The sequence below is a fragment of the Sinobaca sp. H24 genome (assembly GCF_023845525.1).
On the sequence record NZ_JALBWT010000008.1, the window covers coordinates 115344 to 171974 of the forward strand.

Here is a 56631-nt window from a genome sequence, read left to right on the forward strand (position 1 = left end):
CGTTTTTGGCGGACTGACCACGATTCCGGCCTTCGCAGGACCAACTTTATGGGCTTATGTAGTGGGGCTCATCATATCCTTTGTGTCGGCATTGATTCTTACGCTGATACTCGGCTTTAAAGACCCGAAAAATACAGAAGAATAATCGAAAAAAGGGAGAGATTATGATGGAACAGAAAATACTAGGGAGTTTAGCATACGCAGCAATGGGAGATGCCATGGGGGCAGTGACAGAGAACCTGTCGTTTCATCAAATCAGGGAAATGTTCAACGGAGGAGTCAGAGACTTCCAAAAGCCGGGCGAAACGGCGTTTGCATTAGGAAACGAAGCGGGACAGGTAACCGATGACTTTTCCCAAATTTATCTTATTATAAAAGAAGTGTTAGGGACGAACGACCAGCAGATCACCACGGAAGCTGTGAAAGAAGCGATGATCAAGTGGTCTAATATGCCGATCTATTTTAACCGATTTGCAGGCCCAACGACGAGAAGTGCTATTGCCATGTATAAAGGCGAAAGTAAGAAAATGCAGCCGCTGGCAGGGCGGTAACGGTCGATTATGCGTCCAAAGCGACAAACGGGGCAGCCATGAAAATATCGCCGGCCGGATTGTTCAACCCCGGAAACAAAGATAAGGCCCTTAAGGATGCGATAACATTACAAGAGTCACTCATGATAATCATTTGGCCATATCAGGCGCCGGTGCAGTGGCGGCTGCGGTGAGTGAATCCTTAAAAGACGGAGTCACGTTTGAAGACATCATTGATGCCGGGATGTACGGAGCGATGGAAGGAGAGCGGCTGGGGCAGGAGATCAGCAGAACAGTGGCAGGCGCAAGCGTGGTCGAAAGAATGAAGCTGGCGTTTGATATCGTAGACCGGCCGGGCTCGAAAGAGGATAACCTGTTAAAGCTGTATCAGACGGTGGGCAGCGGGCTGCATGTATCCGAAGCGGTCCCATGTGCGTTTGGTATTATTAAAGCGAATGAAGGCAATGCTTTTCAAGCGTTGTAGACGCCGTAAATATTGGGTATGACACGGATACTATTGCGACGATTGTTGGAGCGGTAGTAGGGCCGTTAGTGAGAAAAACTCCCAATTTTATGATATGATTAATTTTATAGAGAAGGCGAATGACTTTAAGATAGTCGATATGGCAGGTGCTGTAGCTTCTCGAATAAATTAAGACTGGAAGCGGATATAATGGTTTACTCTACTGAAACGCAGGAGCCCCTGTACAAGAAAGTGTACAATGAATTACTTCATAAAATCGTGAATAAAGAATATGAAGTAGGGGACATTCTGCCTTCTGAGCCGGAATTACAAAAAAACTATGGCGTAAGCAGAATTACGATTCGACGTGCCATGGAGATGCTGCAGACGAACGGGTATGTCAAAAAACACTCCGGCATCGGCACCATCGTAGTGAATACCAAACATAGTTTACAGCTGAAGAAGATATCAAGTTTCAGTGAAGACAACCTTAACGGGAATCCTTTTCCGAACTGGTATTGTTTCGAGATAGTAGATGCTCCTTTTCAGTGTTGACCAAGCTGTATTTGAAAGAAAACGTCAAAGTATACAAAATCGAGCGTCTGCGTATTATTAACGGGGAAAAGGTCGGGTTCACCGCTCATTTATCCCGGTCCATTTGCTCGATATGGAGGAAAAGGATATTTCAGATCCCCAGGCCTCCCTTTATAAATTATTTGATCAAAACAATATTCACTTAACGACAGCGAATGAAACGATTGAAGCCATGGGAGCCACTTCCTTTCTGCAGAAGCAGCTGGAGGTGGATCCATACTCGTCCTTGTTGTATATTGAACGCTGTTCGTTTGATAACGGACAGGGTGTGGAGTTCGCGGAAATTTATTATCGAGCCGATCGGTATAAATATCATATTCAGTTGGAGAGCTGACAGAATCCTTTTCTACAATAGCTTTCTAAAAAGAGACATTTCATTAGTTCTTTGAACTAGTGGAATGTCTTTGTTTGTTTTATTATAGATAAACTTTTTAAGAAAGATCATATTTATTTTGATTTTTAATATATAACTAAAATTATCTGAAAGTGTTCTCATTGTTGATTGTCAGCGAAACTTATTCTTGGTAAGCTATAACCAATAAATGTAAAAAGGGGGTAGTTCTATGAGGTATAAAGAGAAGAAAAAATGGTATCAGCGGATTCCGGGGTATCGTTCTGGTACGAAGTGGAAGATGATTACTGCTTCTGTTATTTATTTTTTCATTATAATGGCTATAGTAAATCCGTCTGATCCTTCCACAGAAGTAGCCGGTGAAAATACCGCAGAAGAGATGACGGAATTAGAGGCAGAAGAAGCAACAGCCGCCGAGGAAGAAGAACAAGAAACGGATGATCAAGCGAGCAGCGAGGAGGAAGAACGTAAGGCAGAAGAAGCCGAGCAGGAAGCTAAAGAAGAGGAAGAACGCCAGGCAGAAGAAGAAGCCGAGCAGGAAGCCAGAGAAGAGGAAGAACGCCAGGCAGAAGAAGAGGCCGAGCGGGAAGCCAAAGAAGAGGAAGAACGCCAGGCTGAGGAAGAGGCCGAGCAGGAAACTAAAGAAGAGGAAGAACGCCAGGCAGAAGAAGAGGCCGAGCGGGAAGCCAAAGAAGAGGAAGAACGCCAGGCTGAGGAAGAGGCCGAGCAGGAAACTAAAGAAGAGGAAGAACGCCAGGCTGAGGAAGAAGCTGAGCAGGAAGCCGAAAAGAGGAAGAATCCAGCGGCTCTGTTTCTCAGGAGCAGGCGGTGAGCAGTGCGCAAAGCTATTTGGATTACACAGCCTTCTCTAAGTCAGGATTAATTGAGCAGCTCGAGTATGAGGATTTCAGTACAGAAGACGCGACATATGCTGTAGAAAACATCAGCGTCGATTGGAAGAAACAGGCGGTTAAAAGCGCTGAAGATTATCTTGATTATTCGGCATTTTCGAAGTCAGGATTGATCGAACAGTTGGAATACGAAGGCTTCACCTCATCAGAGGCCTCACATGGCGTTGAAAACATCAGCGTTGATTGGCGGGAGCAGGCGGTCAAAAGTGCCGAGGATTATATGGACTACAGCTCTTTTTCCAGACAGGGGTTAATTGATCAATTAACTTATGAAGGATTCAGCACAGAGCATGCAACCTATGCTGCTGATCAGGTTGGTTTGTAATAGACGAATTTAGTAGAAAGCAGCCAAAAGCTGCTTTCTTTATTTTCAAAATATAATAAAAAGGAATATGAAGGATTACTTCATGTTAGTATTTACAATAGAAGTAATACAGAACCAATATCTATAATAATAGATGTAAGAAGCTGTTTTGTTAGTAGATATTATCTTGGAGGTTTACGAATGAATAATAACGACATTGTCATTAGAATACGGTACGCTTTGGATATAAGAGATCAGGACGTGATGGAAATATTCAAGCTTGGCGGGGTAGATCTCTCTAAGGAAGAAGTACGGAAGGTTCTCACGAAGCTAGAAGAAAGCGATGAAGAAGATGATGATGAAATCTATGAAGACGACCATCATCTTAAATGCACGAACAGCATGCTGGAGTCCTTTTTAAATGGGCTGATCACGTTCAACGTGGGCCGCAGACCACAAAAGACGGCGAACCGATGAAGCCGGACCGGTCGATCAAGAACTATTCCAGTGTGAATAACGTCATGCTGAAAAAAGTAAAAATCGCCCTGCAGTTAACGAGCGATGACATTGTGGATATTCTGGACAATGCCAATGTTACGATCACCAAGGGGGAGTAAGCGGCCTGCTGCGGAAGGAAGGCCATAAGAACTATCGGCAGTTTGGCGATCAGTATGCAAGAAACTTCCTGAAAGGATTAGCGATTAAATACAGAGGATAACAAAAGCGCGCACTCCATTACGATTGGAGATGACGCTTTTTTTGCCTCTCATATCGTTAAAGCAGAATTGTAATTTTTTGTTTATCATTCATATAACCGGGCATAATATAAGCAACTGGAGGTGATTAAAATGAATCAGGCTTTCAAACCGGATGGCTACAATTCATTATCCCCCTATTTAATAGTAGACGATGCTCAAAAGCTGATGGATCTTTTAAAAGAAGTGTTTGGTGCAAAGGAGCTGCGCGGCGCTACGATAACGAAGACGGAACGATCATGCATGCCGAGATTCAGATTGATGACTCGGTGATGATGATCGCAGATGCTTCCGAGCAGTATCCGGCTGTAAGCCATTTGCTGCATGTGTATGTACCGGACGTAGATGAGGTATTTGATAGGGCCGTTCAGTCAGGGTGTACGTCAATGGAAAAGCCTGCTCAAAGAGGAGACCTGGACAAAAGAGGCACATTCAAAGACTTTGGAGGTAATATATGGAGTGTTGCCACCCAGCAGTAAGAAAATCGGTAAGCCCTTTAAAAGGTCAGTGGCCTTCTATAGGGCTTTTTTAAGTTGTTACTGAAATCAATAATAAATAAAAAGATATCGACAAGTCTAAGATGCCCAACTGTTAATCAAAAATTATTCCGATGTTAATAACACGATGTTGAAAGGAGAAAATTGTCCCGTAGTTCATGAGAAATGATATTGTAGCTATTTTAGATAATGCCACTACTAGTTTGAGATCAATAGATGAAAATTTTCTGTGAGGGTGAGTAATCAAATACAAATGAAAATAATAAACGACAGACAGTACAAAATTGTTTTATTTTTGGAATACTCGATTGTTCATCTCTAAAATAGCAAAAGACTATTTAAAGGAAAAATTTCACTTGATAAATATAGATCCATTATTATTATTTATTGTTGTAGCAGGTAACAATATACTTTTTCCTATAGAACTATTTCATTAAGGTATCGAATTCGGTGGTCACTTCTGTATTTTTGAATAACCCACTGAGCATTAGTATGTGTTAAGATATATCACATTACTAAAGAAAGGAAGTGTATAGGATGGATAAAGTAAATAATGTCAAAATATTCGCTGAGCTTTATGATTTAGTATTGTTTTACAAAGAGAACCGTGATCTTCCTACTGATGAGAATTTCAATTTCTTTGAAGAAGTAGAGAAGTATTGTGAGAAACTTAATCTTGACTATGAAACATTCACAAAAGAATTTCATTTAACTAAAGGACTATAAGTATAAAATGTAATGAAAGTTAGAGAAGAAATACCTAGAGGATTACTACGCCATTCTTTATTGAATGCCTATTATTTGATAGATGCTTGTAGATACGCATAGAGAAACCAGTAAGAAGTCTTCCTTCCGGGATGCTTCTTACTGGTTTTTTTATAGTGAAAATATAATCGTAAAGCATTATCATGTGTGTCTTCTCTAAAGAAATATATGTGATAATGCTTTTTAAATGTGTTTCTAATAGCGTAGGAATGATGTTTTTTACTTTGGCTAATTAGACAGTAGAAATCAAAAATCTTATTTTTCAGACATGAAAAGAGATACAACTCTATTTTATATGAATATTTTTGTTAGATTATTTCTCATGCACTTATCATTTTTCATTGCGATCTTATGTGGTTTACTGACTGTCTTTTTTTTGAAACACTTATGTACCAATGTATTCAAGGTCCCTTTTTATTGTAAAAGCTAATTTTAATTTTATTTTACAGAAATCAGTTTAGCTAAATAGATAAAAATAATATGTTTAATTTAGCGAAAACGACAAAGAAAAACAAAATAATTAGTTGTAATTTGAAAATATTAAATAGTTACAATATTTCAAGGAGGAATTAAGAATGAATAAGAAGCATTGGTACATAGGAAGTAGTTTTTCGGTAATGATGTTACTTGCAGCCTGTGGAGGCGGCAGCGGAGACAGCTCAGCGGACGCAGACAATAGTGGGAGCTCCGACTTTGAAGAAATGACTATTACATTCAGCCATAACCAGCCGGAAGACAGTCCAGAGCACACTGGAGCAGTAGCTTTTAAAGAAGCAGTAGAAGAAAATACGGATGGCCAAGTTACTGTAGACCTTTACCCTGCCTCGCAAATGGGAAGTCTGCGTGAGCAGTAGAAGGAACGCAAATTGGCGAAATTGATATTACGATGCAGCCGTCAGCTGTAGTGTCCCCTTTTGTGATGATGTTAAAGTGGTAGATCTTCCTTACCTCTGGCCGGAAAATAGTGAAGAGAAATATGAAGTACTTGATAGTGAAGTTGGGGACGAGCTATTAACCAGTTTGGAAGAAGGCGGATTTAAAGGGATGGGCTACTGGCCTGGTGGATTTAAGCTGTTTACGACGAGCGGCACAGAAATTCACGAGCCTAGTGACTTCAGCGGTATTACGATGAGAACGATGGATCACCTGCTTTGTTAGAGCAATATAGCTCATGGGGTGGTAATGCAGAACCAGTCCCTTATGCAGAAGTTTATAACGTTTCTTACAACAAGGCGTAGTAGATGGACAGGAAACCCACTTCAAACTATTTATTTGAATGATTATCACAAGGTTCAGGACTATATTATTGAAGGAGATCATGGCACTATGACCTACCTCCTAATGGCAAATCAAGGCTGGTATGAAGGTCTCGATGAAAATACAAAGAAGTATTGGTAGATGCAGAGGAAGCAGGAGTAGAAGCAGCTCGTGAAGATTAGCTGCTAAAGAAGGCGAATACAGAGAAGAGCTGCAAACACAGAAGGTGTAGAGTACTATGAACTAACTGAAGAAGAAAGAGAAGTTTTCCGGGAAGAGTCTCAGCCAATTCATGATGAAATTTACAGTGAAGATGATCAGCAGGAATTGCTGCAAAAACTTTACGACAAGATTGAAGAAGTCTCTGGCGAATAATCAGCGGGACAAGGGATAGTCCTATTTGATGGACTATCCCTTTTCTTTTTTGAGAAAGGATGTGTTTTTATGAAGATTATTAATAAGGTGGAAGAAATTTTGATTGGCAGTCTTTTGTTTGCAGCAACTGCCATTTTATTTATGAATGTCGTACTTCGGTATGGATTTCAGGCTAATACAGATTGGGCAGCTGAATTTATTAGGTATGCAATGATTTGGATCACATTTATAGGAATGGGTTTATGTTTTCAACGAGGTATGCATGTTGGTATTGATGTTTTCATGCAGCTATTACCTAAAAAAATAACTGTTTTTGTTCAATTAATAATTAATATTTGTATTGTTCTTTTTCTTGTTTTTTTCGGGTGGTTCGGAGTTAAGTTGGTTCAATTTTCTATAATGACAAATCAGATCACTCCTTCTTTAGAAATTAGTATTTATTGGATTTATTTAATTATACCTATTGGATGTCTTCTTTCGTTATTACACGTAGGGATTTTAACATATCAACTTCTTACAAAAAAAAGAGCTCCCTTTAAATAATGTACAGGAATAAGGAGGCAGTAACATGACTACATTACTCATCATTCTAGTTATCGTTCTATTGTTTTTGGGGACCCCAATCTTTATTGCGTTAGGATTATCGGCTTTTTTAAGTGTGCTGCTTGTCAGTGATATTGAACCAATGATTTTAGTTCAGCGCATGTTTGCCGGTCTTGATCAGTTTGCACTGATGGCTCTTCCCTTTTTTATACTTGCCGCTAATATAATGGAAAGCGGTGGACTTTCTAATCGTATATTACGGTGGGCTCGTGCATTAGTTGGTCATATGGCAGGTGGGGTTGCCATGACTACCCAGGTATCAAGCATGTTTTTTGGAGCCTTATCAGGTTCCAGCCCTGCAACAGTAATTGCTATTGGAAAAATGATGTATCCCGAGCTGCTTCGTCAAAAATATGATAAGGCATTTATTTCTGGATTATTTGCCTCTGCGGGCTCTGTTTCATTAATTATTCCTCCAAGTATTACTTTAATTGTGCTGGGATCTGTAATCACACAAGTGTCTGTTGGAGATCTCTTTATTGCTGGTATTGGAGCCGGATTAATATATGGTTTAGCTGCAGTTATATATATTTATTTCACGCTAAGAAACATAATATGCCGCGGGATAAACGTGCTTCTTTGAAGGAAGTAACAACTGCTACTATCAAAGCTTTTTGGGCGCTTATGATTCCCGTCATTATTTTAGGTGGAATCTATGCGGGAATTTTTTACACCCACAGAAGCAGCTGGCATATCAGCAGTCTACGCATTGCTTGTCAGTGCCTTTATTTACCGGGAGATGACCTGGAAAAAATTATATCGTGTATTTGTTGATTCGGCTATTACGTCTGCCCAGGTTCTTATTCTAGTTGGATCCGCTCAAATTTTGGGATGGCTTTTAACCCGTGGTGGCATTCCTCAGCAGGTGGCTTCATTAATATCTGATAATATTACGTCTGTTATATTATTTCTGCTTATATTAAATGTTTCTTTATTAATTATGGGAATGTTTATGGAAGGCGTGGCTGCAATCATTATTTTAGCTCCGCTTGTTTTTCCAGCGGCTATTCAACTGGGAATTGACCCTGTTCACCTTGGTATTATTTTCATTTCCAACCTTGCTATTGGAATGTATACGCCCCGTTTGGAATAAATATATTTGTTACGCAGTCGATAACAAAGCTGAATATGATTGAGATGCTGCCGGGTTTAAAGCAATTTTTCTTTGTGCAGACAGCAGCTTTGCTCGTAATAACGTATATTCCGCAAACATCACTCTTTTTACTAAACCTGCTTAACTAGGAGAGAACATTATGGCAATCACATTAAAGGAAGCAATGAAGATAGGAGGATTGCGCGAATGTCGGATCATTGCAGGTTACCAGGGTATTGAGAAGAAATTGAATTACGTCACTAATCATGGAAGTACCTGACATTGTGAATTGGTTAAAAGGAAATGAACTTCTTCTGACAAGTTTGTATCCAATAAAAGACGATGAAGAAGCACAGAAAAATTTAATTCGAGAACTGCACACGAACGGGAAACGAGTGCCTTGGCAATTAAACCAAACCGATTCGTGGAACATATTCCTTACAGTATTTTGGAAGCAGCAGAAAAATACGGTTTTCCTATAATTGAGATTCCAGAACGTATATCCTATCTCGATATTCTTTCTCCTGTAATGAATAGTATTTTGACCGTAAGGTTGTGCTGCAGGAAGATATTGAAGAAGCCTATCGTCTGCTGAATGAAGTATCGATTAATAAATCAGGTATAAACCATTTAATTCGCACACTAACTCATTTAACAAAGCATCATATTGAAGTCGAAAATCTTGTATCGTTTATTGATGTTTCTATGTCTCCTAGTGTATTTGAGCCTCTTCACCCTCACCAAATTGAAGAACTTGAGCTTGTACAACGACCGATCCGTCTACAGCGGTTAAACGAGGAAAACAGGGAAATTAGCTGTATTACTTCTCCGATTATGGTTGATGGAAAGGTGTATGGAATTATTTCCAGCTGGGACGAAGAGAATGATCATATTGAAGCTGATCTTGCTATCTTAGAGAGAGCTTCCTCCTCTCTTGCCATTGAGTACATGAGAAAAAAGGTGAAATATGAGATCGAAATAAAATATAAAAGTGATTTTTTCCGATCATTGTTGAAAGAAATAACTTAAATATAAATGAACTGCAGGAGAGCGCAGAAATTTATGATATATACCCTGAACGACACTATGTTTGTTGCGTCGTATATACAAAAAAAGAACTGTCGTTAACAGATGAGTTAACAAAAATAGAATTAATTATTCGTGATACCGAGCCGCAGGTCGTTGTTGGTATCATGAATCAAATGCTTTATATACTGTTTCCAACCTTTGACAAGGAGGAAGCAGCCGTACTGCAGTCTATAAAAAGAGTCGTGAAAAAAATGCAGTCCTCTTTAAAAATAGCACCAGCTGCAGGTATAGGTCGAAAAGCAGAAGCAAGTATAAAAGGTATTCAAGAAAGCTTTCGTCAGGCGGAGCTTGCCCTTTCTATTACACGTTCCTTTGCTTCAGAAGAAGATATGATTATTCACTATGATGAATTAGGTATATTTCGATTGTTTTTGCATATGGACAATAAAGAAGAATTGGTGAAATTTCAACAGGAAACAGTAGGAATTCTCGTTGAGTACGATAAGAATCACAATTTAGAATTAATGCGGACGGTGGAAGCATACTTTCATCATAATGAATCTCTTTCTATTACTTCTGATAATCTTTATATTCATGTGAATACTTTGAAATACAGGATTCAGAAAGTGAAAGCGCTGACTGGTTTGAGTCTTCAAAATTCAGAAGAGAAAATGATGATTCATCTTGGCATGAAAATTCATTACTTTATAACAAATACTTATCCATCTCTCTAAAAATAAAGAAATTAATTCGTCTATTTCGATATCGTATCGGGATCGACCTGAATTATAAAATGAAGAGAGAATGGAGATGAAATAACAGATGAGAGAAAAACGTGTGCAATCATGGCTGGAACAGATAAATGCTATTGGGAATTCGGAAAATGGGATAAATCGGCTTGCCTATACACCAGAAGAAAGTGAAGCAATTGAATTATTCTCAGTCTTTTGCGAAAAAGAGGGAATGAGCGTTTACGAAGATGCCACCGGAAATATTATTGCCCGGAGACAAGGGAACGCTGATCTTCCCTCGGTGGCTGTAGGTTCTCATCTCGACACTGTTTATTCGGGCGGCTGTTTTGATGGAGCGCTTGGTGTGATTGCAGGGTTGGAAGTAGTAAGTCGTCTTAACGAAAAAAACATTCAAACGACCCATCCTATTGATATTATTGTTTTTCGTTCCGAAGAATCTTCAAGATTTGGAGTATCTACGATCGGCAGCAAATGGATAGCGGGGGAAGGATCATCTTCGATAGCCTATTTAGAAGATAAAGATGGTATTAGATTTGATCAAGCGGTAGAAAAAGCAGGTTTTACTTTTTCTGACTTTTCCGATGCAGAGAAAGGAGAAGGAGCGTTCAAAGCGTTTTTGGAAATGCACATTGAACAAGGACCTGCACTCGAAAATGCTAATCAGTCCATTGGTATCGTAACAGGTATTGCAGCTCCTTTAAGAGTTAAAGTGACTGTTACCGGACAGGCTTCTCACTCCGGCACTACTTCGATGGATGCACGAAAAGATGCTCTAACAGGTGCTTCTGAGCTCATATTGGCTCTTGAAAAGGCCGCTCAGAAAGAGAAGGATAAAAATACAGTGGCAACAGTGGGATGCATAAAACATACCCTGGAGCTATAAATGTAGTGCCGGGAGAATGCATCATGGATATCGATATTCGAAGCACCGATGTTACCTCACGAAAACAAGTACTACGTGCTATTCAACAAAAAGGAAAAGAAATAGAGAGCTCCCGCAGGCTCCATGTTCAATTTGACTATTTATCAGAAGAAGAACCAGTTCCTTTAAGTAAAGATATACAGTCCGAACTAGAGGCCGCCTGCCAAAGACTTGAAATTTCTCCTTTAAGCCTTGTAAGCGGCGCTGGTCATGATGTCATGAATATGGCAAAAAAATGGCCTTCCGGGCTGCTATTTGTCCCTTCTGTAAATGGTTTAAGTCATCACCCTGATGAATTCACAAAAGGAACAGACATTATGAAAGGTATTGATGTACTCGAACAAACGATAGTGTGTCTAGCTGGAAAAGTGGAGGGGGGAGTACACGATGAAACAGTATTTTCTTAATGTTCTGTCTAATGTGCAGGTAAGTTCTCGATATTGGCATATGCGTCTGGATACTACACCTATAGAGGAAACAATTGAGCCGGGTCAATTTTTTCATGTGCGCTGTGCAGAAACCTATACACCTTTTTTAAGGCGTCCTTTTAGTATTTATATGATTAATAACCAGAACAATATTATCGAATTTCTATATTTGGTAAAAGGTGAAGGCACGGCAGAACTCACAAAAAAAGTAAGCGGCGATCAAGTTGATGTATTCGGCCCTGTCGGTAACGGCTTTACTATTCCGGCCGAATCGAAAGAGATTTTACTTATAGCACGGGGCGTTGGAATCGCTACTTTGGCGGCTCTTGCTCAAGAAGCCTATGTAAAAGGAATAAATTGTACCGCCATTTTAAGCGCACGCTCGAAAGATGATTTACTGGCAGCAGATATGCTGAAAGAATTTGGAACAAATGTGTATCCGGTAACGGAAGAAGACCAAACAAGCGATATCGAGTCGGTTGAAGAAATGATGCATTATATGATGGGAAAAAAGAATTTTAACGCCATCTATACGTGTGGATCGAAGCGGTTATCCCGATTAAGCCAGCGGTTCGCTGCGTATTATGATCTATCGGGTGAGATTGCACTCGAAGAACATATGGGCTGTGCTATGGGAGCCTGCTTTGCCTGTGTGTGTGACATTAAAGAAAAAGATGGAAGTCAAAAATCAGTCCGCGTTTGTTTGGAAGGGCCTGTGTTTCCAATTGAAAAGGTGGTGCTTTAATGATTGCAAAACGCAGCAAAAGTGTTCAAATAGGCTCTCTTACACTGGCTAATCCAGTGATGCCCGCTTCGGGAGCTTTTGGACCGGAAATGCATGAAGTGATGGACTTTAATGAACTTGGAGCACTTGTACCTAAAAGCATTACAAAGGATCCTCGTCCGGGAAACAAAACACCTAGAGTTTGTGAAACATCAGGTGGGATGATCAATTCGATTGGTATCCAATCCAAAGGATTGCCTTATTATATAGAACACGTTCTTCCTGAATACGGGACGTACCGTGCACCCCTTATTTCAAGTATTTCGGCAGATTCTATTGAGGAGTTTTGTGAGATGTCGGAAATACTTGGCAGTCACAAAGATGTGGATGCTATCGAGCTGAATATTTCCTGTCCTAATTTAAAGGGAGACGGATTGGCTTTTGGAATGGACGCTGATGTGACATACGATTTAATGAAGAGAGTGCGTAAAGTAACAGATGTGCCATTGATCGCAAAATTAACGCCGAATGTCACCAGTATTCAGGATATTGCAATAGCTGCAGAAAAGGGGGGAGCAGATGCTTTAACCGTTGCTAATACGCTTCTTGCCATGTCCATTGATATAAACACGTAAACCTCGAATTGGTAATGTAATGGGAGGTCTTTCCGGCCCGGCGGTAAAGCCTATTATTGTAAGAATGATTTATCAAACAGCCCAGGTTACCAGCATTCCTATTATTGGATGCGGTGGAATTATGAATGGTAAAGACGCTCTGGAAATGATCATTGCTGGAGCTTCCGCTGTTCAAATTGGTACAGGAAGCTTTATTCAGCCAACTATGATGATCGATGTACTTTCCGACATTAATGATTATATGGAAAGGCATGATATTGAAAACATAAACGATTTAGTTGGAAGCATCCAATTGTAACAAAGGAGAGAAAAATGATGGTTAAATGCGATCTTTGTATAAAGAATGGAACGATTGTTACAGGTTCAGACACTTTTCAATCGAGTATTTATGTAAAAGATGAAAAAATTCTAGCGATTACTGCAGCAGAAGATGAGACATACGAAGCTGAAGAAACAATTGATGCTAAAGGATTACATGTTCTGCCTGGTTTAATAGATACGCATGTTCATTCAAGAGATCCCGGCCCTACTCATAAGGAAGATTTTTATCATTCTACACGGGCAGCCGCAGCTGGAGGAATAACGACTTTGTTTGAAATGCCTAATACAACCCCGCCTGTGGATAATGAGACTCATTTCGCTTTGCAGAAAGACAATCTTTCTTCTAAGGCGGCTGTTGATTTTGGATTATGGGGAATATGTCTGGGCCACTTGAATAATGAAAAACTACCGGCTCTTCATAAGCAAGGGGTTATTGGATTTAAATTTTTCTGGGGTTACGCGGTACATGAAGAAACTTTTCAGCTCATGTATAACTACAAGCCTGGAATGGAAAAGGTTATTCCGCCTTTTCACGATGGAGAAGTATACGAAATGATGGAACATGTTGCGAAAACCGGACAAATTTTCGCCGTTCATGCTGAGAATAACGATTTAATTCAAACGTTAACCGATCGAGTAGAAAAACGCGGCGGCCGCAGCTATGAGGACTTATTGGAAGGGCGCCCCTCGCTTACCGAATTTTTAACAGTGCAGACAGGGATAGCTATGGCAAGAGCTACAGGCGTTCGTTTTCATGTGCTGCATGTCAGCAGCGGAGATTCCGTGGAGATTATAAGGCAGGCACAGCGTGAAGGACTGCCTGTAACTGTTGAAACTTGCCCGCATTACCTCTTTTTATCTGCCGAACAGTATGATGAGATTGGTTCAACGATGAAAGTGTATCCCCCTGTGAAATATAAAAAGGATCAGGAAGCCATTTGGGAAGGAATTCTGGATGGAACCATTTCATCTGTCTGCTCTGATCATGCCCCACATACTTCTTCAGAAAAAGATGGAGAACTTTGGTCGATACCGGCAGGCATGTGCGGTGTGGAAACACTAGCTCCCTTAATGTTAAACGCGGTGAGCGAAAAGCGGATCACCTTAAATCGTTTTGTTCAGCTGCTTTCTGAGGAACCGGCTCGTATGTACGGCATTGCTCCGCAAAAAGGAACGATTCATCCCGGCTCAGACGCAGATTTTACATTTGTAGATATGGAAATGGAAGACAAAATTGATATTAATAAACTGCATAGTAAAAGCAAAGTTTCTGCTTATCACAATTTCCCTGTGAAAGGATGGCCGGTTCGAACCATTGTAAGGGGGAAAACGGTGATGGATAAAGGATCTGTAACAGCAGAATCTGCCGGATGTCTTGTTACTCCTGCTGCTAAAGGCGACATGTTGTATGAATAAACCTCCCATAACCGAGCTGATCCAGAGTCATCGCTCTACAAGAACATTCAAGAATATAGAAATACCCAGAGATATTGTTAAGGAAATCATCGTCTCCGCCCAATGGGCACCGACTTCTCATAATGTTCAGGCTTACAGTATTATCTCAATCACTAATCAAGAGCTTCGTGGAGATTTAGCGAATTTGTGCGGCAATCAGAAATATGTAAAAGAAGCTCCGATTTTTTTCGTTTTCGTCGCTGATTTTTACCCTCATTCTCTTGTATCTCAGTGGGAGGAAACTCCTTTTGAGATGGAGGAAACAGAAAATCTTATCGTAGGAGCAGTGGATACTGCACTAGCTGCTCAAAACGCTTTATTGACAGCACGTGCTTACGAACTTGGCGGTGTCATGATTGGCGGTATTCGAAATCGTGCGCAGGAGGTTGCTGCATTATTAAACCTTCCAAAATGGACTTTCCCGGTGATGGGGCTTTGCCTGGGTTATCCTCAGGACGTGACAGAGCAAAAGCCGCGTTTTCCATTCTATGGCGTTCATCATGAAGATTGTTATAACCGGGAGAACATCATTTCAGCGCTAAATGAGTATGATAAAGATATGCTCCATTATTACAGTACACGGCAAGTGAATCCTAAATATACGGGATGGATAACGCAAATGACAAATTATCTTTCCTCTCCCCGTCGACAGGAACTTACTATGTTTCTAAAAAATCAAGGATTTCAAATGAAATAAGGAGGTGTTTTTATGTCTGATGCTATAACATTTTCTGCCGTCGGGGATTGTTTCCTTACAAGACGTCTGCCCAAAGGAGACAAAGAGGCAGAAAAAGTAAAAGAAATTGTTAAAAAAGGAGATGCTCGTTTTGCCAACCTGGAAGTCACCGTACACCGTGGAGAAGGAACACCTTCTGCATTTAGTGGTGGTACGTGGGCGATGGCAGAGCCAGAAGTGTTACATGACTTATCTTCTTACTCCTTCAATTTGCTGAACGGCGCTACTAATCACGCTCTCGATTATTTATATACTGGCCTTAGTGCCACAGAAAAATATGTTAAAGAACATGAATTTGTTTATGCCGGGTTCGGAAAGAATCTAGCTGATGCTGCAGAGCCTCGTTATCTGGAAACAACAAAAGGACGAGTTGCTTTAATTGCCTGTACTTCTACCTTTCATGAATCTTGGGCTGCCGGAGACCAAGGTCCTGATATGAAAGGACGGCCTGGTATTAATCCTCTCCGCTATAAGACAACGTATTCTGTTTCTAATGAAAAATTATCTCAGCTTCGGAATATAGCTGAAGCTACATATATTAACGCAGATGAAAATCTCGCTATAAAAGAAGGGTTTCAAGCACCATCTTCCGAAAATAATTTATATTTCGGAGGTCATTTTTTCAAGGCTGGAAATGCGGAAGGAATGAAAAGAAGCATTATTAAAAAAGACTTGATACGCTTGAGAAAAACGGTGGAGCAGGCTAAGCGCCAGGCAGATTATGTGATAGTCAGTATTCATTCACATGAAATGGATAAAGAAGATAAAAATACACCGGCCGATTTTCAGAAAGAATTTGCCAGAGATATGATAGATACAGGTGCTGATGCTATTATCGGTCATGGACCTCATGTATTACGAGGAATTGAAATATATAAAGATAAACCAATTTTCCATAGTCTTGGAAATTTTATTTTTCAAAATGATACGGTGGATCATCTTCCAAGAGATTTCTATGAAAAGTATGATCTTTCTTATGATGCAAATGTGGCAGACGCATTTGACGTACGAAGCGAAAATGGAAAAAAAGGACTTGGCGTTAACCCGAACGTATGGCGTTCTGTTATTCCTGTTTGGAAAATGGATCATGGAGTATTAAAAGAAATTATTCTTCATCCTATCGATTTGGGGTATGGAAAACCTCGTTATACAAGAGGGTGGCCGCAAGTGACGAATGATAATTCTATTATTGAGCACCTACAGACGCTGTCTCATTCTTTTGGTACAAAAATAGAAATTCAAGATGATGGCACTGGAATTGTAAAATTGTAAGAGGATCACAATAAATGGCCCAAGCAAGACACTACTAAATCATCTCACTTAGTAGTGTCTTTTTTATGCCGTAAGAGTAAGGTCATACAAAAACATCTTTCAGTTTGGTATAGTAATTCTAACGAGAGAACATACATTCTTTACATAGATAACTTTTATCTTAATCATCAGAAAAGAGGAGTGGCAGGGATGAAATTTTTCCATACGGCAGACTGGCATTTAGGCAAGCTGGTTCAGGGCGTTTATATGACCGAAGACCAGGAATACATTTTGGAACAGTTTATCGAAGCGGTGAAAGCAGAAAAGCCGGATGCAGTTATTATTGCAGGAGATCTTTACGATCGGGCGGTGCCGCCAACCGAGGCCGTCCAGCTGTTAAACCGGGTGCTCGAAATCATTGCGATCGAGCTGAACATACCGCTGCTTGCGATCGCAGGCAACCACGACAGCCCGAGCCGCCTGCATTTTGGCCGGGAAGTGATGAAACAGTCCGGCTTTCATATTACCGGGGAGCTGAGCGAGCCTTTTCAGCCGGTCGTGCTGCACGATGATGCCGGTGAGGTGCACTTTCACTTAGTGCCCTACACCGATCCGAGCCAGGTGCGGCTTGCGCTTGAGGACGAAACGGTAAAAACGCATGATGACGCCCTGCGTGCGATTACGGCAAAAATAGAAGCCTCCAAAGATCCAAATGCCCGCCACGTATTTGTAGGGCACGCGTTTCTGACGTCGCACGGGGAAGAAAAGGAAAACACGAGCACGTCCGAACGCCAGCTTTCCATCGGGGGTGCGGATCAGGCAAGTGCCGGGTATTTGGACGGGTTTGACTACGTAGCGCTCGGCCACCTGCATCAGGGGCATTTCGTCGGCCGGCAGACGGTACAGTATTCGGGCTCGCCGCTGAAATATTCTCTTTCCGAACAGACGCACAAGAAAGGCTATCTGGTGGTGGACATTGCTGCCGACGGCACGGTGGAAGTAGAGAAGCGGCTGCTGGAGCCAAAGCGTGACATGTATGCTGTGGAAGGCTATATCGCTGATATTCTGGAGCATGAGATATGTGAAGACTACGTATTTGTGAAACTGCTCGACGAAACCGTGGTACTGTCTGCCATGGAGAAGATCCGCTCGGTCTATCCAAACGCCATGCACGTAGAACGGGAGTTTCCTACGTTGTCTGTAACAGATTCGGAAAGTACGCTGAAAGACCGCACGAAGATGAGTGACTTCGCGCTGTTTCAATCGTTTTACGAAGAAGTGAGAGGTTCGGAAGCAACGGAAGCGACCGAGCAGTTATTCCAGGATGCGCTGCAGGCGCTGAATGTGAAAGAGGGGGAGCGGAAATGAAGCCATTAAAAATAAAAATGACCGCTTTCGGTCCGTATAAAAACCAGGAAGTGATTGATTTTGACGATCTGCAGGATCACAAGCTGTTCGTAATTTCCGGAAAAACTGGCGCGGGTAAGACGTCGATTTTCGACGCGATCTGCTTTGCCCTTTACGGGGACGCCAGCGGGGAAGACCGCAGCGACATCCGCTCGATGCGCAGCCACTTTGCCGAGGATGACCTGCATACTTCCGTTACGTTTGAATTTGAACTCAAAGGCCGCGCGTACCGGGTGTTCCGTCAGCTAGGTCATGTGAAGCAGGGAAATAAAAGCGGCACCGGGGACAAATATGAGCTTTATGAAATTACGAACGGTCAGGAAACCCCGTTAACCGACCGCTTTATCGCCACCCAGGTGAATGAAAAAATCCAGTCGATTATCGGCTTAACAAAAGACCAGTTCAGCCAGATTGTGATGCTGCCGCAGGGAGAGTTCCGGAAACTGCTCACTTCAGAAACGGAAAACAAGGAAGAAATTCTCCGAAAAATTTTCAAAACGAGCTTTTATAAACGGGTCGTCGATCACCTGGACGGCAAGCGCAAAGACATCCAAAAGCAGTTCGATAACCAGAAGCATACGAGAGAGATACATATTGAAAATGCAAAGGCCTCTCTGCCGCAGCGAGAGGAGTCGGCGTTTTTTAACGTTCTCGCGCAGGAGCACTACAATACGAATCAGGTGCTGGACGGGCTGGAGCAGGAAATCTCGTTTTACGAACAGCAGCAGTCGGATACCTACCAAACGTTCCAGACCAAAGCAGAAAGCGTCAAAAAAGTCGAAGCCCAGTTTCACCAGGCGCAGGATCTGAACAAGCGCATCGATACTTTGGTAGAAAAGCAGCAGGAACAACAGCAGCTCGAAGACAAGCAGGAGCAGTTTGCCGCAAAGGAACAGCAGCTGCAACTTGCCGAGAAAGCCGCGCAGCTGGAAGTATATGAAAAGCAGGCAGTGGAGATACGGGAAGAAGCAGCACGTAAACAAAACCAGCAGGAGCAGGCAAGAGCCGCTTATAACAGTGCTTCCGAAAAGCAGAAGACCGCCCAGGCGGTGTTTACCGAAGAAGAAAACAAAGCGCAGCTCCGGGAAGATACGAGAAAAGAACGGGACCGCCTTGAGTCGCATCTTCCCACCGTACAGGAGCTGGAGAGTAAAAAGCAGAACATCCGGCAGTTAAAAACCGAAGAAGAAAAGCTTTCCCAACAGGCAAAATCGAGCGAACAGGAGGTTCAGCAGGCAAGAGCGGAACTGACCAAAAAGCGGGAAGAACTGCAGCCGCTTGAAGAAAACGTCCGCTCCCTACAGGAGAAAACAGAACAATTAAATGACCTCCGTGCAGCGGCTACTATTATGAAAGAATACTTAAAAAAACAGGCGGCGAAGAACGAGGCAGTAAATGAAGTATCAGGATTAAAAGCCATTTATGAAAAAGAAGAACAATCGTTTGAACAGCTGGAGGAGCGCTGGCTTAACGGACAGGCCAGTATTTTGGCAGCGGATCATCTGCATGATGGGAAGCCCTGCCCGGTCTGCGGCAGCGAAGAACATCCGAAATCTGCAGTTCTGACAGACGATATTCCTAGTAAAGATGAGCTGGAAGCTAAGCGCCGCGAGAAAAAGCAGAAGGAAGCCGATTTCACGAACGCCCAGGCGAAAGTACATGCAATACAGGAGCAGGAGAACGAAAAAAAGCAGGAACTGATCGATAACGGCTATAGCCCGGAAAGCGCGGAACAAGATTTTCAAACCATTTCCAGGCAGGGTATTGAGCTGAACCAGAGTATTCAGCAGCTGAAGAAAGATCAGGAAACGATAGATGCATTAAAGGAAACGATTAGAAAAAACGATAAAACGCTTGAAACAAAGGTAGAAGAACAGACAAAAATGACGGAGCGCCTCTCCAATCTGCGTGCCGATTATAAGACGGAAACATCGCTGTATGAGCAGAGCATTGCTTCGATTCCGGAAGAGCTGCGCTCCCTGACACACCTGAAACAAAAAATCGAGGAAACAACCGCGAAGTACGAGAAGCTCGAAGGCGAGTGGAAGCGGGCTCAGGAGGCTAGAGATAAGGCAAAGGAAGCGTTGCTTACCGCAGAAGCAAACGTCAAGCATGCCGAAGAACAGCTTCAGGAGGCACAAAACAAACAGGAAAAAATACAGAACACCTATGAAGAAGCGCTGGAGAAGGCCGGATTTTCTACGGAAGCCATCTATCAGGAAGCAAAGCTTCCGGTGGAAATGCGGGAAGCACTGCAGCAGGAAGTAAAGGACTATCACACCGCCGTGCAGACCATTGCGGTTCAGGTGAAAGATCTGCAGGAGGCATTACAAGACCAGGAACGAATCGATGTAGATGAACTACAGGAAAAACTGCATGCACTCCAGCAGGAGATGGAAGAGGCGAGAACGGCGCATCAGCAGGCAAAAAGCTATCTGAACAACGCTGAACTAGGCAGGGAGAGAATCGCCGCTGCCGAAAAGGAACTGGCGGACGTAGAGCAGGAGTTTCAGCTGATTAAAGACTTGTATGACGTGGTGCGCGGGGAGAATACGAAAAAGATCAGCTTTGAGCGCTACCTGCAGATTGAATTTCTCGAGCAGATTATTCATGCAGCCAATGAACGGCTGAAGCGCCTCGCAAACGGCCAGTACTACCTGATGCGCAGTGACCGTCTGGAGAAGCGTGGCAGGCAGAGTGGGCTTGGTCTCGATGTGCTCGATAACTATACCGGACAGGTGCGGGACGTAAAGACCCTGTCCGGAGGCGAGAAGTTCAATGCCTCCTTGTGCCTTGCGCTCGGCATGGCAGACGTGATCCAGGCGTATGAAGGCGGTATTTCGATTGAAACGATGTTCATTGACGAAGGCTTCGGCTCCCTTGATGAAGAATCCCTGCAGAAGGCCATCGATACGCTCGTCGATCTGCAGCAGTCGGGACGCATGATCGGCGTGATTTCCCACGTGCAGGAAATGAAGCAGGTGATTCCTGCCACACTGGAAGTGAAAAAGACGAAAGAAGGATACAGTGAGACCCGGTTTGTGCTCCATTAACACAAACCTGTCTCTTTGCATGAACGCGTGAGTCGTGTAAAATATATAGGGCTAAGAAAAATAAAAGACCAGTATAAATAGATCTGTTTTTAAATAGAGAATATGTAGATGAAAGGATTGGAATGGGAGTATGAAAGAAAATTTCTGGCGTGACCTGCCGCGGCCGTTTTTTGTATTGGCGCCGATGGAAGACGTGACGAACGTCGTGTTCCGCCATGTGGTGGCGGAAGCGGCACGGCCTGATGTATTTTTTACCGAATTTACCAACACGGAAAGCTACTGCCATCCGGAAGGGATCTTCAGCGTGCGGGGACGCCTGACGTTCACGGAAGACGAGCAGCCGATGGTAGCCCACATATGGGGGAACAAGCCCGAGCATTTCCGGGAGATGAGCATCGGTATGGCAGCGCAGGGCTTCAAGGGAGTCGATATTAATATGGGCTGCCCGGTGCCGAACGTGGCGGCCAAAGGAAAAGGCAGCGGCCTGATCCGCTATCCGGATAATGCAGCTGACGTCATCCAGGCGGCCAAAGCGGGCGGCCTGCCGGTGAGTGTAAAAACAAGACTTGGCTATACGAACGTGGACGAGTGGAGAGGCTGGCTGACGCACGTATTAGAGCAGGACGTCGCCAACCTGTCGATTCATCTGCGTACAAAAAAGGAAATGAGTGCCGTTGAGGCGCACTGGGAGCTGATTCCGGACATCATGGCTCTCCGGGACGAAATAGCACCGGACACTCTGATCACGATCAACGGCGATATTCCGGATCACCAGACCGGGATGGAGCTTGCGACGAAATACGGTGTGGACGGCGTCATGATCGGACGCGGGATCTTCACGAATCCATTTGCGTTTGAAACGGAGCCGAGAGAGCACAGCAGCAAGGAGCTGTTTGATCTGTTGCGCCTGCATCTGGATCTGCATGACAAGTATTCCACTGAAATTGAGCCGATTTCCTTCAAGCCGCTCCGCCGCTTCTTTAAAATCTATATCCGCGGCATCCGTGGGGGCGGAGAGCTTCGCAATCAGTTGATGACTACAGAGACGACGGATGAAGTCCGTGCTCTGCTGAATGAATTCGAAGCCGGCACGTTGAAAAAAGAGAAACAGTTGAATTTGTAAGTAGTATAAGAAAGGCCCATCCGCTGCAGCGGATGGGCCTTTCTTATGTCTCCAGCGCGTTTTTATCAATCACCACATCGCCGTGCTTATCCAATAACGGAGTGAGGGTCACACCCTGCGGCGCCCACGTATGCAGGTAGTGTACTCCTGTCACTTTGTCGATGAGTACCATCACCAGGCCGTAATGATATGTCTGCACGGCGGTTTCTTTAAATCGTTTGTCCTTTGATTCTTGTTTCTTTTTAAACATGGGTTGTTCCTCCTTTGTTAGTCACTGTCCAGCCCGTTTTTCTTGTACATATAAATGAACAATCCCAGCGAAGCGGCGAGCCAGACGATAAGCACGCTCGTGTCCATCAAATTCCACTGATACTCCGCATAGGGGGTGAGGGTGTCGGCCAAATTGGCAAGGACCCCTCCATACGTGAAGTTTAGAATGTTTCCTAAGTCCTCATTGAACATCTTAAGAACAGGAGTGGAGGTTAACAGAATTAAAATAGGCGTACTCACAATAGATGCCTGCGCCTGGTTTTTCGCATAGACGCCGATAATATAGCCGATGATAATACTGATTAAGCTGGCTGCGGTGGTGATAACGAGATACGTCGGAATCGGAATATCACGGAAAGACACGCCGCTTGCCGGTATTAAAAGAATATTGGTCACGACAAGAATAACTAATATCGGAATCATGCTGCCGATAAAATACTCGCCGCCTTTTACAGAAGACGTCATCAGCACCCGGAGCGTATGCTTTTCTTTTTCTTCGGCAATCGGGGAGCTGCTCATGGAAATACCGGCAATCGCAATATTAAAAATCAATCCAAAGCTGAGCAGAAATCCACTTGTGGAAAAAGGCGCGCCGGCTTCCGTTCCGTCGAGTTCCGGCATGAGGTATCCCATAACAATGACGAAAAGGAGGGCGAAGATCGGCGTGAAGAGAATGCTTAAGCCCCCTGCGATCAGCTTCAGCCGCAGCTGCAGCACGGCATTTATTTTTCTAAGTGATAGGTTCAAACCAATTCCCTCCCCGTCGCTTCCAAGAATACTTTTTCTAAATTTGGTTCACAGGAATGAATCGTCACGAGCTGGTCGTTTATGAGCCACTGGTTAATCTGATCGATCGACGCGGTCGTATGAGGAAGCGTCAGCTCCTGTTCATCTTCGAGCAGCACCTGGTAGCGCTTGTCCTGATTGTACTTCAGCGTTAATGCCTTTGGGGAGTCATGCTCCACAATCAGACCGTCATTTAACAGTGCGACGCTGTCACAGAGCTTTGTGGCTTCTTCCATATTGTGCGTGGTTAAAAAGATGGCGGCGCCGTTTTCCTTTAACTCCAGCAGCAGCTCATGAATAGCCTCGGTCGTAACCGGATCAAGTCCGCTCGTCGGCTCATCTAAAAACAGCACCTTCGGCTGATGCAGCATCGCCCTGGACAATATCAGCCGCTGCTTCATGCCTTTGGATAAATCTTTTGCAAGTTTATTCTTATCATCTATCAGGCCGACTCTCGTAAGCAATAGGTCAATCCTCTTTTTGTCCACGTTCAGCAGTTTGGCAAACGCCGTTAAATTATGATATACGCTTAACCGTTCATACAGTCCGCTGTTGTCGGTTACGATGCCTATCTGTTCATAAATGCTTTCATTTATCCGCTCCACGGGATTGCCGAGAACAAATGCCTGGCCGGAAGACTGGGCGAGCTGCCCGGTGAGAATTTTAATGGTGGTGGTTTTCCCGGACCCCGACGGACCGAGAAACCCAAAGATTTCTCCGGCCTGAACCGAGAAGGTAATGTCTTTTAAAGCTGTTTCGTTCTTAAACGTCTTGGATACGTGTTCCACATGAATTAAAGGGTGTTCCATCTGCGCTCTCTCCTCTAGTCAGCATTTAATGGATATCAAACTCCATCTGATGTTAACTGTAAAGAAAAACGCTGGATATGTCGTAAATCCCCGCCGAACAGTAACCATACATGCTGAACGGTACGAAAAAGAGGCTGAAATAACGCTATTTCACCCCCAGCTGTACGCTAAAATTCGATTAATGCCTTCATTTCTTCCAGACGGGACCGGGAAAGCGGCAGCTTGATGTTTGCATTTCCTTTCAAGATTAACATGTAGCTGTTCTTGGAATAGCTCACTAATTCGGACACCCACTGCAGGTTCACAAGGTACGAGCGGTGGCAGCGGAAGAAACCGAAGTTTGTTAGTTTCTCCTCGAGGTCATTCATCGTTAAATCAGTCGGGAAATATTCTTCGCCAATCCGTATCGTGCTCACGCTGTTGATGCTTTCGATAAAATCAATTTCCTCCGGGCTGAAGAAAATCGTTTTGTCTGCCCGCCGGCTCGAGACTTTGTACACTTTATTAGGCTTTATGGTCATTTCCTGTTTATCATCAGGTGCTGATTTTGGTTCAATCGCCAGGTCTGTTTTCTCCAGGCCATCATTGCGGGTGTAGCGATAGATGTCATTACTCAGAAGCAGTAATTCCTCCAGGTAATGGGAGGTGAAGACGACCGCGGTATGCTGGGATTGCAGATGCTCAAGTGCTTTTATATACAGCTCAACGCCTTCGGAGGTGGAGTGGCTCAGCGGGCTTTGAAGAAGCAGCAGCTTCGGGGTAAACAGAGACATGCGAAACAGGCTGATCCGTTTTTTCTGGTCGAGGGAAAGGCGGCTGATTTTTGTGCGCCACACGTCCGACAGCGAAAAGATGCCGATAAATTCCTCCAGCGGCTTTGGGAAATCCGCGATTTTCTTAAAAGTAGTTAAGTAACTCTGTACCGTTAAGCTTTCATATAAAGCGTCCTCCGCGAATTCCGTCAGAATGCCGGTTGTTTCTTTATCAATACGGCCGCTGGTAGGAGAGAGCTCTCCGGAAAGCAGCTTGAAAAAAACGGTGCTCTCCTTGTTCGTCATCTGAATCCCGATCTGGGATGTTTCCTCTATATTCAAATGAATGCCCTTCAGCACGACCTGATTGTCTTCCTGCTTCATGACATCTTCCAGCGTTAGTAACGTCGTCACTCCAAACACTCACTTTCCTGGTGATTTACGTAAGGGATTTATAATAATTATGGGTAGGGTCAATTTAAGTCTCTCATATATTTCTTAAACTTGTGAGACGTTTTTTATATTTCTGACCACTTAGTGGGTTTTTATTATAATTATTTTTAAAAACAAAAACCATACAGATATTGAATATATAGTAAAATATAGAAACACTATAATGAACAATATCCTTACATACAGAAATGAGGCACTTAAGCCATGGAGCACCGTTTAGTCGTCAATTCAGAGTCGGATAATTTATTAAAGGAACTTACCAGTTCACTTCAAACGTGTGATAGCTTCTATTTTGGCGTTGCTTTTGTTAATTTTAGCGGTGTGCAGTTGCTTTTGGATACGTTAAAGGAAGCAGAGAAACGGGGGATTCGAGGGAGAATCATGACCTCTACCTATTTGAATTTCACCGATCCTCAGGCGTTGGAGCGGCTAAAAGAATTTGAGCACATTGACTTAAAAGTGTTTGTCACGGATAAGCAGGTAGGGTTTCACACAAAAGCGTACATTTTCGAATATCCGGATTCATATAAGATTATTATTGGATCTTCGAACGTGACGCAATCTGCTTTAAAAAGTAACGTAGAGTGGAACGTTGAGATTGTTTCGAAGAAACATGCTGCTTTTGTCGAACGAGTGCTGGCAGAATATGAACAGCTGTGGGACCGCAGCATTATCGCGACAGAGACATTTCTGCATGACTACAGGGAAATGTACCGCAACACGGAAAGAGTGGCTTTTACAGCTAATGCTGTTTATGAAAAAGCAAAATATGTGGTTCCAAATTCGATGCAGAGTCGGGCAATTGATAACTTAGATCGACTGCGTGACCTGAAAGAAACAAAAGCACTAGTCATTGCAGCAACGGGAACCGGAAAAACGTATATGTCGGCATTTGATGTAAAGCGTGTTCGGCCTAAACGACTTTTATTTATCGTACATAGAGAAGAAATTCTTCAAAAAGCGAAAGAAACCTTTGAACACTTAATGCCTTCTATTCAGCGCAGCTTCGGGGTTTTAACAGGGACCCAAAAAGACTGGAACGCCGATTATTTATTTGCGAATATCCGAACGCTAGCAAATCATCATACGTCGTTTGAGCCAGAAGCTTTTGATTATATTGTGGTAGATGAAGCTCATCACGCGACAGCCTCTCAGTATGAACACGTGCTTGCTTGGTTTACCCCTCAATTTACATTAGGCATGACGGCTACACCAGAAAGAAGCGACCAGCTGTCTGTGTTTGAACTGTTTGATCGTAATGTCGCTCTAGAAGTTAGGTTGCATGAAGCATTAGCGGATGACATTGTGGCTCCGTTTCATTATTTTGGTATTACCGATCTGTCGGATATTGATTTAACGGACGTTCGGCTAGAAGATACAGCGGAAATTGCGAAAAGGCTGCAGGTCCACAAGCGGGTAGATTTTATTGCAGAACAAATGTCGTTTTATGGTTTTGACGGAGAGCAGCGAAGAGGGCTAGGCTTCTGTGTGAACCGGGAGCACGCCGCCTTTATGGCAGCAGCTTTTAATCAACAAGGCATTACTAGCCAATATTTATCCGGAGAAGACAATGGAGCAGTTAGAGAAGCGGCTATTCGAGATTTAGAAGATGACTCTCATCCTCTGGAGTTTCTATTTACGGTGGATATTTTTAACGAAGGTATTGATATTCCGACTGTGAATCTTGTACTGATGTTAAGGCCGACTCAATCTCCAATTGTATTTATTCAACAGCTAGGACGAGGACTGCGTAAGCACCCTGGAAAACAATTTTTAACCGTTCTAGACTTTATTGGCAATCATACGAAGAGCTTCTTGATTGCGATCGCGTTAAACGGCCAGCGCTACTATGATAAAGAGAGCTTAAAGGTAGCAGTAGCCACTGAGTTTGCTCATGTACCGGGCGCTACTCATATTCAAATGGATAAGATTTCGCAAGAGCGAATTCTAGCCCAGATTGATCAAGAGTCCTTTTACAGCATGGCCTATTTGAAAGAACAGTACATGGAATTTAAGAAAGTTCGTCATGGAAAAATACCATATGAACTGATGGATTATTACACGTATGATGGCGCTCCTGATCCAGTGAAATTTATTCAAAAAGAAGGCAGCTATCTTCATTTTCTTATGAAAATGGAAAAAGAGGATTCTATAATAACGTTGCTTCAAGATGAAGTTTGGGCTAGCGTATACAAAACAATTTCTAAGATGCTACCAATCAAACGGCCGCATGAGTTTAGCTTGTACCTCGCCCTTCTTGAGCAAGACGCTCTATCTATAGAAGAGGCAGCATATGAAATTCGTCATTGGGTAGAGAAAGTAAATAAGGATAGCGTGCAGCACGCGATGCAAAATGTGGTACACGCCTTTTTAGACCAACGTGAAAAAGAACGATCGCCAGCATTGGTGGAATGGCATGAAGAATCCATTATGCGTAGCTCAATTTTAAAAGAGTTACTTCAAAGCGATACGTATAAGCAGTACTTCATCGATTTATTGGAATATGGTCTGCATCGCTACGCTCGAGAATTTGGTAAAAAGACTACGGTACGCCTTTCTTTAAGTTACATGAACAATATCAAATGAGAGACACAGCGGTATTATCGAATGCGACAGTCACTCATTCTTCTTTCCGAGGTTCAGGTCTGCTTCGGAGTGGAAATGATTTATTCTTATTTGTGGATCTTCATAAAGACGCCGGTACGGAAGAACGGTTGATGTACAAAGATGAAATAAAAAGTCCCACTGATTTTCAGTGGGAGAGTCCGAACAATATGACGCAAAACTCTGGACGTGGGACGAGCATTATAGAGCATAAAGAAAAAGGAAACAGGCTTCATTTATTCGTGCGGAAATATAAAACGATAGAAAACAGTGTCGTCGAACCATTTATTTATTTGGGAGAGCTCAACGTAGAGTCTTTTCAAAATGAAAAGCCTGTGATGTTTCAAATGAAGCTGCAGCATCCTATTCCGGCTCAGCTGTATAGAGAGCTTACGGAAAAAGTTTAAGACAGAGAAGCTTTAGCCATTAGCTCTTCTACTGCAGGTACATCAGCTGGCGCCCAGTTCAAAGAAGAGAATAGCTCAGGCGTTAACCAAAGGAGCTTAGCGTGCTCGGTAGCTACTGGTTCTCCGGAAATAAGCTCGGCTTGTAAGCAAATAAGCTCAATGATAAAAGTATCGTATTCGTGAACATGTCGATGAAAAACGTCGCCTGCTTTAATGCTGCAGTGCAGTTCTTCGCTAATCTCACGTTCAATTGCTGTTTGTAGGTCTTCTCCGGCTTCTACTTTACCACCGGGAAATTCCCACAGGTTTGGTAAGGACATATCAGGACTCCTGAGCGCACATAGTAATTCATTTTGATCATTTTCTATAACAGCAGCAACAACGCTGATTTGTTTTTTCGGCATAAGTAGGTCATTCCTTCCAGTGTATGAAGATACAATGAGTATAGCAGTTTGCGGAAATTTCTTCACCACAGATGGTTATTTTCAAATTTATTTGGAAGGGGATAGAACAGCATATAAATAAAGGGGGATTCGATGAAGAGGTTTAAATTAGCTGTTGGGTATATGGCAGTGTTCTTTGTCATAAGCACCGTCATGAGTTACATAATAGAGAATGAATTTAATCAAACTCTAGTGCTTGGACAGGTCATAGGCGGTCTGTTCATTGGTTTGTTTTTAGCGCCTCATTTTAGTGATGCGAATAAAGATAAGCCACAGCGAAAAAAGGCTATGCGTAAAGTTATCACTAATGCAATATATCTTTTTCTCGGGCTTTTCGTCGTTATCTTCAGCATGAACTTTATATTTGATTCCATGAATTGGACAGTAACAGCTATTTCAGGCATTCCTTTGCTTCTTTTTTTGTTGATTAGATTAATGTATCGTAAGAGACAATAAGAGCTGATCGAACAAAATTTTTTATTACGATTCTTTAAACAAAATCGACTTTTTAGGAGGGTGATCTTATATGACAACCTACAAATTTCCTGCCATCTTTGAAACAGATGAGGAAACCCTGACTATTACGATTACGTTTCCCGATCTACCCGGAGCAATCTCCCAAGGAGATGATCTGGAAGATGCGATGTATATGGCCGGCGATGTACTGGTAGGGTTTCTCCTTATAATGATAGAGGATGGGGAAACTATTCCTGAGCCTTCCACTACCGAAACGATTGATCTCTCGGAGAAAGCATACATACAAATGATTGAAGTGGAGCTAACGGAATAAGAGGGATACAGCCATTTCGAATGCAAAAGTACCTTTTTCTTCATATGCTTTTCAAAGAAAGGAAGAAAATTCTATGGGGAAATCAATTCGAGACACAGCTATACAGTAGCTGTCTTTTTTCATAGGGGAATGGGAGTTGGAAGTCATCTACCCGCATCTGGGTACTATTTCCGGGAGGACTGTGTTTGAGTGCATGGAAAAAGAGCAGTACATCTTCCAGCGCATCCGTATTGATCAACCGGATTTCCCGGGCAGTACGATCGTTTATGACTATGATGTGGAGGCTAAGACGTACCTGCAGCATTACTTTGATTCGCGGGGTGTGACGCGTTTCTATCAGATGAGCCTGGAGCATCATACGTGGAAGCTGTGGAGAGAAGCCTCGGATTTTTCGCCGTTGGATTTCTCTCAGCGCTTTACAGGAGAGATCAATGCATCACAGGATGTTATCCAAAGCGCCTGGAAAAAAGCGTATGATGGGATGAACTGGGAGCATGATTTCAGAGTGGTTTATAGTAAAGTCGTTATATAAAAGCAGGGGATGTGTTAACTACACGTCATCTGCTTTTTTGTATTGCTAATTTTTCCATTTATTCTTTTAACTGGTGATGACAAACAAAAAAGAGTGAGGTACTATCATAAGTATACGTTAAAAGGAGGTGAGGAGATTGACTTGGAATCGTCATCGCATTGGGATTATTCTGGGCCCGCTGCTGTTTGCCATGATTTATTTTTTCCCGTCCCTGACCGGTTTAGAGGATGCGCCGCGAGCTGTTCTTGCTGTTACTGTATGGGTAGCGACATGGTGGATTACCGAAGCCATGCCTATTCCTGCGACCTCCTTAATGCCCATATTTTTGTTACCGCTCACAGGAGGGGCAGAAGAGAGTACAGCGACTATGGCCTACGCGGATCCGATTGTTTTTATGTACATGGGTGGTTTTACAATCGCGCTGGCTATTGAAAAATGGGACTTACATAAGCGTATTGCCATGTTTATTCTACTGCTTCTCGGAACCACGAGCAGCAGAATCGTGTTAGGTGTCGGTATTGCTACTGCTTTTCTTTCCATGTGGATCTCCAATGCCGCGACCGCCCTTATGATGCTGCCCATCGCGCTGGCATTGATTACGGAGGCGAAAGACAAAGAATTTTTTAATGAAAAAGACCTGAAGTCCTTTGCAAAGGGACTGCTGTTGACGGTGGCGTATGCGGCCTCCATCGGCGGGCTGGCCACACTTATCGGTTCTGTTCCAAACGCTGTGTTTGTGGGAATTGCCAGCCAGCAGCTCGATCAAACGATTACCTTTTTTGACTGGTTTATCTTCGGGTTTCCTATCACCGTTATTATGATGATTACGTTATATTTTTACATGACCAAGATTAAGTTTTCTGTGCCAAATACGGGAAGTATTTCGGAGAACTTCGCCCAGGATCAGCTCAAGGAACTTGGGCCGATGAGCTACCAGGAAAAAGTAATTCTCATCATTTTCTCCGCTACCGCATTTTTATGGATTTTCGGAGGCTTTATTCCTGGTCTCGACTTGTCTGATACGACGATATCGATGATGGCTGCTGTATCTCTCTTTCTCATTCCAAGCCGCTACAAGGGAAAACGCGGCGGTATTATGGTGTGGGAGGATATGAAACGGCTGCCGTGGGGCCTTCTTCTGTTGTTCGGCGGCGGGCTCTCGCTTGCGGCGGCCTTTGATGAGTCGAACTTAACCGAATGGTTCGGGGATATTCTCGGCGGACTGCAGGTGCTTCCGTATCTGCTGATTATCGTTGTTCTGGCAGCAATGGTGTTGTTTATGACGGAGATTATGTCCAACACCGCGGTGTCGAATATGCTGATCCCTGTAAGCATCGGTCTCGCTCTGGGTATTGGCGTGGAGCCATACGGCATCATGGCCGTTGTAGCTTTGTCTTCATCGTGTGCATTTATGCTGCCTATCTCCACCCCTCCGAACGCTGCCGTATTTAGTTCGGATTTTATTACCATTGACGACATGATTAAAGCCGGTTTCTGGCTGAACATTATTTCGATCATCGTTATTGTTGTCTTCGTTTATTTCTGGCAGCCTGTCGTTTTAAGCTTTTAAGATCCATGCTTACTAGGTATCGCAGTAGGTTAGGGGGTTAGATTCGTTCCATCTTCCTTGGTATATAACGAATAGTAAAATTTTAATTAGTACTCACCGTTAAACGTTCACAAAATGTTCACTTATGAAGGCATACCCAATCCCGCTATACTGACGAAGCAGTTATAGAAAGGGAGTTGGAATGATGTCCGTAAGTATACACAAAGAAGCCAGACTGCCGCAGAATGCGAAGGAAGGTATTCTCTTCTTATTAATTGTTTCATTTCTATCCGTCAATACGATAGCTCCGGTGATTGTCGGGCTGGAGCGGGGATTCTCACTGCAGGTTTATAAAGAAACGCTGGTGATCCTGCCATTTATGTGGCTTATTGTGATGCTGGTCGTCCTGTTTATAGCCAGGCCTATTGTCGGCAAATTAATGCCTGTATTTACCGCCGCAGAGGATGGATTCAATGCCAGGGTGCTGCTGACGATTGTGCTGAACGTGACGATCATTTCTTTGTTAATGACGTGCATCGGCATGTGGGTCGGCACCGGCCGGATCAGCCTCGATCCGCTGCAGCAGTTCATGCACATCTGGCCCCGCAACTTCGGTATCGCCTTCTGGATCGAGATTCTTTTCGCGCAGCCGATCGCACGGTTTGTGATGAAACAGATACATGCGATGCAGGATAGAAAAACGGTTTCTGCTTAAAAAAAGCTTCCTCCGGAAATGATCTGGAGGAAGCTTTTTTGTATGAAATTACCTAAAGGGTGGCAGGTTAAAAGAGATGCCTACAAAATATTTTTTAACTGATTGGCCTGCATTTCCAGTTGATTCGCCGCTTTTTCGATATGTTCAAATTCTTTTACCGCTTCCTGAATGTGCACCTGGTTTTCTTTTGTTCCCTGCTGGGAGCGGACGGTGCCTTCACTGATTTTACTTACTTCTTCGGTAATACCCTTTACGTGCTGGTTCACTTCCTGAATCGAAGACTGCGCCCGGGTGGCAAGCTTGCGTACTTCTTCGGCCACAACGCTGAACCCCAGTCCATGTTCGCCGGCTCTGGCCGCTTCAATGGCGGCATTGAGCGCCAGTAGATTGGTTTGTTCGGCAATTTCACGGATCGTCTGCACGATGCCGCGGATGGACTCCGCCTGGTTTTTCAGTGATTTTAAGATCGTAAGGTTGCTGTTGGCTTCATGCACAATGGCATCGGAGCTTTGCGTAATTTTATCGCTCTTTACCCGTCCCATCTGTGCCCGTTCCAGCAGGTGGTCGGACGTCTGCTTTACTTCGCTTGATAACGAAAGCATGTCATTTTCTCTTGTCGTAATATCGGTAGCGACTTTTACGATGGCCTGAACTTCACGGTTCTCATTAAATACCGGCATGTACGTGGCTTCGAGCGTGATCAGACGGGCATCTCTTGTTAGACGCTGAATTTTATCCTGAAATGAGCGTCCGGACCGCAGTTCTCTCCAAAATGTCTGGTATTCCTGGCTCTGCGCAAATTCAACGGTGCAGAACTGGCGGTGCTGCATCCCGATCATATCAGAGGGGTGGTAGCCCATCGCAAAAGCAAAATTTTCGTTGACCCAGATCACTTCTCCGAGCGGGTTGAACTCCACCATAGCGAGGGAATGTTCCAGCGTACGAAGCACATCCCGGTCTTCTAATACCTGTACTTGAGGGGTGTATTGCATGGTACTTATCTCCTGTCAATTGGTTATTTTTAGTTCTTTATGCTTATTATATACCCCGCTATTTCAAAGTCAAACATAGTTCTTTAGACTTTTTTTCATTTGATAGGGGCACTATATATTAGGAATATTTACCTGTAAAAAACTCCATTCTGGCGTTGGGAAAATATAATGTTGAAAACGGTTTGACAATAATGGAATACTATTCTATATTATTGATAATGATTATCAATTTCAACGTAAGTTTGCATTACATAAAATTAATGGGGGAAGTACATATGAAGATAGGGAAAAATTCAAAAAAAATGTTAAGTCTTACGATTGCATCAGCCGGGATGGCGGCTGTATTAACTGGATGCGGAGGAGGAGAGGAATCCGGTTCCGAAGCGGCAGGTTCTGAAGAGTCCGGTTCTGATGAGTCGATCGTGATTGAGCATGCGTTTGGAGAAACGGTTCTTGAAGAAGCACCGGAGCGGGTAGCGACGATTCAGTGGGGAAACCAGGATACCGTTCTTGCCCTCGATGAAGTTCCGGTCGGTTTTTCTGCAGCTAACTTTGGTCCGGTAAATGAGAACGGCGTGCTGCCGTGGACGCAGGAAAAGATGGATGAACTTGAAGTAGAAGATCCGAACGTATTCCAGGATACAGACGGCCTTGATTTCGAAGCGATCTCCGACAGCAATCCGGACGTTATTTTAGCTGCCTATTCCGGAATCACCCAGGAGGATTACGACCTGTTGAGTGAGATTGCCCCGGTGGTCGCTTATCCGGAAACGCCGTGGACGACATCCTGGCTGACCAGATTACGCTTAATACAAAAGGGATGGAATGGAAGAAGAGGGCGAGCAGCTGATTGCCGACACCGAAGCGCTTATTGAAGAGAAAACAGCCGAGTACGAGGATATCGAAGGCAAAACGGTAGCCTGGGTTAACTTCTCCGCAAATGACCTGTCGGAGATGCATTTCTACACGCCGGCCGATCCGCGCGTTTCCTTTTTAAATGAGCTTGGTCTGGAGAATCCAGAAGGGCTGGACGACGTGATTGAAGACGAGTCGCGTTTTCCATGACGCTGAGCGCAGAGAATGCCGACGTTCTTGATGATGTGGATATCATTATGGGATACGGCGATGAAGCATTGTATGAAGCTGTAAAAGAGGATCCGCAGCTCGGCCAGATCGATGCTATTGAAAATGGAAATGTAGCATTTGTCGATGCGGAGAGCGTTGTAGGTGCTTCCGGCACCCCAACAGCATTGTCTATTTCCTACACAATTGATGATTACTTACAGCTGATTGACGATACGTTAAATGAATCCAATGAATAGCACCTGGAAAAAAGAGAGGCGCTGTCTGTATACATGCCGAAGCACTTAACCACAGTGCTCTTTTTTTTTTTATTCTGTTAATCGCCTGTATTGCCTGTTCGCTTATTTTCGGAGCCAGAACGATCACATGGGATGAATTAATCGCCGGCGTGACTTTTTCAGGTGCGGAATCCTACGGTGCGGGCGTTGTTCAGGAACGTATTCCGCGGACCGTCTTCAGCTTATGCTGCGGCGCGGCCCTTGGCGTATCCGGCGCACTCATGCAGGCCGTCACCCGTAATCCGATTGCGGATCCTAGTATCCTCGGAGTAAATACTGGTGCGGCTTTGTTTGTAGTGATAGGGCTCGCGTTCTGGAATATAAGCACAGCCGGCGAATACATCACAGTCGCGATTATCGGCGCCCTGATCACGGCCGCGTTCGTGTACGGTATTGGTTCCATGGGACCTGCAGGGGCCACGCCGTTAAAGCTGGTGCTGGCAGGAGCCGCGACCAGTGCTGCCCTGTCTTCGCTGATCAGCATGATTATTCTTCCGCGCGGCCATATTATGGATCAATTCCGTTTTTGGCAGGTGGGAAGTGTGGGGTCCGGGAGCTGGGACAGCATTCTGACGTTTCTGCCGATCTTAGTCATTGGGGTTATTCTGGCGATTGGCTCGGCGTCGGCGTTAAATGCGCTGGCGCTGGGAGACGAGGTCGCCACCGGCCAGGGCGTGCGCACGGGTATTCTGCGCATCATCGCCGCTTTTGCCGGCGTGATTTTATGTGGAGCCGCTACGGCTTTAGCGGGACCGATTGGCTTTATCGGGCTGATGTCCACCCATTTTATCCGGCTGCTGCTGGGACCTGATTTACGATTTATTATTCCGCTTTCCGCGATGACAGGAGCGATACTGCTCACGGTCGCAGATATCAGCGGAAGACTTCTCGGAAGCCCGGGGGAACTCGAAGCAGGGGTGGTGACCGCGTTTATCGGTGCGCCGCTGTTGATCTTACTGGCGGTTCGAATGAAGGTGCGGTCGCTATGATAAATACACAAACCATTCATATTATAAAAGCAGAGCGTCGGCAGCGGCAGAGGCGCTGGTTTCTCGTAAATGGGCTGCTGGTGGTGCTCGGACTGGTATTGTGCAGTACGATGCTGCTGCTCGGTAATACGATCTATTCGATCGATGTGGTGATCCGCACGCTTATGGGCGAATCGATTGACGGCGCCTCGTTTGCGATCAACACGATCCGCCTGCCGCGGATGCTGGCCGGACTGCTGGCCGGATTTGCGTTTGGCATCGCGGGTAATGTGTTTCAGACGATGCTGCGCAACCCGCTCGCTAACCCGGAAATTCTGGGCATTACCGCGGGATCCAGTGCGGCAGCGCTGTTCTGTATTCTTGTTCTGCAGACGAGCAACGCCGTCGTGTCGATGTCGTCATTAGTGGCCGGGCTCGTTACCGTGATGCTTATTTACGGCTTTGCGAGAACCGGCACCTTTTCCACAGGTCGTTTAATTCTAATCGGCATTAGTTTTCAGGCGATGCTGGGCGCTTTTATATCATATCTGCAGCTGATCGGCAGGCAGGAGGATTTGTCTGCGGCTCTGCGCTGGCTCAGCGGAAGCCTGAACGGCTCCCAGCTGGATGCGGTGATTCCGCTGCTGATTGGTATTGCCATCTGCGCGCCGATTGTTATAGGGCTTAGCCGCCATTTGAGTATATTGGAACTCGGAGATCAGGCAGCCGTAGCTCTGGGGTTGAATACGAACATTACGAGAATCCTGCTTATTGTAAGCTCTGTCTGTATGATCGCACTGGCTACTTCCGTCACAGGACCGATTGCGTTTGTAGCATTTCTGGCAGGACCGATCGCCAAACGGCTGATCGGCAGCAGCTCGTCAAGCGTGATTCCAGCCGGACTGCTCGGCATGAACCTGGTGCTCGGGGCGGACCTGCTCGGCCAGTTTGCGTTTGGCACGAGATTTCCCGTCGGTATTATTACCGGGGTTCTCGGAGCTCCCTTTTTATTGTTCCTGCTTATCCAAATGAACCGGAGGGGTAATTTATAATGAAATCAGCGCATCAGTTTCAGACCGAACAGATTGTGGCAGGGTATGACCAGAAAATGATATTGGATCACATTGATGTAGAGATCTGCAGCAACCAGATTAATACGATCATTGGGGCAAACGCCTGTGGCAAGTCTACTTTATTAAAAACGATGGCAAGGCTTCTTAAGCCGAAAAAGGGAGACATTACGCTGGATGGCAAAGCGATTCATAAAATACCGTCCAAGCAGCTGGCCCGGATTGTAGGACTCCTCCCGCAGTCTCCGATCGTGCCGGAAGGAATCACCGTAGCCGACCTGGTCGGGCGGGGAAGGTTTCCCCACCAGTCGTTTTTAAAAGGGTGGACGAAAGAGGATTATGAAGCGATCGCCGAAGCGATGGAAACGATGAATATTACCGAGCTTGCCGACCGCAACATCGATGAACTGTCCGGCGGGCAGCGGCAGCGGGTGTGGATTGCGATGGCGTTAACCCAGCAGACGGACATTCTGTTTTTGGATGAGCCGACGACATTTCTGGATATTACCTACCAGGTGGAAATACTCGATCTGCTGACGGACCTGAACCGGAAGTACGGCACCACGATTGTGATGGTGCTGCATGACGTGAACCTGGCGGCACGCTATGCCGATCATATTTTTGCGCTGCGACAGGGACAGCTGATAGCAGAAGGAAGCCCCTCAGAAGTGATTACAGAAGAGCTGATTAAGGATATCTACAATCTGGACTGCCTCGTGATCGAAGACCCGGTGTCACGTTCGCCGCTGGTCGTGCCAAAGGGAAGGTACCATACAGAACAGAAGGAAAAGAACAGGAGATTTTTATAAAAGTAATAGATGAAAAGCCATAGAAAAGGTCTATGGCTTTTTTGTATTTTTGTATAGGAAGAAATGGACAATATGGAAGTCGAGTGTAAAATAGTATCATTCGGCTAGTCGCCGGAGTATTTGTTTTCTGTAATAGAGTAATGGTAGATTTCAATATCATCAGAAATAAAACCGCGGCGCTGGGCTCCCTTAAGCGTTTGATACATATTCTCGCGACCGACGCCGTTGTCGGTATGCATGTAAATTTTATTTGCGTGGTATCCTTTTTCACAGAAGATTTTAACCAGGTCATAGCCGGTTGGAAGAAGCTGGCCCTCCTTGTCCTCACCTAAATCATGGTCCAGCGATAGAATATTGATGGGGTGAGTTTCCAGATAATGAATAGCTTCGTCTGCCGTGCGGGCAACAACAAATCCTTTTGGACAGTCTCTTAAATCATCTACGTACAAGTTTAGGCTTTCGCTCATAGAAAGCACCTCATTTCTTGTTTTACATATAATAGCATATAAGGCCCTGATAGACTAAGAGTGGAACAGAATACGTCAATCAGAAGGGCATCTCTTTACCTAAACGGATAAAGAGATGTCTTTTTTATAAGAAAGAGTTATATGCTTTGTCTTAGTTCAGAAACCGCTCCCGCACAAATTGAATCCACGCCTGTGCGGCCTGTGTCTGGTAGCTTTCTTTGCGCCAGATTAAAGCAAGGCGCCAATAAAGAAGCGGGTCATCAATATTCAGAATGGCGATGTCTTCAGTTTTCGCTTTATGAACGACGGTTTCTGGAAGAAACGCTATTCCCAGTCCTGCCATGGCACATTCGTACAGAAAGTCCCATTGGGTGCTCTCGTGCAGCACGTCTGGTTCATATCCGGATTGAATACAGGCTTCTCTCACGCGGTCATACAGCGAAAAGCCCTGCTGAAACATTAAGAATCTCTCCTGTTTTATATCGTTCATCGTTAGTTTTTCCCGTGATGCCAGCGGATGATGTTTGGACGCTACTGCAAGAATCCGCCGGTTGATAATAGGCACCGCTTCAAACTGTAGCTGGTTTACCGGCAGAATCGCAATCCCGACATCGATCTTTCTTTCCAGCAAGGACTGTTCCATAATTTTAGAACCTTCTTCGATAATATTCATTTCCGCTTCCGGATAGTTCGTATGAAAATCCGCGATAATATTCGGGAAAAAGCTGGAGCCGATGACAGGGGGGAGGCCAAAGGTAAAACTTCCTTTTTTGTGAAGCTTGATATCCTCTACTTCTTCTCTTAAATCCTCGGCCCCGCGCAGGATTTTCTGGGCGTGCCGGCGGATAACCGCTCCTTCTTTCGTTACAAAAAGATGGCGTGTCGAACGATCCAGCAGCTGAAGGCCAATATCTTCTTCGAGCAAATGAATCGCTTTACTAAGAGCAGGCTGGGAGATATGAAGCTTTTTGCTGGCGCGGGAAAAGCTTTTTTCCCGGCATAATTCTTCGAAAAAGCGAAGCTGCTTAATATCCAACGTAACACCGCCTATTTCTTATAGTTATAAATATATAGTATTTATCTATTTTACTTATGAAAGCGCTATTAGTAAAGTGGAGGTAATTAAAGCAGCACAAGATAGGAGATGGGAAAGATGAGTAAAGTACGGACATCATTTTACGACAGCTTGTCACAGGTGAAAGAAGGGGACACGATTATTGTCGGCGGTTTTGGACTGTGCGGGATTCCCGAGAAAGCGATACATGCCCTGGCTGACCAGGGAACAAAGCACCTGACTGTCGTCAGCAATAACTGCGGCGTGAATGATTGGGGACTCGGCCTGCTGCTTCAGAATAAACAAATAGATAAAATGGTTGCCTCCTATGTGGGAGAAAATAAAATTTTCGAAGAGCAGTACTTAAGCGGAGAACTTGATGTGGAACTGGTGCCGCAGGGAACGTTAGCGGAAAGAATCCGGGCCGGCGGAGCAGGGATTCCTGGCTTTTATACAACTACAGGAGTAGGTACAAAAATAGCTGAAGGCAAGGATCATAAATGGATAGGCGGAAAAGAATGCATTTTGGAGGAAGCTATCAAAGGAGATATTTCTCTGGTGAAAGCCTGGAAAGGGGATACCCACGGGAACCTGCTGTATAGAAAGACAGCTAGAAACTTTAACCCGCTTGCTGCCGCAGCCGGAAAAATAACTATTGCGGAAGTGGAAGAAATTGTAGAAGCATCTGAACTGGATCCGGATTTTATCCATACGCCGGGATTGTATATCCAGGAGCTGCTGCATGGAGAAAATTATGTGAAGCGTATTGAACGCAGAACCATTCAACTACAGGGATAACTAAGGGAGGAACTTATAATGAGCAGTGCGAGAGAGAAGATTATTAAAAGAGCCGTGCAGGAAATAGAGGACGGTATGATTGTAAACCTTGGTATTGGGATGCCGACAATGATTGCTAATTATATTCCTAAAGAAAAAGATATCTTTCTTCATTCGGAAAACGGTCTGCTTGGTATCGGCCCCTATCCGGAGGAAAGTGAAGTAGACGCCGACTTAATCAACGCAGGCAAAGAAACGGTAACCGTAAAAGAAGGAGGCTCGTTTTTTGATAACGCAGAGTCTTTTGCCATGATCCGGGGAGGACATGTGGATTTAGCCATACTGGGAGGAATGGAAGTTTCTGAGCAGGGTGACCTGGCGAACTGGATGATTCCCGGAAAAATGGTGAAAGGCATGGGAGGCGCCATGGATATTGTGCAGGGCGCTCAAAAAGTAGTCATTATTATGAGCCATACGAATAAGGATGGAGAGTCCAAAGTCCGTTCAAACTGTGAACTGCCTCTTACAGGAAAAGGAGTGGTCAGCCGGTTGATTACAGACATGGCGGTATTTGATTTTGATAAAGAAAAAGGTATGATCCTGATTGAAATATTAGATGGTGTTGATCTAGAAACTGTCAAACAATATACGGAAGCATCTTTTACCATAGATGACGCACTGCTGAAAGCGGAAGGAGCCGGAAGATGAGCGGGAGCGCAGTCATACACGGGGCGGTAAGAACGCCTATTGGAAGCTTTATGGGAGCACTAAAAGACGTGTCCGCGGTGGATATGGGGGCTCTCGTTATAAAAGAAGCGATTCAGCGTGCCGGTCTGGCAGAAAAAGATATTGATGAAGTGATTATGGGAAATGTACTGCAGGCGGGAGCCGGTCAGAATCCTGCCCGAATAGCCGCGTTGAAAGCAGGTCTTCCGGAAACGGTGCCGGCAACTACTATCAATAAGCTCTGCGGTTCCGGACTGAAAGCCGTGCACATGGCGGTTCAGGCTATTGCAGCAGGAGACGCGGATATTATTGTAGCCGGCGGCATGGAAAATATGAGCCAGGCTCCTTATCTTCAGATGAATGCACGGGGCGGCTTTGCTATGGGCGATCAAAGACTGATGGACAGTATGCTGCATGATGGATTAACCTGCGCCATCGTCGGACATCATATGGGAGTAACGGCAGAAAATATTAACAAAAAGTATCAATTTACCCGGGAGCAGCAGGATCGTTTTGCCTGCAGCAGTCAGGAAAAAGCAGGACAGGCTAACGAACAGGGTATCTTCAAAGAAGAAATAATAAAAGTAGAAGTACCGAAACGCAAAGGCCCTCCTGTTCTAGTAGAAGAAGACGAATACATTCGAAACGGAACTACAATGGAAACTCTGGGCAGACTGAAGCCTGCTTTTGAAAAAGAAGGAAGTGTGACCGCGGGTAATACCTCGGGCATCAATGACGGTGCCGGTGCCGTTGTGGTGATGAGCGAACAAAAGGCAGCAGAACTGGGGCTTACTCCTATGGTACGTGTCGTCAGCAATGCAAGTGCCGCTGTAGATCCCGCTATCATGGGAACGGGACCTATTCCTGCAGTGAAAAAAGCATTGGAAAAAGGGAAGCTTACAATAGAAGATATGGATATTATTGAGGCCAATGAAGCTTTTGCTGCCCAGGCACTGGCCGTGCAGAAAGATTTATCTATAGATGAAAAGAAATTAAATGTCAATGGGGGAGCCATCGCATTGGGACACCCTATTGGAGCAAGCGGTGCAAGAATATTAGTCACTCTTCTTTATCAAATGAAGCGTGACGAGCTTGATAAAGGTCTTGCGGCATTATGCATCGGCGGCGGCCAGGGAGTGGCTACGATAGTAGAGAAATTTTAAAAAACAGTGCTTTCGGTGAACAGGTGAATTTCTTCATCGAAGGCGCTGTCCTTAAATGTAAATAGATGCGGGTTATATACAACTAAAGTATTACTTTGTGTAATAAAAGTATAACTTTTATCTATTTTACTTATGTAAGCGCTTTTAATAAGATAGGATAAATATATAAAAGGAAATGAGGTGGGAAATATTTTAGCAATAGCTGGTTTTTTAATTATCGGAATATTGTTATTTTTAGTGCTGACAAAGAAAGCCTCCATACATTTTTCCCTGGTGGTCGTTCCAATTCTCATCGCTTTATTCGCCGGATTTAGTGTAGCGGAGCTTAGTGGTTTTATGGAAACCGGGTTAAGCAATATCGCGCAGACCGGTATTATGATTACCTTTGCTATTTTATTTTTTGGCATCATGTTTGATGCCGGATTATTTGATCCCATTATAAAAGGGGTTATTAAAATAGCCGGCGGGGATCCGGTGAAAATCACGATGGGAACAGCAGTGATAGCTATGGTAGCCCACTTAGATGGATCCGGATCCAGTACTTTTTTAATCACCGTATCTTCGATGCTGCCAGTTTATAAAGCATTGGGAATGAGCCCGCTGACGCTCGCCGTAACGGCAGCACTAAGTGCCGGAACAATGAACATGGTGCCATGGGGAGGTTCAACGCTTCGAGCAGCTTCCGTTTTAAACGTTAACGTAATGGAATTGTTTGCTCCTATGCTGCCTGTATTGGCCGTGGGGCTTGCCTGGGTTATGTTGTGCAGCTATTGGCTCGGCAGACAGGAAAGAAAGAAAATAGGAGTTATTAAAGACCTGCCTGAAGAATTGAAAAGCAGGGAAGTGGAACAAGGGGAAGAAGATTTAAAAAGACCAAAATTGTTTTTCGTCAATGTCGCATTTACTGTACTGGTTTTAATATGTCTGATTACAGAGTTTTTCCCACTGGCTATCACGTTTATTATCGCGGTGCCGATTGCTCTATTGATAAATTATAGAGATTTAAGCATCCAGCAGAAACTGATAGAAAATCATGCAAAAGGCGCTATTTACACAGCTTCCATTATTTTTTCAGCTGGGATTTTCACAGGTATACTCCAGGAGACAGGAATGATTGAAGCAATGGCGGGCTCCATGGTCGGTTTTGTGCCAAACGCATGGGGCGGATCGCTGCCTGTTATTCTCGCTTTTATTGCCATGCCGCTGAGTCTGCTGTTTGACCCGGATTCGTTTTATTTCGGCGTGCTGCCTGTACTAGCTGGAGTTGCCGAGAACTTCGGTATTGAGCCTATTACTATGGGCAGAGCGGCAATTATCGGACAAATGACTACAGGCTTTCCAATCAGCCCACTAACAGGATCGACCTGGCTTTTAGTGGGATTAGCCGGGGTGCATATAGGAGACCTTCAGAAAAAAGCTATCCCTCTGGCTTTTGGAACAAGCGTAGTGATGGCAATCATGGCCATTATGATAGGCGTAATTTAGACATACAATAAAACGAGGTGGGACTATTGAAGACAATACGAATAGGGTGTGGGGCAGGCTATGCCGGCGATCGGATTGATCCTGCAAAAGAACTGGTGGAAAAAGGAAACCTGGACTATCTTATTTTAGAAGGTTTGGCAGAGCGCACAACAGCCATTGCCCAAATTCAAAAAAGGGAAAACGCAGATAAAGGATATGGCGCTTTTCTGGAAGAAAGAATGGAAGAGCTGCTGCCTATATGCAAAGAAAAAGGAACCAAACTTATTACGAATCTGGGAGCTGCCAATCCGAAAGCTGCGCTGAAACATGTGGAGCGGATAAAGAAAGAATTAAATCTTGATACATTGAAAGTGGCAGCAGTCACCGGGTCTGATGTACTTAAACAAATTCTGCCTACAGATAATACGATTTGGGAAACGGATGAAGCACTGGCAGAGACAGAACTGGAAGTCATTTCAGCCGATGCGTATTTAGGAGTAGAACAGATTCTGCCAGCCCTAAAAGAAGATGCGGATATTATCATCACTGGAAGAGTAGCGGACCCTTCGCTTTTTCTGGCGGCTATGGTACATGAATTTGGATGGGAGCTGGATGATTGGCATAAGCTGGGGAAAGGGACCGTATTTTCCCACCTGCTGGAATGTGCTGCGCAGGTGACAGGAGGTTATTTTGCAGATACGCATTACAAACAGATTGATGAGCTGTGGAATATTGGCCTGCCTATTGCAGAAGTAGATGCAGATGGAGAAGGTTTTATTACAAAAACCCCGGCATCCGGAGGGAATGTGACGATTCAAACTTGTAAAGAACAGCTTCTTTATGAGGTAATGAATCCAGCTGAGTACTTAACCCCTGACGTGACGGCTGATTTTTCAAATGTATATTTTATAGAAGAGGAGCCTGATGTAATACGTGTGAAAAATGGTTCGGGACGAGAAAGAACGAACACGTTGAAAGTAACGCTGGGAGTAGACAAAGGCTACTTTGGAGAAGGCATGATCAGCTATGCCGGCCACCATGCGCTGGAGAGAAGCAGACTTGCTGAAAAAGTTATAAAAGAAAGGTTAAAAAAGCGATCTTTGCATTACACGGATATCAAGTATGAAATACTCGGCCTTAATGCTCTTCACGGTGACACAAGTTCCACTGAAAAAACAGTTCCTTATGAGGTTTTGCTGAGAGTTGCCGGACTGTCAGAGAATAAGTATCAGGCAGAACAGATTGGTAATGAAGTTGAATCCTTATGGCTGAATGGTCCGGGCGGACCCGGTGGAGTGAGGAAGAATACCACCAGAGTCATTTCAGCCTATTCCACATTAATTGCAAGAGACAGCATTACAAGTCATGTGCTTACAAAGGGGAGGGAGTAGGATGGACCGTATTCAATTAAAAGATATCGCCCACGCCCGATCCGGGGATAAAGGTCAAAAAACAAATATCAGCCTGATTTTATATGAAGAAGATCTGTATGAAAAAATAAAAGAAAAAGTTACGGCATATAAAATAAAAAGCCATTTTTCTCATATTACGAAGGGAAGCGTGGAGAGATATGAGCTTCCGCAGCTCGGAGCCTTTAACTTTGTCATTAATCAGACAAGACCACTGGGCGTAGCTGCTTCGCTGGACTTTGATGCACATGGCAAGTCTCTGTCCTGGCATCTGCTGGAGATGGAGATAGAATTAGAAATCTGACAGAAAAAGAGAGTTCGTCTATGTAGACGAGCTCTCTTCTTTTAAATTCTTCCGTTCCAGAAATAGTACAATCGCAATCGTAAGCACGACGCAGATAACAATTTTAATTAAGCTGAAAATCGGTGAGAACACAACGGCTGCGCCAATGGCCAGGGCAATTGCACCATACAGCGGATTCTTGTAGGCAAACTGGCCGAGAACTCCGCCGAATATGGCAGGCAGCACGAAAGCAAATGCGCTTTCTACCGGTGCCGGCAGCATGGTAATGATGTAGGAACCTCCGAGAATGATACTGATAATGACGGCAATGTTGACGAGAGAGGCAATCGCAATCCCAAGAGCGCCGGCAATTTCGGCTTTCTTCGTGCCGGGCTCGGCCCCAATGGCGTTTTGAGCCGCAGCCGAGCAGGGGAGGCACATGTTCGCAATATTACCGGTCAGAAAGGCCATATAGGTTCCGGCAATACCGAGCGTTGGGTAGTAGGTAATCGGCTCGAGCACCCACATAATACCGATGAAGGCGGCGTAGCCGATAACACCGGCTAAAATAACACCCCAACCTGGATGATAGCCTAACCCAAAGGATAAGTAGAGCGGCGGCAGCAGGCAGGCGACGATTAACAGCCAGAGCGTTGTGCGTCCCCAAAAGTGGGCTTTTTCGTGAAAAAGATCCATGCCGGCCGCTTTTACCGGTGCCGGCACTGAGCGGGCATTCACATGTTCCTGGTTCATTCCCATCGATCATATACCCCTTTCGTTTTTAAAGAATACTCGTCATGTAACCACCGGTCATGCCGATAACAAGAGCAATTCCAAGCGCCCATTCTTTCAGCCAGTTTACATCAAGCCGCTGCGAGGCAAACATGAGAAGCATCATCACGGCCGCTGAAATAATTCCACTTACAATGTAGCTTATGCCGCCGGTCATAGCGTCGCTTGCCAGATAACCGAAAGCACCGAGCATCGCGGCGGTGGAGACAAGCCCCATTGCTTTTGCGTTTTTATTCACGACTTTCTTTTGAAAAGAGCCGAGGGATTTGGTGAACAGGGCGGTAAAGATCAACCAGCCGGTTCCGCCGATACACATGGTCCATACGACGGTCGTAAAGGCCTGCTCGTTAAAACCGGCTCCTCCGAGTTCAACGCCAAATACGTCTGCACCGATACCGGCCGCCGCTGATTCTGTGGCAGCTGATCCGATAATCCCGATCCGCATCAGTGTAATCGGAGAGCCAAGAAGGGCCAGAAGCGACACAACAACGATTGCAATACCGAAGGAGGGACCGAGCGAGCTGATGAATCCGGTTTTGATGGAGCTTTTTACTTCGTCCGAGCTCATGCCAATTTCGGGTGCCGTTTTGATCGACAGCCTTAAAAACACGATGCCCTGAAAAATGACGATGCTTACTACAATAAAAGCCATAATCCACAGCGGAGCGCTGTTGGCGAGCGCCATTACATCACTATTCATAGGGTTCTCCTCCTTTATTTGTCAGCAGTGCAAGTATTATTCCGCGCGGGCAGTTTCCGGCTGCGCCGGTTCTTCCACCCCGGACAGGTACTGATAGACCGTACCGATAAACAGCCTGCCAATGTCGACCATCGAGCGCTCATCAATATCAAACCTCGGATGGTGATGAGGATAAACAGGTTCGCCGGCAGGAGCGCCGCCTACCCAGAAGAAGGTGCCGGGACGCTCAAGCAGGTAGTAGGCAAAGTCTTCCATCCCCATCTGTTCCTGAATGTATTCAATCTGTTCCACACCAGGGGTATTCTGCGCGACCTTCTCTACGCGCTTCGTTTCTTCCGGGTGGTTCCATACAGCGGGATAGCCTCTCGTGTACGTGAAGTCCACGTGTGCTCCAAGGCCTTCGCCGGTAGTGGTGACGATAGACTCCATTGATTTCTCAATCGCATCGCGGACGTCATTATCAAAGGTGCGGACCGTGCCCTGAATTCTTGCACTATCGGGGATAACGTTATAGCTGTCGCCTCCGTTAAAAGCGGTAACCGAAACGACCGCCGGCTTAACGGGATCGACCTGCCGGCTGACAATCTGCTGAAGGTTGATCATCATCTGGCTTCCCACCATTAACGGGTCAACGGTTAAGTGGGGGGTTGCCGCATGACCGCCGCGGCCGGAAATTTCGATTTCGAACGTGTCTCCGCAGGCCATGGCATTCTTTTCCTTGAGGCCGAGGGTGCCGAGCTGGTGAAGAGAAGAGACGTGAGCTCCGTAGACCACATCAACCCCATCCAAACAGCCATCATCAATCATCGACTTGGCGCCTCCCGGAATGACTTCTTCTGCGAACTGATGCAAAAATACAACAGTGCCTTCCAGCGTGTCTTTATTTTTGGACAGTACGGCGGCAGTTCCGAGAAGGGCCCCGGTATGAATATCGTGGCCGCAGGCGTGCATCACGCCGTCAATCCGTGATTTGTACGGAACATCGTTTTCCTCCTGAATCGGCAGGGCATCAAAATCAGCCCGAAGCGCTACGGTTTTTCCGGGTTTATCGCCGCGCAGAATGCCGACCACACCGCGGCCGCCGACGCCGGTTTTTACTTCGAGTCCCAGCTCGCTTAAATAGGCCGCTACTTTTTTAGGCGTTTCTGTTTCGTGGTGCGAAAGCTCGGGAAACATGTGCAGATCCCGGCGGAATGCACTCATTTCCGGCAGCAGGTCTTCGAGTTGATCAAATAATGGATCCAGCATCATAACAGCTCCTCTTTTTTATTCATTTGTTACAGCAGGAAAGACCGGACGTTTTTCTCCGTAGGCCGCTGCTTTTTCAAAAGCCTGGCCGATCCGGAGCACCTCGTAATCCGCATGGTGAGGACCTACTATCTGCAGTCCGGTAGGCAGATGATCTGCCGTAAATCCTCCCGGAATCGACAGGGCGGGATTGCCGGCCGCGGAAATGTAATAGCATGACTTCATCCAGTCCAGATAGGAATGCATTGGCAGGCCGTTAATGGAAGACGGATATTCAATATCAGCGGAAAAGGGAACCACCTGGCTGACCGGCAGCAAAAGCGCGTCGTAGGTTTCAAAAAACAGCCGGAGCCTGTGATACAGGTTATGGTGGAGCTGTTCCGCCCGTCCTATATCCGGTCCGCTGAGACGCTGTCCTTTTTGAAAATTAGTCATGAAGCTGTCTTTTAACAGTTCTCCGTGCTTGTTGGCAATGTCTTTATAAGTGAGCTCAAACTCCCAGGCCCTTAGAATCTGAAAGGCTTCTTCTGCCTCCTGAAAAGAAGGGCAGGCTTCTTCCAGTTCGCAGCCCAGGTCTTTTTCAAAAATAGAAAGCTGCTCTTTAAACACTCGCTGAATTTCCGGTTCGATTGGCAGCTGCCCGCCAAAATCCGCCGACCAGGCAATCTTCATGCCGGAGATGTCATTGTGAAGCGGTTTTGTGAACACACTGCCCGGTTCCTCAATCGAAATAGGTGCACGCGGATCAGGGCCTGCCAGCGTGGAGAGCATAAAGAACGCATCTTCTGTGCTGCGTGTAATCGGTCCCTGAACAGCAAGCGGGGAAAAAGGGGCAGCCTTTGGATACATTGGGAGCCGGCCGGGAGAGGGACGAAGCCCGACAACGTTATTGAAAGCAGCCGGGAAGCGGAGCGAGCCTCCCATGTCACTTCCGTCAGCAAACGGAATCAGTCCGGAAGCCACCGCAGCGGCAGCGCCGCCGCTGCTTCCGCCTGCGGTTTTCGTAAGATCATAAGGATTTCGCGTCGTGCTGAATACCTGGTTAAAGGTATGGGAGCCGGCCGCAAACTCAGGCACGTTGGTTTTACCGATCACGATGGCACCGGCCTGTTTTAAACGCTCCGTGATCAGGTCGTCGCTAGTGGAAATATGATCTTTAAAAGCGAGCGACCCGAAAGTAGTCGGAAAACCTTCGGCATGGTGGGTATCTTTTACCGCGATCGGAAGTCCGTGAAAAGGGCCTGTCACAGCGCCAGAAGCGAGCGCTCGGTCGGCTTCATCCGCACCCTTAAGGGCCCGCTCTTCATCGAGTGATACAATCGCATTAATATGAGGATTAATCGAGCGGATGCGTGCAAGCGACGCTTCCATTAACTCCCGGGACGAAAGCTCCTGCTGTTGAATCATGAGGGCCAGCTGTGAAGCAGAACGATAAAGCAGCGTATCCTCCATGCGGTTCCTCCTCCATTTAGTCGGTATGGTATGTAGTAGTTTATGTTAAGGGAAGCAAAATAAGAAAACAACGATCGTTGCAAATTTTCTGACAACAAATCTGACGCATGCGGATGTTTTTAAAAAGGGAGATATAAAAAGATTATCTCAACATTTTTCACAGAATAATAAAAAAATAGTTGCACATTTGTGCCTAGTATTATATGATCTTTGTAAGCGAATACATTACGGATTGTAACTGTTAAATCAGGCAAAACCGACTCCTTTTTATTAAGGGTGGTTTTGTCTTTTTTGTTTATCGGGGGTGGAAGAAGTGAAGATCAGCAAGATACTTAATAATAATGTAGTGGTCTCTGTAAAAGACAAGCAGGAAGTGATTGTCATGGGACGGGGAATTGCTTTTAACAAAAAAGTAAAGGAAGACATTGATGAAGCTAAAGTAGAAAAAATCTTCACTTCGGAAGACAAGGATATTACAAAAAAGTTTAAAGACCTGATTGCTGAACTCCCTTTGGACTACATGGAGCTCTCCGAGGAAATTATTCAGTATGCCAAAGCCGAGCTTGGAAAAAAGCTCAATGAGAGTATCTATATTTCGCTGACGGACCATATTCATTTTGCGATAGAGCGCCATTCGAAAGGACTTTCGATTAATAATGGTCTTCTCTGGGAAACGAAAAACCTCTATAAAGAGGAATTCAAAATAGGGATGGAAGCGTTGAATATGATTTTTGACCGTTTCAACGTGATCCTGCCGGAAGATGAAGCCGGATTTATTGCTCTTCACCTCGTGAACGCGCAGCTGAACGAGGATATGATGAATACGCTTGATATAACGAAGATCATTCAGGACATATTAACTATCGTAAAGTACAGCTTTAAAATGGAATTTGATGAGAGTTCCTTGAATTACCACCGTTTTATTACGCACCTGAAGTTTTTTGCCCATCGGCTGGTCCGGGGGGAACACCACAAAGATAAAGAAAATGATCTTCTTCATCTTATTATTGAGAAATACCCGGAAGCCTATCAATGCTCCTTAAAAGTCAAAAAGTTTATGGAAAAGCAGTATCAGTACGAGTTTACGGAAGAAGAAATTCTTTACTTAACGATTCACATCGAACGAGTCGTGCACAATTGAATAGGTTTACCCTTTAGGGTTGTAACTCATGTTGGAGGCAAAACCTAAACTACGGAAAACACAGGCGTGATATCTCCTGTCTTTCCCGTAGTTTAGGTTTTTTTCTTTGAAAAAATGAATTTCAAATTATCGGGAGGTGCAGGAAATGAGTCATAAAGAATTAGCGGGGAAAATATTGGATCTGGTAGGGGGTAAAAATAACGTAAACAGTGTGTTTCATTGTATTACGAGACTTCGTTTTAAGCTGAAAGATGAATCAAAAGCAAATACGGAGGAATTGAAAAATCTGGACGGCGTAGTAACCGTAATGAAAAGCGGCGGACAGTATCAGGTAGTCATCGGCAATCACGTACCGGACGTCTATAAAGAAGTAACGGCGCTCGGTAATTTTACGGAAAAACAAGACTCTACTAATGAAGAAAAAGAAGACAAAGGAAATTTTTTTTCACGGTTTATTGATTTAATTGCCGGCATATTTACACCGATCCTCGGTGTGCTCGTAGCGGCAGGTATGATTAAAGGATTCACTGCACTATTTGTCGCGCTCGGCTGGCTCAACAATACCGGCGGTACTTACCAGATACTAAACGCGACGGGTGACGCGCTGTTCTACTTCCTGCCTGTGCTGCTCGGCTATACGGCCATGAAGAAGTTCGGCGGAAGCCCACTGCTCGGCGTAGTCATTGGTTCTGCTCTGCTTTATCCGGACCTGACAGCTCTTCAGGCGGGAGATCCGCTGTATACCTTATTTGCAGGAACGTTGTTTGAATCCCCGGTGTTTATTGAATTTTTAGGGATTCCTGTTATTTTAATGACGTATTCTTCCAGCGTTATCCCGATTATTCTGGCATCATTTTTCGCTGCAAAAGTGGAGATTAAATTAAACACAATTATTCCAAGCGTAGTAAAAGCATTTCTCGTTCCAACGTTTACGCTTCTCGCAGCTATTCCGTTAACGTTCATTGTTATTGGACCCGTTGCAACATGGGCTGCTGGTTTGATCGGAGCGGGCAGCGTCTGGGTGTATGGACTGAGTCCTGTACTGGCAGGTATTTTGATCGGTACGTTCTGGCAGGTATTTGTTATTTTCGGCCTTCATTGGGGACTGGTTCCGGTTGCGATTAACAATATAGCAACACTGGGCGCAGATCCGATATTAGTGGCCATGTTTACTGCATCCTTTGCACAGGCAGCAGCTGTACTGGGCATCTGGTTAAGAACAAAAAATCAAAAACTGAAAACTCTTTCCCCTCCGGCCTTTATCTCGGCGATATTTGGAGTAACCGAGCCGGCTATTTACGGAATCACTCTGCCAAAGAAAAAGCCATTTATTTTCAGCTGCATCGCAGCCGGCGTCGGCGGTGGTATTACAGGATTCTTCGGCACACAGGCTTATCTTATCGGCGGCCTTGGGGTGTTCGGCTTCCCAAGCTATATTAATCCGGAAGAAGGCATGAATGCTGCTTTCTGGGCGATCATCGGCGCGGTGATTGTAGCCTTTATTTTAGCTTTTGTTCTCACTTATTTCTTCGGCGGTGTTAACAAAGTGGAAACGCCATTGGAGAAAAACGATAAAGCGGTTAACTCAGTAAATCCAGTTAACAAAGTAGTAACTGTAGACAGCCCTTTAACAGGAAAGGTCGTTTCATTAAGTGAGGTATCCGATAAGGTGTTTGCGTCAGAAGCGATGGGGAAAGGAATTGCTGTGCTGCCGGCAGACGGATATGTGAAGGCGCCTGCGTCCGGTATTGTTACCACCTTGTTTAAAACAAAACACGCTATCGGTGTTACTACGGATGACGGCGTTGATATTTTAATTCATGTAGGCATGGACACGGTGCAGCTGGAAGGGGCAAACTTTACGGCGCACGTCGCCCAGGGAGATAAAGTAAATGCCGGAGATCTGCTGGTGGAATTTGACATCGAGGCAATTGAAAAGGCCGGCTATGACATCATCACTCCTGTGATCGTTACCAATCACAGCAGCTTTGCAGCATTGGAAGTAACCACAGCTGGATCTGTGCAGGCAGGGGAGCTTCTGCTGAATATTCAGGCATCAAATGAAGAATCTGTAGTAACGGACGATCATGCATTAAGAGATGTAAGTGTATAATAAACAAAAAAAATTAAATGTGACTATTACTAGGAGGCAGTATGATGGGTAAACAATTTCCGGATAACTTTTTATGGGGCGGCGCGACCGCTGCCAATCAATTGGAAGGTGCATCGCTCGAAGGAGGTAAAGGCCTGAATCTCGCAGACGTGCTGCCAGGAGGGAAGGCCCGCCTGAAGCTGTTAAACAAGCCGGGATTTGATTTTGAAATGGATACAGAAAAATATACGTATCCGAATCATGAAGCGGTGGACTTTTACCACCGCTATAAAGAAGACATTGCTTTATTTGCTGAAATGGGATTTAAAGTGTTCCGTCTGAGTATTGCGTGGAGCCGGATTTTCCCGAAGGGGGATGAACAGGAACCAAACGAAGAAGGTCTGGCTTTTTATGATCGTGTCTTTGATGAGCTTCATAAGCACGGAATTGAACCACTGGTGACCATTGCCCACTACGAAACGCCGCTGCATTTGATTAAAGAATACGGCGGCTGGAAAAACCGAAAGCTGATCGCTTTCTTTGAGCGATATGTAACTGTTCTGTTTAACCGCTATAAAGATAAAGTGAAATACTGGCTGACGTTTAATGAAATCAATGGCGCCACCCACTTTCCGTTGTTCGGTCTGGGATTCTCAGCAACAAGCGAGGAAACGCGCCTGCAGGAAAGCTTTCAGGGGCTGCATCATCAATTTGTCGCCAGTGCCATCACAGTAAAGCTGGCGCATGAAATTATCCCTGAATCCCAGATCGGCTGCATGCTGATTTATGCACCGACCTATTCCTACGATTCAAATCCTGAAAATGTTATGTATGCGCTGGAAGAGGGCAGACGTTTTAATTTCTTCTGCGGTGATGTGCATGTGCGCGGAGAATATCCGGCTTTTATTAACCGGTATTTCAAAGAAAATGATATTCAGATTGAGATGGAAGAAGGCGATCTGGAAACGATAAAGGAAGGAACCGTCGACTTTATTTCCTTCAGTTACTATATGTCGCGGACAGAGAAAAAAGAAAAATCAGCAGAGGAAATCGGTGAAGGAAACCTGATCGGCGGCGTAAAAAATCCATTCCTGAAAGCAAGTGACTGGGGATGGGAAATTGATCCAATCGGTCTGCGGGTGGCATTGAATGAGCTGTATGACCGTTATCAAATGCCGCTCATGATCGTGGAAAATGGACTGGGCGCCTATGATAAGGTGGAGAAAGACGGAAGCATTAACGATGACTACCGGATTGATTACCTGCGCGGCCACATCCAGGCGATGGCAGAAGCGATTGAAGACGGTGTGGATCTGATCGGCTATACGTCATGGGGATGCATTGATCTGGTTAGTGCATCTTCCGGACAATATTCAAAAAGATATGGTTTTATCTACGTCGACAAGCACGACGACGGCAGCGGAACGATGGAACGAAGCAGAAAGAAATCATTTTTCTGGTACAAAGATGTCATTAACAGCAACGGGAAAAATTTATAAAAACGAAGGGACAAGCCGTGTCAGGCTTGTCCCTTCGTTTTTATACAAATGGCTCTCTAGTTATTTACAGCGTTAGATACAATACAGCCCTTCTGTACATCAATCAGTCCCTGGTCCGTTAGCTTCAGCGCCGGGCTGACCGGCAGGGAGAGAGTGCTGAGAGACATAAAAGGATTGTAGTGGCGGTACCCCAACTGTTTCAATGCGTCACGGACCTTCTGCACCTTTGGGGCAAACGACTGTAATGGTTCTTCGGTCAGGATGCCCCCAACAGGGAGATAGATCATGGCAAGCACTTCGCCATTTTCAACCACACAGATTCCGCCTTGATGAGCAATGACCTCGTTGGCGGCCAGCGCCATATCGGAGGCGCTGTGTCCGGCAACGAGCAGATTATGGTTATCGTGGGAATAAGACGTAGCCACGGCTCCGCGGGCAAGAACATCGCCGCCTATGAGAACGTGGGAATGGTTTCCGTTTCTGCCGTAGCGTTCAAACGTGGAAAGCAGGCCAAAGGAGCTGTTTTCCCACAGCAGCTCCTGCCCGGAGACAGTAATGTCGTGCTGCTCTTCTGTTGTAAATGTAGAGCCGTCCTTTACCATAATGACCCGCTGCAGCGATGAAACATCAGTTGTCGACACAGGAATACGAAAATCATCTCCTGATAAATCGGAAAGGCGGATGCTTTTATAGAAAGAATCAGGAAAAGCTTTACGGTCTGAATCCACTGCCTGATATGGGACTGAAGGCTTTCCATTTTTATAAACACGGTCCACGGTAAAGGTCTCCAGGTCGTTCAGGAGTACAAAGTCAGCCGTGCTTCCTGCCTTAATGGCACCGCGGTCGCTGAATCCCATGCGGCGAGCGGGTGTGAAGGTGCATGCATATACGGCATCCTCCGGGCTCATCCCCATCTGTACCGCTTTGCGGAGAATCATATCCAGATGGCCGGTCCGGTGCAGGTCGTCCGGCATAATATCATCGGTCACAAAGCAGAAGTGCTCGTTAACGTCTTTCTGTATTAAATAGTCCATCACCGGTGCCGACATTGATTTTTCCTGAATCTCTACAAACATACCCGCTTTAATACGCTCTTCCAGCCCTTCCGCTGTCTGGTGGGTATGGTCGGAGTTCACGCCGGCATACAGCATCCGCTGCAGATCCAGATCCATCAGCCGGGGGACGTGCCCTTCGATAATCATCGCAGGGTGATGGCGGCGCAGGTAATCGAGCAGCTCCAGCGTCCGTCCGTTTTTCTGCTGGACGATATCGTTGTAATTCATAATTTCTCCCATGCAGGCCACAGACTCCGACTGAATTAAGGTTTCCACGTCCTCGATCGTGATAGAGCCTCCTGTCGTTTCCCAGTCGGTTGCCGGAACGGAGCTTGGGATGGCATAAAACATATCCACTGCGCAGTCCCGGCTGACGTTGATCATCTGCTGCACCCCTTCCAGGCCGAACACATTGGCCATTTCATGCGGCTCGGGAACAATGGTAGTTATTCCGCGCTCCAATAAAGCTTCGGAAAAAACAGCAGGGGAGACCATTGAGCTTTCAATATGCAGATGAATATCGATCAGGCCTGGGATCATCCATTTGCCTTCTGCATGAACCACTGAGTCTGCCTGGAATTCGGCTGGGCCCCGATCGCCGATGTAGAAAAAACGGCCATCGAGCAGCGCCGCGTTCTTCACCTCAAAGCGCTTGATATAGCTGTTGAAAACGCGGGCCCCGAGAATAAGCGTATCAACCTGCATAAGACGGAACCTCCGATTCTTCCACGAGCACCCATTTATGGGGCGGCATATCCAGTATCACTGAATCTCCGCTCTGAAAGGGAACGGTCATTTCCTGGTTGGCTGTGAAGCTTCCATGCGCGGTTTCTACCTCATACTGATAGCTCCGGCCAAGAAAAATAGCAGTCTTGATCTTCCCGCTCAGCTGATTTTCTATAACATGAGGACCGGCTGGTTTAATGCGGATATCGTCCGGCCGGATGACCCCGGTCATGCTGCCCATGTCTTTTTCATGGGAGACGGCAAAAGTATTGTCCCCTTTGTAAAAAATCGGAGTCTGTCCATTTTCACTGCGCCGGTCAAAGCGGAGAAAATTTTTAAAACCGATAAACGAAGCCACAAAAGAAGTACGTGGGCGGTGATAAATTGCCGCAGGGTGATCAAGCTGTTCAATCACGCCTTTGTTCATAATCGCGACCCGGTCGGAAATGGAAAAGCATTCTTCCTGATCATGGGATACATAAATGGCAGCAATTCCCGATTCCTGCTGGATGCGGCGGATTTCCGAGCGCATACTGACCCGCAGGTTTGCATCGAGGTTGCTGAGCGGTTCGTCAAACAAAAGCAGATCCGGATTGATGACGAGCGCCCGTGCAATCGCTACGCGCTGCTTCTGGCCGCCGGAAAGTTCTTTGGGAAAGCGGTTTTCAAAGTGCTGCAGGCCGACAAGCTCAAGCATTTCCATCACCTTTGTGTGAGTGTCTTTTTTGGACACTTTCCGCTGGCGCAGGCCGAATGCAATATTATCGAAGATAGACATATGGGGAAAGAGGGCATAGTTCTGAAATACAAAGCCAAAGTTGCGCTTGTTTACCGGAACGGTAGTGTAATCTTTCCCGCCAACCTGGATACTTCCCTGATGGGACTGCAGAAATCCAGCTACAAGACGGAGTGTGGTCGTTTTACCGCAGCCGCTCGGG

The 56631-nt window shown here is 45.1% G+C and carries 62 protein-coding genes and 5 pseudogenes (2 of these 67 running past the window's edge); 53 read left to right on the plus strand and 14 right to left on the minus strand.

Going from position 1 to position 56631, the window contains the following annotated elements:
* The 31 genes and pseudogenes from MMY81_RS12895 to MMY81_RS13035 form a co-directional block, all read left to right on the plus strand.
* Nucleotides 1-145: the 3' portion of a PTS transporter subunit EIIC gene (locus tag MMY81_RS12895; RefSeq protein WP_252313220.1), read on the plus strand. The gene continues 1247 nt to the left of window position 1, outside the view; the window shows 145 of its 1392 coding nt (coding positions 1248-1392); its start codon lies beyond the left edge, outside the window; its stop codon occupies nucleotides 143-145.
* A 19-nt stretch (nucleotides 146-164) separates the two neighbouring features.
* On the plus strand, nucleotides 165-551 hold the full coding sequence (locus tag MMY81_RS12900; RefSeq protein WP_252313221.1) for an ADP-ribosylglycohydrolase family protein: 387 nt from the start codon (nucleotides 165-167) through the stop codon (nucleotides 549-551).
* A 157-nt stretch (nucleotides 552-708) separates the two neighbouring features.
* Complete coding sequence (locus MMY81_RS12905; RefSeq protein WP_252313222.1) at nucleotides 709-1014, plus strand: hypothetical protein; 306 nt, start codon at nucleotides 709-711, stop codon at nucleotides 1012-1014.
* Between the two features lie 189 nt (nucleotides 1015-1203).
* Nucleotides 1204-1548: a GntR family transcriptional regulator gene (locus MMY81_RS12910; RefSeq protein ID WP_252313223.1), complete on the plus strand. Its 345-nt coding sequence runs from the start codon at nucleotides 1204-1206 to the stop codon at nucleotides 1546-1548.
* A 91-nt stretch (nucleotides 1549-1639) separates the two neighbouring features.
* Nucleotides 1640-1921: a UTRA domain-containing protein gene (locus MMY81_RS12915; protein WP_374561835.1), complete on the plus strand. Its 282-nt coding sequence runs from the start codon at nucleotides 1640-1642 to the stop codon at nucleotides 1919-1921.
* A 229-nt stretch (nucleotides 1922-2150) separates the two neighbouring features.
* Nucleotides 2151-2771 (plus strand): hypothetical protein, encoded by a 621-nt coding sequence (locus MMY81_RS12920; protein WP_252313225.1) that lies wholly within the window; start codon nucleotides 2151-2153, stop codon nucleotides 2769-2771.
* Nucleotides 2768-3175: an Ltp family lipoprotein gene (locus tag MMY81_RS12925; RefSeq protein ID WP_252313226.1), complete on the plus strand. Its 408-nt coding sequence runs from the start codon at nucleotides 2768-2770 to the stop codon at nucleotides 3173-3175. Before MMY81_RS12920 ends, MMY81_RS12925 begins: the two co-directional genes overlap by 4 nt.
* A 180-nt stretch (nucleotides 3176-3355) precedes the next feature.
* Nucleotides 3356-3872 (plus strand): annotated as a pseudogene (locus MMY81_RS12930) (YehS family protein).
* Between the two features lie 130 nt (nucleotides 3873-4002).
* A complete protein-coding gene (locus tag MMY81_RS12935; RefSeq protein WP_252313227.1) occupies nucleotides 4003-4182 on the plus strand; it encodes a VOC family protein in 180 nt (59 codons plus the stop codon).
* Complete coding sequence (locus MMY81_RS12940) at nucleotides 4149-4388, plus strand: VOC family protein (protein WP_252313228.1); 240 nt, start codon at nucleotides 4149-4151, stop codon at nucleotides 4386-4388. Before MMY81_RS12935 ends, MMY81_RS12940 begins: the two co-directional genes overlap by 34 nt.
* Before the next feature lie 555 nt (nucleotides 4389-4943).
* Nucleotides 4944-5132 (plus strand): hypothetical protein, encoded by a 189-nt coding sequence (locus MMY81_RS12945; RefSeq protein WP_252313229.1) that lies wholly within the window; start codon nucleotides 4944-4946, stop codon nucleotides 5130-5132.
* 614 nt (nucleotides 5133-5746) lie between these two features.
* Nucleotides 5747-6025, plus strand: a complete 279-nt coding sequence (locus tag MMY81_RS12950) for a hypothetical protein (protein WP_252313230.1) — start codon at nucleotides 5747-5749, stop codon at nucleotides 6023-6025.
* Nucleotides 6026-6101: 76 nt separating this feature from the next.
* A pseudogene (dctP, locus tag MMY81_RS12955) lies at nucleotides 6102-6569 on the plus strand (TRAP transporter substrate-binding protein DctP).
* Between the two features lie 303 nt (nucleotides 6570-6872).
* Entirely contained in the window at nucleotides 6873-7346 is a 474-nt protein-coding gene (locus MMY81_RS12960; RefSeq protein WP_252313231.1) for a TRAP transporter small permease, read from the plus strand.
* A gap of 25 nt (nucleotides 7347-7371) precedes the next feature.
* Nucleotides 7372-8180: pseudogene (locus tag MMY81_RS12965) on the plus strand (TRAP transporter large permease).
* Nucleotides 8062-8499, plus strand: a complete 438-nt coding sequence (locus tag MMY81_RS12970; protein ID WP_252313232.1) for a TRAP transporter large permease subunit — start codon at nucleotides 8062-8064, stop codon at nucleotides 8497-8499. The pseudogene MMY81_RS12965 and the gene MMY81_RS12970 overlap by 119 nt, the downstream one beginning before the upstream one ends.
* 266 nt (nucleotides 8500-8765) lie before the next feature.
* Nucleotides 8766-8981 (plus strand): PucR family transcriptional regulator ligand-binding domain-containing protein, encoded by a 216-nt coding sequence (locus MMY81_RS35205; protein WP_374561797.1) that lies wholly within the window; start codon nucleotides 8766-8768, stop codon nucleotides 8979-8981.
* Nucleotides 8885-9094 (plus strand): annotated as a pseudogene (locus MMY81_RS35210) (PucR family transcriptional regulator ligand-binding domain-containing protein); the annotation flags it as partial. The gene MMY81_RS35205 and the pseudogene MMY81_RS35210, both read left to right, overlap by 97 nt.
* Nucleotides 9055-9528, plus strand: a complete 474-nt coding sequence (locus tag MMY81_RS12975) for a GAF domain-containing protein (RefSeq protein ID WP_252313233.1) — start codon at nucleotides 9055-9057, stop codon at nucleotides 9526-9528. The pseudogene MMY81_RS35210 and the gene MMY81_RS12975, both read left to right, overlap by 40 nt.
* 11 nt (nucleotides 9529-9539) lie before the next feature.
* Nucleotides 9540-10262, plus strand: coding sequence for a PucR family transcriptional regulator (locus tag MMY81_RS12980; protein ID WP_253075945.1), 723 nt, complete (start codon nucleotides 9540-9542; stop codon nucleotides 10260-10262).
* A gap of 88 nt (nucleotides 10263-10350) precedes the next feature.
* Nucleotides 10351-11163, plus strand: a complete 813-nt coding sequence (locus MMY81_RS12985) for a hydantoinase/carbamoylase family amidase (protein WP_252313234.1) — start codon at nucleotides 10351-10353, stop codon at nucleotides 11161-11163.
* A gap of 23 nt (nucleotides 11164-11186) precedes the next feature.
* Nucleotides 11187-11609, plus strand: coding sequence for a M20/M25/M40 family metallo-hydrolase (locus MMY81_RS12990; RefSeq protein WP_252313235.1), 423 nt, complete (start codon nucleotides 11187-11189; stop codon nucleotides 11607-11609).
* The gene (locus MMY81_RS12995) at nucleotides 11590-12375 is read left to right on the plus strand and encodes a dihydroorotate dehydrogenase electron transfer subunit (protein ID WP_252313236.1); all 786 of its coding nucleotides are present in this window, start codon (nucleotides 11590-11592) and stop codon (nucleotides 12373-12375) included. The genes MMY81_RS12990 and MMY81_RS12995 overlap by 20 nt, the downstream gene beginning before the upstream one ends.
* Nucleotides 12375-12989: a beta/alpha barrel domain-containing protein gene (locus MMY81_RS13000; RefSeq protein ID WP_252313237.1), complete on the plus strand. Its 615-nt coding sequence runs from the start codon at nucleotides 12375-12377 to the stop codon at nucleotides 12987-12989. The genes MMY81_RS12995 and MMY81_RS13000 overlap by 1 nt, the downstream gene beginning before the upstream one ends.
* Nucleotides 12990-13008: 19 nt before the next feature.
* Nucleotides 13009-13287, plus strand: a complete 279-nt coding sequence (locus tag MMY81_RS13005) for a nitronate monooxygenase (protein ID WP_252313238.1) — start codon at nucleotides 13009-13011, stop codon at nucleotides 13285-13287.
* 14 nt (nucleotides 13288-13301) lie between these two features.
* On the plus strand, nucleotides 13302-14726 hold the full coding sequence (gene allB / locus MMY81_RS13010; RefSeq protein ID WP_252313239.1) for an allantoinase AllB: 1425 nt from the start codon (nucleotides 13302-13304) through the stop codon (nucleotides 14724-14726).
* Nucleotides 14719-15462 carry an oxygen-insensitive NADPH nitroreductase gene (gene nfsA, locus MMY81_RS13015; RefSeq protein ID WP_252313240.1) on the plus strand — a complete coding sequence of 248 codons (744 nt, stop codon included), beginning with the start codon at nucleotides 14719-14721 and terminating at the stop codon, nucleotides 15460-15462. Before allB ends, nfsA begins: the two co-directional genes overlap by 8 nt.
* A 12-nt stretch (nucleotides 15463-15474) precedes the next feature.
* Nucleotides 15475-16773, plus strand: coding sequence for a CapA family protein (locus MMY81_RS13020; RefSeq protein WP_252313241.1), 1299 nt, complete (start codon nucleotides 15475-15477; stop codon nucleotides 16771-16773).
* A gap of 189 nt (nucleotides 16774-16962) precedes the next feature.
* A complete protein-coding gene (locus tag MMY81_RS13025) occupies nucleotides 16963-18120 on the plus strand; it encodes an exonuclease SbcCD subunit D (RefSeq protein ID WP_252313242.1) in 1158 nt (385 codons plus the stop codon).
* Nucleotides 18117-21212 (plus strand): AAA family ATPase, encoded by a 3096-nt coding sequence (locus MMY81_RS13030; RefSeq protein ID WP_252313243.1) that lies wholly within the window; start codon nucleotides 18117-18119, stop codon nucleotides 21210-21212. The genes MMY81_RS13025 and MMY81_RS13030 overlap by 4 nt, the downstream gene beginning before the upstream one ends.
* 130 nt (nucleotides 21213-21342) lie before the next feature.
* Nucleotides 21343-22335: a tRNA dihydrouridine synthase gene (locus MMY81_RS13035; protein ID WP_252313244.1), complete on the plus strand. Its 993-nt coding sequence runs from the start codon at nucleotides 21343-21345 to the stop codon at nucleotides 22333-22335.
* A 43-nt stretch (nucleotides 22336-22378) separates the two neighbouring features.
* Here the strand turns inward: MMY81_RS13035 and MMY81_RS13040 are convergent, their stop codons facing one another.
* From MMY81_RS13040 to MMY81_RS13055, 4 genes are all read right to left on the minus strand, one after another.
* Nucleotides 22379-22585: a DUF6440 family protein gene (locus MMY81_RS13040; protein ID WP_252313245.1), complete on the minus strand. Its 207-nt coding sequence runs from the start codon at nucleotides 22583-22585 to the stop codon at nucleotides 22379-22381.
* A gap of 17 nt (nucleotides 22586-22602) precedes the next feature.
* The gene (locus MMY81_RS13045) at nucleotides 22603-23352 is read right to left on the minus strand and encodes an ABC transporter permease (RefSeq protein ID WP_252313246.1); all 750 of its coding nucleotides are present in this window, start codon (nucleotides 23350-23352) and stop codon (nucleotides 22603-22605) included.
* Entirely contained in the window at nucleotides 23349-24200 is an 852-nt protein-coding gene (locus tag MMY81_RS13050) for an ABC transporter ATP-binding protein (protein WP_252313247.1), read from the minus strand. The genes MMY81_RS13045 and MMY81_RS13050 overlap by 4 nt, the downstream gene beginning before the upstream one ends.
* Before the next feature lie 167 nt (nucleotides 24201-24367).
* Nucleotides 24368-25366 carry a LytTR family transcriptional regulator DNA-binding domain-containing protein gene (locus tag MMY81_RS13055; protein ID WP_252313248.1) on the minus strand — a complete coding sequence of 333 codons (999 nt, stop codon included), beginning with the start codon at nucleotides 25364-25366 and terminating at the stop codon, nucleotides 24368-24370.
* Between the two features lie 243 nt (nucleotides 25367-25609).
* On the opposite strand from MMY81_RS13055, the gene MMY81_RS13060 reads away from it, so the two are divergent.
* Nucleotides 25610-27991 (plus strand): DEAD/DEAH box helicase, encoded by a 2382-nt coding sequence (locus MMY81_RS13060; protein WP_252313249.1) that lies wholly within the window; start codon nucleotides 25610-25612, stop codon nucleotides 27989-27991.
* On the plus strand, nucleotides 27988-28416 hold the full coding sequence (locus MMY81_RS35215) for a DUF3427 domain-containing protein (protein ID WP_252313250.1): 429 nt from the start codon (nucleotides 27988-27990) through the stop codon (nucleotides 28414-28416). Before MMY81_RS13060 ends, MMY81_RS35215 begins: the two co-directional genes overlap by 4 nt.
* Here the strand turns inward: MMY81_RS35215 and MMY81_RS13070 are convergent.
* A complete protein-coding gene (locus tag MMY81_RS13070; RefSeq protein ID WP_252313251.1) occupies nucleotides 28413-28820 on the minus strand; it encodes a (deoxy)nucleoside triphosphate pyrophosphohydrolase in 408 nt (135 codons plus the stop codon). The two genes, MMY81_RS35215 and MMY81_RS13070, sit on opposite strands and share 4 nt — an antisense overlap.
* A 132-nt stretch (nucleotides 28821-28952) precedes the next feature.
* On the opposite strand from MMY81_RS13070, the gene MMY81_RS13075 reads away from it, so the two are divergent.
* From MMY81_RS13075 to MMY81_RS13095, 5 genes are all read left to right on the plus strand, one after another.
* Nucleotides 28953-29315 (plus strand): hypothetical protein, encoded by a 363-nt coding sequence (locus MMY81_RS13075; protein ID WP_252313252.1) that lies wholly within the window; start codon nucleotides 28953-28955, stop codon nucleotides 29313-29315.
* Nucleotides 29316-29385: 70 nt separating this feature from the next.
* Nucleotides 29386-29649 carry a type II toxin-antitoxin system HicB family antitoxin gene (locus tag MMY81_RS13080; RefSeq protein ID WP_252313253.1) on the plus strand — a complete coding sequence of 88 codons (264 nt, stop codon included), beginning with the start codon at nucleotides 29386-29388 and terminating at the stop codon, nucleotides 29647-29649.
* Nucleotides 29650-29785: 136 nt separating this feature from the next.
* Nucleotides 29786-30181, plus strand: coding sequence for a hypothetical protein (locus tag MMY81_RS13085; RefSeq protein ID WP_252313254.1), 396 nt, complete (start codon nucleotides 29786-29788; stop codon nucleotides 30179-30181).
* Between the two features lie 190 nt (nucleotides 30182-30371).
* Nucleotides 30372-31751, plus strand: coding sequence for an SLC13 family permease (locus tag MMY81_RS13090; RefSeq protein WP_252313281.1), 1380 nt, complete (start codon nucleotides 30372-30374; stop codon nucleotides 31749-31751).
* A 181-nt stretch (nucleotides 31752-31932) separates the two neighbouring features.
* The gene (locus MMY81_RS13095) at nucleotides 31933-32445 is read left to right on the plus strand and encodes a DUF2798 domain-containing protein (RefSeq protein ID WP_308215318.1); all 513 of its coding nucleotides are present in this window, start codon (nucleotides 31933-31935) and stop codon (nucleotides 32443-32445) included.
* Between the two features lie 80 nt (nucleotides 32446-32525).
* Here the strand turns inward: MMY81_RS13095 and MMY81_RS13100 are convergent, their stop codons facing one another.
* Nucleotides 32526-33437: a methyl-accepting chemotaxis protein gene (locus MMY81_RS13100; RefSeq protein WP_252313255.1), complete on the minus strand. Its 912-nt coding sequence runs from the start codon at nucleotides 33435-33437 to the stop codon at nucleotides 32526-32528.
* 275 nt (nucleotides 33438-33712) lie between these two features.
* Here MMY81_RS13100 and MMY81_RS35220 point away from each other — a divergent pair, with 275 nt between their 5' ends.
* The 6 genes and pseudogenes from MMY81_RS35220 (at nucleotide 33713) to MMY81_RS13120 (ending at nucleotide 37645) form a co-directional block, all read left to right on the plus strand.
* Nucleotides 33713-34312, plus strand: a complete 600-nt coding sequence (locus tag MMY81_RS35220; RefSeq protein WP_374561812.1) for an ABC transporter substrate-binding protein — start codon at nucleotides 33713-33715, stop codon at nucleotides 34310-34312.
* Nucleotides 34263-34502: a TroA family protein gene (locus MMY81_RS35225; RefSeq protein ID WP_374561815.1), complete on the plus strand. Its 240-nt coding sequence runs from the start codon at nucleotides 34263-34265 to the stop codon at nucleotides 34500-34502. Before MMY81_RS35220 ends, MMY81_RS35225 begins: the two co-directional genes overlap by 50 nt.
* Complete coding sequence (locus tag MMY81_RS35230) at nucleotides 34499-34759, plus strand: hypothetical protein (RefSeq protein ID WP_374561818.1); 261 nt, start codon at nucleotides 34499-34501, stop codon at nucleotides 34757-34759. The genes MMY81_RS35225 and MMY81_RS35230 overlap by 4 nt, the downstream gene beginning before the upstream one ends.
* 33 nt (nucleotides 34760-34792) lie before the next feature.
* A pseudogene (locus MMY81_RS13110) lies at nucleotides 34793-35787 on the plus strand (FecCD family ABC transporter permease).
* Nucleotides 35787-36818, plus strand: a complete 1032-nt coding sequence (locus MMY81_RS13115) for a FecCD family ABC transporter permease (RefSeq protein ID WP_374561839.1) — start codon at nucleotides 35787-35789, stop codon at nucleotides 36816-36818. The pseudogene MMY81_RS13110 and the gene MMY81_RS13115 overlap by 1 nt, the downstream one beginning before the upstream one ends.
* Nucleotides 36818-37645 carry an ABC transporter ATP-binding protein gene (locus MMY81_RS13120; protein ID WP_252313257.1) on the plus strand — a complete coding sequence of 276 codons (828 nt, stop codon included), beginning with the start codon at nucleotides 36818-36820 and terminating at the stop codon, nucleotides 37643-37645. Before MMY81_RS13115 ends, MMY81_RS13120 begins: the two co-directional genes overlap by 1 nt.
* 104 nt (nucleotides 37646-37749) lie before the next feature.
* On the opposite strand, the gene MMY81_RS13125 is transcribed toward MMY81_RS13120, so the two are convergent.
* Nucleotides 37750-38112: a cyclic-phosphate processing receiver domain-containing protein gene (locus MMY81_RS13125; protein ID WP_252313258.1), complete on the minus strand. Its 363-nt coding sequence runs from the start codon at nucleotides 38110-38112 to the stop codon at nucleotides 37750-37752.
* A gap of 151 nt (nucleotides 38113-38263) precedes the next feature.
* Entirely contained in the window at nucleotides 38264-39148 is an 885-nt protein-coding gene (locus tag MMY81_RS13130) for a LysR family transcriptional regulator (protein WP_252313259.1), read from the minus strand.
* Nucleotides 39149-39265: 117 nt separating this feature from the next.
* Here MMY81_RS13130 and MMY81_RS13135 point away from each other — a divergent pair, with 117 nt between their 5' ends.
* The 6 genes from MMY81_RS13135 (at nucleotide 39266) to MMY81_RS13160 (ending at nucleotide 45009) form a co-directional block, all read left to right on the plus strand.
* Nucleotides 39266-39964 carry a CoA transferase subunit A gene (locus MMY81_RS13135; RefSeq protein WP_252313260.1) on the plus strand — a complete coding sequence of 233 codons (699 nt, stop codon included), beginning with the start codon at nucleotides 39266-39268 and terminating at the stop codon, nucleotides 39962-39964.
* A gap of 18 nt (nucleotides 39965-39982) precedes the next feature.
* Nucleotides 39983-40651: a 3-oxoacid CoA-transferase subunit B gene (locus MMY81_RS13140; RefSeq protein WP_252313261.1), complete on the plus strand. Its 669-nt coding sequence runs from the start codon at nucleotides 39983-39985 to the stop codon at nucleotides 40649-40651.
* Nucleotides 40648-41832, plus strand: coding sequence for an acetyl-CoA C-acetyltransferase (locus MMY81_RS13145; protein ID WP_252313262.1), 1185 nt, complete (start codon nucleotides 40648-40650; stop codon nucleotides 41830-41832). The genes MMY81_RS13140 and MMY81_RS13145 overlap by 4 nt, the downstream gene beginning before the upstream one ends.
* Before the next feature lie 180 nt (nucleotides 41833-42012).
* Nucleotides 42013-43317, plus strand: coding sequence for a CitMHS family transporter (locus MMY81_RS13150; RefSeq protein ID WP_252313263.1), 1305 nt, complete (start codon nucleotides 42013-42015; stop codon nucleotides 43315-43317).
* Nucleotides 43318-43343: 26 nt separating this feature from the next.
* Nucleotides 43344-44687 (plus strand): acyclic terpene utilization AtuA family protein, encoded by a 1344-nt coding sequence (locus MMY81_RS13155; RefSeq protein WP_252313264.1) that lies wholly within the window; start codon nucleotides 43344-43346, stop codon nucleotides 44685-44687.
* A gap of 1 nt (nucleotide 44688) precedes the next feature.
* Nucleotides 44689-45009: an AtuA-related protein gene (locus tag MMY81_RS13160; RefSeq protein ID WP_252313265.1), complete on the plus strand. Its 321-nt coding sequence runs from the start codon at nucleotides 44689-44691 to the stop codon at nucleotides 45007-45009.
* Between the two features lie 18 nt (nucleotides 45010-45027).
* On the opposite strand, the gene MMY81_RS13165 is transcribed toward MMY81_RS13160, so the two are convergent.
* The 4 genes from MMY81_RS13165 to MMY81_RS13180 are packed head-to-tail and all read right to left on the minus strand — an operon-like array spanning nucleotide 45028 to nucleotide 49180.
* Nucleotides 45028-45747, minus strand: coding sequence for a small-conductance mechanosensitive channel (locus tag MMY81_RS13165; RefSeq protein WP_252313266.1), 720 nt, complete (start codon nucleotides 45745-45747; stop codon nucleotides 45028-45030).
* Between the two features lie 22 nt (nucleotides 45748-45769).
* The gene (locus MMY81_RS13170; RefSeq protein ID WP_252313267.1) at nucleotides 45770-46480 is read right to left on the minus strand and encodes a DUF5058 family protein; all 711 of its coding nucleotides are present in this window, start codon (nucleotides 46478-46480) and stop codon (nucleotides 45770-45772) included.
* A gap of 36 nt (nucleotides 46481-46516) precedes the next feature.
* The gene (locus MMY81_RS13175; protein WP_252313283.1) at nucleotides 46517-47728 is read right to left on the minus strand and encodes a M20 metallopeptidase family protein; all 1212 of its coding nucleotides are present in this window, start codon (nucleotides 47726-47728) and stop codon (nucleotides 46517-46519) included.
* An 18-nt stretch (nucleotides 47729-47746) separates the two neighbouring features.
* On the minus strand, nucleotides 47747-49180 hold the full coding sequence (locus MMY81_RS13180) for an amidase (protein WP_252313268.1): 1434 nt from the start codon (nucleotides 49178-49180) through the stop codon (nucleotides 47747-47749).
* A 313-nt stretch (nucleotides 49181-49493) separates the two neighbouring features.
* Between MMY81_RS13180 and licT the strand changes: the two genes are divergently transcribed.
* The 3 genes from licT to MMY81_RS13195 all read left to right on the plus strand — a co-directional run bounded on the left by licT (nucleotide 49494) and on the right by MMY81_RS13195 (nucleotide 53912).
* The gene (gene licT / locus MMY81_RS13185) at nucleotides 49494-50321 is read left to right on the plus strand and encodes a BglG family transcription antiterminator LicT (RefSeq protein ID WP_252313269.1); all 828 of its coding nucleotides are present in this window, start codon (nucleotides 49494-49496) and stop codon (nucleotides 50319-50321) included.
* A 145-nt stretch (nucleotides 50322-50466) separates the two neighbouring features.
* A complete protein-coding gene (locus MMY81_RS13190) occupies nucleotides 50467-52434 on the plus strand; it encodes a beta-glucoside-specific PTS transporter subunit IIABC (protein ID WP_252313270.1) in 1968 nt (655 codons plus the stop codon).
* A gap of 44 nt (nucleotides 52435-52478) precedes the next feature.
* Nucleotides 52479-53912 (plus strand): glycoside hydrolase family 1 protein, encoded by a 1434-nt coding sequence (locus tag MMY81_RS13195; RefSeq protein ID WP_252313284.1) that lies wholly within the window; start codon nucleotides 52479-52481, stop codon nucleotides 53910-53912.
* A gap of 56 nt (nucleotides 53913-53968) precedes the next feature.
* Here MMY81_RS13195 and MMY81_RS13200 read toward each other — a convergent pair whose 3' ends face one another.
* Entirely contained in the window at nucleotides 53969-55672 is a 1704-nt protein-coding gene (locus tag MMY81_RS13200) for an adenine deaminase C-terminal domain-containing protein (protein WP_252313271.1), read from the minus strand.
* A protein-coding gene (locus MMY81_RS13205; RefSeq protein ID WP_252313272.1) for an ABC transporter ATP-binding protein crosses the window boundary here: on the minus strand, nucleotides 55662-56631 show its 3' portion. It continues 107 nt past the right edge of the window; only the last 970 of its 1077 coding nucleotides appear in the window; its start codon lies beyond the right edge, outside the window; the stop codon is at nucleotides 55662-55664. Before MMY81_RS13205 ends, MMY81_RS13200 begins: the two co-directional genes overlap by 11 nt.

Bases quoted from the DNA above. Each gene is read 5' to 3' on its own strand.
- MMY81_RS12900 (WP_252313221.1), top strand. From the start codon at position 165: ATGATGGAACAGAAAATACTAGGGAGTTTAGCATACGCAGCAATGGGA.
- MMY81_RS12910 (WP_252313223.1), top strand. From the start codon at position 1,204: ATGGTTTACTCTACTGAAACGCAGGAGCCCCTGTACAAGAAAGTGTAC.
- MMY81_RS12920 (WP_252313225.1), top strand. From the start codon at position 2,151: ATGAGGTATAAAGAGAAGAAAAAATGGTATCAGCGGATTCCGGGGTAT.
- MMY81_RS12935 (WP_252313227.1), top strand. From the start codon at position 4,003: ATGAATCAGGCTTTCAAACCGGATGGCTACAATTCATTATCCCCCTAT.
- MMY81_RS12940 (WP_252313228.1), top strand. From the start codon at position 4,149: ATGCATGCCGAGATTCAGATTGATGACTCGGTGATGATGATCGCAGAT.
- MMY81_RS12945 (WP_252313229.1), top strand. From the start codon at position 4,944: ATGGATAAAGTAAATAATGTCAAAATATTCGCTGAGCTTTATGATTTA.
- MMY81_RS12950 (WP_252313230.1), top strand. From the start codon at position 5,747: ATGAATAAGAAGCATTGGTACATAGGAAGTAGTTTTTCGGTAATGATG.
- MMY81_RS12960 (WP_252313231.1), top strand. From the start codon at position 6,873: ATGAAGATTATTAATAAGGTGGAAGAAATTTTGATTGGCAGTCTTTTG.
- MMY81_RS12970 (WP_252313232.1), top strand. From the start codon at position 8,062: ATGCGGGAATTTTTTACACCCACAGAAGCAGCTGGCATATCAGCAGTC.
- MMY81_RS35205 (WP_374561797.1), top strand. From the start codon at position 8,766: ATGGAAGTACCTGACATTGTGAATTGGTTAAAAGGAAATGAACTTCTT.
- MMY81_RS12985 (WP_252313234.1), top strand. From the start codon at position 10,351: ATGAGAGAAAAACGTGTGCAATCATGGCTGGAACAGATAAATGCTATT.
- MMY81_RS12990 (WP_252313235.1), top strand. From the start codon at position 11,187: ATGGATATCGATATTCGAAGCACCGATGTTACCTCACGAAAACAAGTA.
- MMY81_RS12995 (WP_252313236.1), top strand. From the start codon at position 11,590: ATGAAACAGTATTTTCTTAATGTTCTGTCTAATGTGCAGGTAAGTTCT.
- MMY81_RS13000 (WP_252313237.1), top strand. From the start codon at position 12,375: ATGATTGCAAAACGCAGCAAAAGTGTTCAAATAGGCTCTCTTACACTG.
- MMY81_RS13005 (WP_252313238.1), top strand. From the start codon at position 13,009: ATGGGAGGTCTTTCCGGCCCGGCGGTAAAGCCTATTATTGTAAGAATG.
- allB (WP_252313239.1), top strand. From the start codon at position 13,302: ATGATGGTTAAATGCGATCTTTGTATAAAGAATGGAACGATTGTTACA.
- nfsA (WP_252313240.1), top strand. From the start codon at position 14,719: ATGAATAAACCTCCCATAACCGAGCTGATCCAGAGTCATCGCTCTACA.
- MMY81_RS13020 (WP_252313241.1), top strand. From the start codon at position 15,475: ATGTCTGATGCTATAACATTTTCTGCCGTCGGGGATTGTTTCCTTACA.
- MMY81_RS13025 (WP_252313242.1), top strand. From the start codon at position 16,963: ATGAAATTTTTCCATACGGCAGACTGGCATTTAGGCAAGCTGGTTCAG.
- MMY81_RS13030 (WP_252313243.1), top strand. From the start codon at position 18,117: ATGAAGCCATTAAAAATAAAAATGACCGCTTTCGGTCCGTATAAAAAC.
- MMY81_RS13035 (WP_252313244.1), top strand. From the start codon at position 21,343: ATGAAAGAAAATTTCTGGCGTGACCTGCCGCGGCCGTTTTTTGTATTG.
- MMY81_RS13040 (WP_252313245.1), bottom strand. From the start codon at position 22,585: ATGTTTAAAAAGAAACAAGAATCAAAGGACAAACGATTTAAAGAAACC.
- MMY81_RS13050 (WP_252313247.1), bottom strand. From the start codon at position 24,200: ATGGAACACCCTTTAATTCATGTGGAACACGTATCCAAGACGTTTAAG.
- MMY81_RS13060 (WP_252313249.1), top strand. From the start codon at position 25,610: ATGGAGCACCGTTTAGTCGTCAATTCAGAGTCGGATAATTTATTAAAG.
- MMY81_RS35215 (WP_252313250.1), top strand. From the start codon at position 27,988: ATGAGAGACACAGCGGTATTATCGAATGCGACAGTCACTCATTCTTCT.
- MMY81_RS13070 (WP_252313251.1), bottom strand. From the start codon at position 28,820: ATGCCGAAAAAACAAATCAGCGTTGTTGCTGCTGTTATAGAAAATGAT.
- MMY81_RS13075 (WP_252313252.1), top strand. From the start codon at position 28,953: ATGAAGAGGTTTAAATTAGCTGTTGGGTATATGGCAGTGTTCTTTGTC.
- MMY81_RS13080 (WP_252313253.1), top strand. From the start codon at position 29,386: ATGACAACCTACAAATTTCCTGCCATCTTTGAAACAGATGAGGAAACC.
- MMY81_RS13090 (WP_252313281.1), top strand. From the start codon at position 30,372: ATGATTTATTTTTTCCCGTCCCTGACCGGTTTAGAGGATGCGCCGCGA.
- MMY81_RS13095 (WP_308215318.1), top strand. From the start codon at position 31,933: ATGATGTCCGTAAGTATACACAAAGAAGCCAGACTGCCGCAGAATGCG.
- MMY81_RS13100 (WP_252313255.1), bottom strand. From the start codon at position 33,437: ATGCAATACACCCCTCAAGTACAGGTATTAGAAGACCGGGATGTGCTT.
- MMY81_RS35220 (WP_374561812.1), top strand. From the start codon at position 33,713: ATGAAGATAGGGAAAAATTCAAAAAAAATGTTAAGTCTTACGATTGCA.
- MMY81_RS35225 (WP_374561815.1), top strand. From the start codon at position 34,263: ATGGAAGAAGAGGGCGAGCAGCTGATTGCCGACACCGAAGCGCTTATT.
- MMY81_RS35230 (WP_374561818.1), top strand. From the start codon at position 34,499: ATGACGCTGAGCGCAGAGAATGCCGACGTTCTTGATGATGTGGATATC.
- MMY81_RS13120 (WP_252313257.1), top strand. From the start codon at position 36,818: ATGAAATCAGCGCATCAGTTTCAGACCGAACAGATTGTGGCAGGGTAT.
- MMY81_RS13125 (WP_252313258.1), bottom strand. From the start codon at position 38,112: ATGAGCGAAAGCCTAAACTTGTACGTAGATGATTTAAGAGACTGTCCA.
- MMY81_RS13135 (WP_252313260.1), top strand. From the start codon at position 39,266: ATGAGTAAAGTACGGACATCATTTTACGACAGCTTGTCACAGGTGAAA.
- MMY81_RS13140 (WP_252313261.1), top strand. From the start codon at position 39,983: ATGAGCAGTGCGAGAGAGAAGATTATTAAAAGAGCCGTGCAGGAAATA.
- MMY81_RS13145 (WP_252313262.1), top strand. From the start codon at position 40,648: ATGAGCGGGAGCGCAGTCATACACGGGGCGGTAAGAACGCCTATTGGA.
- MMY81_RS13160 (WP_252313265.1), top strand. From the start codon at position 44,689: ATGGACCGTATTCAATTAAAAGATATCGCCCACGCCCGATCCGGGGAT.
- MMY81_RS13165 (WP_252313266.1), bottom strand. From the start codon at position 45,747: ATGGGAATGAACCAGGAACATGTGAATGCCCGCTCAGTGCCGGCACCG.
- MMY81_RS13170 (WP_252313267.1), bottom strand. From the start codon at position 46,480: ATGAATAGTGATGTAATGGCGCTCGCCAACAGCGCTCCGCTGTGGATT.
- MMY81_RS13175 (WP_252313283.1), bottom strand. From the start codon at position 47,728: ATGCTGGATCCATTATTTGATCAACTCGAAGACCTGCTGCCGGAAATG.
- MMY81_RS13180 (WP_252313268.1), bottom strand. From the start codon at position 49,180: ATGGAGGATACGCTGCTTTATCGTTCTGCTTCACAGCTGGCCCTCATG.
- MMY81_RS13190 (WP_252313270.1), top strand. From the start codon at position 50,467: ATGAGTCATAAAGAATTAGCGGGGAAAATATTGGATCTGGTAGGGGGT.
- MMY81_RS13195 (WP_252313284.1), top strand. From the start codon at position 52,479: ATGGGTAAACAATTTCCGGATAACTTTTTATGGGGCGGCGCGACCGCT.
- MMY81_RS13200 (WP_252313271.1), bottom strand. From the start codon at position 55,672: ATGCAGGTTGATACGCTTATTCTCGGGGCCCGCGTTTTCAACAGCTAT.